This is a genomic window from Falsirhodobacter deserti (assembly GCF_004015795.1).
Taxonomy (GTDB): domain Bacteria; phylum Pseudomonadota; class Alphaproteobacteria; order Rhodobacterales; family Rhodobacteraceae; genus Falsirhodobacter; species Falsirhodobacter deserti.
In genome coordinates, this window is record NZ_ML137218.1 from 165,382 (window position 1) to 221,672 (window position 56,291).

Sequence of the window (56,291 nt, forward strand, 5' to 3'; positions counted from 1 at the left end):
AGGTGGGCAGCGTGAAGGAAACCGGAACCGAGGGATCCTTCAGCTTCAGGTGGCAAGGCTGGCTTTCCTCGTGGTTGGTGAAGCTGAAGGCGACGTTCGTCAGCCGGTCGAAGGACAGCACGCCATCGGGCTTGGGATAATCGATGGGGGTGAAATCAGCGGCCTTGCGCGTGGCGGCGGCATCCGTCTTGCCGTGGCCAAGCGTGCCGAAAAACGACATCCCCAGAACCTCGTTTGTCCACATGTCGAAGCCGCCAAGCATCAGGGAGCCCTTCAGCCCGAAGCGCGACCAAAGCGGCTTGACGTTGCGCACGGCTTTCAGGTCACGCCCGATCGCCCCCTCACGGACGGCGGTTTCATAGGCGGCAAGTTCGTCCCCCGCACGTCCGGCGGCGATGGCTTCGGCGGCGGCCTCGGCAGCGGCGATGCCGGACAGCATGGCGTTGTGGTTGCCCTTGATGCGCGGCAGGTTCACCATCCCGGCCGAGCAGCCAAGAAGCGCCACGCCCGGTGCGACCATCTTGGGCAGCGATTGCCAGCCCCCTTCGGTGATCGCGCGCGCACCATAGGACACGCGTTTGCCGCCCTTCAGCAGGTCCGCCACCATCGGGTGATGCTTGAAGCGCTGGAATTCGGCATAGGGGTAAAGATAGGGGTTCTCATATCCCAGATGGACAACGAAGCCGATCAGGACCTGGTTGTTTTCAGCGTGATAGATGAAGGACCCGCCGCCACCGTTTTCGTCCAGCGGCCAGCCCATCGTGTGGGTGACGGTGCCGATCCGGTGCTTGGCGGGGTCGATTTCCCAGATCTCTTTCATGCCGATGCCGAACTTCTGCGGTTCGTGCCCTGCCGAAAGCCCATAGGTGGCAATCACCTCTTTCGACAGCGAACCGCGCACGCCTTCGGCCAGCATCACGTATTTGCCGTGCAGCTCCATCCCCGGTTCATAGGCGGGGCCGGGGGTGCCGTCGGCGTTCAGGCCGAATTCGCCCGCGATCACGCCCTTCACGCCGCCATCCTCGCCATGCACAAGGGCCGAGCAGGACATGCCGGGGAAAACCTCCACCCCAAGCGCTTCGGCCTGTTCGGCCAGCCAGCGGCAGACATTGCCCATGCTTACGATATAGTTGCCGTGATTGTTCATCAGCCGGGGCATTGGCCAGTTCGGCACGCGCTTCTGGCCTGTTTCCGTCAGGAAGAAGAAGTTGTCCTCTTTCACGCCAACGGTCACCGGCGCACCCTTTTCCCGCCAGTCGGGGATCAGCGCATCAAGGCCGACCGGATCCAGAACCGCGCCCGACAGGATGTGCGCCCCGATTTCGGAGCCTTTTTCCAGCAAAACCACCGAAAGGTCGGGGTTCACCTGCTTCAGCCGGATCGCGGCAGACAGGCCCGCCGGGCCGCCGCCAACGATGACGACGTCGTATTCCATTGATTCGCGGGTGATCGGGTCGGTCATGGAAGGTCCTCCGGCTTGGGGCGCGCCCGGGCTGAGGATCGTTTTTGACGCAGCCCCCCGCCCGCGTCAACGTGACAAAGCAGGATTGGATGCGTGATGTTCCGCGCAACGCGCCGGTCGGCGCTTGCAATTCGCATCCGCCTCTGTGCAGTCTGATCGCCGATGAACGCCAAGGTCACGGCCCGTCCCAAGGCCGTGGCTTTGCTTTTACGGTAAAGGCCCATGGACAAGATCCCGATGACCCGCGCGGGGTTTACCGCGCTCGACAACGAACTGAAGACGCTGAAATCCGTCGAACGCCCGTCCGTGATCCGCGCCATCGCAGAGGCGCGTGAACTTGGCGATCTTTCCGAAAACGCCGAGTACCACTCTGCGCGCGAGAAGCAGAGCTTCATCGAAGGCCGCATCAAGGAGCTTGAGGGCACGCTGTCGCTGGCCGAGGTGATTGACCCGACCAAGCTGTCCGGCCCCATCAAGTTCGGCGCCACCGTCACGCTGGTGGACGAGGATACCGACGAGGAACGGACCTACCAGATCGTGGGCGAGGCGGAGGCCGATATCGAGAATGGCCTTCTGAACATGCGCTCGCCGCTTGCACGGGCGCTGATCGGCAAGGAAGCGGGCGACAGCATCGAGGTGAAAACTCCGGGCGGCGATAGGGGCTACGAGATCCTCGCCGTGCGTTATATCTGAGGGCTGCATGGCAGGACTGGACAGACGCGACGCTGCAGGTGAAGGCCCGAAGGCAGAGGTTGCCGGCGCGGTCGGTGCCGTGCTCTGGGTTGCCGCGATCCTTGGCTGGTGGCTGAGCCAGCCCGAAGGTCAGGGCCCGGGGCTTCTGGTGGCGGTGCTGCTGATCGTGGTGCCGCTGGCGCTGATCGCGGGGCTGGTAAGCACCTTGCGCACACTGCGCGAGGTGCGTGCCGAAACGGCGCGGCTGCACGATGCGCTGGATGCCGCGCGTGCCGCCTCGACGGCCGTGCCTGTGCGTCCTGCACCCCCGTCCGAACCTATGCATCCGGCCCCTGCCGAACACCAGTCCAGCCTGGAGCTGGAGGACGCTTCGGACGACGGTGCGGAACTGACGATTGAAGACTTCCTGCGCGCACTGAACTTTCCGGATTCGGCTGATGACGTCGAGGGGATCGAGGCGCTTCAACGTGTGCTGAACGATCACGAGGCGGCGCGTCTGCTGCGTGCGGCCCAGGATGTACTGACCCTTCTGGCGCAGGACGGGATCATCATGGACGATCTGGTGCCCGAGCCGCCGCGTCCGGACCAGTGGCGCCGTTTCGCCGCCGGCGAACGCGGGGCGGCCACCGCCGGTGTGGGTGCGATCCGCGACCGTGCGGCGCTGACGGCCACCGCCACGCGGATGCGTGAAGATGCGGTGTTCCGCGATGCGGCGCATCACTTCATGCGGACCTTCGACCGCAGCCTGCCCGCTTTCGGTGAATTCGCAACCGATACCGAGCTTGAGATCCTTGCCGAAACACGCAGCGCCCGGGCCTTCATGCTGCTGGCACGTGCAGGCGGGGCCTTCGACTAAACCTCCCGCACCATGGTGACGGTGGCCCGGAACCCGAACAAGGGTGCCGCCGTCCGCAGCGGGTGAAGCTTCACCGCGCGAAAGCCCAACCGTTCATACAAGCGCCGCGCCGCCAGGTTCGTGTCCACCACGTCCAGCCGCACCGCGGCATAGCCGCGATTGCGTGCGTGATCGCAGATCGCCTCAACCAGGGCCGAGCCGATGCCCCGGTCCCGCGCCCCTTCATCCACGCATAGCCCGTCGATCAGGAAACGTTCGTTGTCGGTGTCCTGAACCAGAAGCCCAAGGGCATAGCGGCGCCAGGCCGCCCCTACCGCGCCATAGCTGTCGCGCATCTGCCCCGGCTCGGCGGCGACGAAGGCCCCCCGCGCCGTCTTGAACCCGCAGATGCCCAGAAGCCGCCCGCCTTGCATGGCCACGATCGCATGGTCGCTGCGGATCGCGCCGGCGATGAATTCCAGCGCCCGGCGGTCCGGTCCCAGAACGCGCCCCAGTTTGCCGCCGAAAGCCTGCCAGTAAAGGCGCGCCGCCGCCTTCCGCTGGGTTGCTGGCAGGCCGTATGCGATGGTCACTTCCGCCTGTTCGTCCATGCCTGCGCCTGCGGTTGCAATGCCCTGTTCAAGCGCCTATGCCAGCCAAAGCCTGCGGTAAAGCACGAAGGTTCCCTTATGACGATTCAAAGCCAGTTCCTGCTTGGCCTGAAGGCCGCCGCGCCCTTCATCCTCGTGCTGACGCCCTTTGGCCTGTTGTTCGGCGTCGTCGCGACCGAGGCGGGGCTGACCCTTGCCCAGACGATGGGCTTTTCGATCCTGATGGTTGCGGGTGCGGCACAATTCGTGGCGCTGCAACTTTCGGCCGAGAATGCGCCAACGCTGATCGTTCTGGCAACGGCATTGGCGGTGAACCTGCGGCTGGTGATGTATTCTGCTGCGCTGGCCCCGCTGGTGGGCAAGGCAAGCCTGTGGCAGCGCCTTTTGATCGCTTATTCGCTGACCGATCAAAGCTTCGCGCTGACGGTTGATGCGGCGGAACGCCAGCCGCGCCCGTTGCCGCACCTCGTGGCCTTTTATGCCGGAACGTCCGTTCCGACGGTGGGGCTTTGGTATGTGTTCACGCTGGTCGGCGCAGTGGCGGGCAGTTCGATCCCGCCCGCCTTTGCGCTGGATTTCGCGCTGCCGATCACCTTCCTTGCCATGCTGGCGCCGATGTTACGGACGATGGCGCATGTTGCGGCCTGCCTGACTTCAGTGGTGGGGGCGCTGGCGCTGGCCTTCATGCCCTATGGCACGGGGCTGCTGGTGGCGGCGCTGCTGGCGATGATCGTCGGCGCACGGGTAGAGATGTGGCAAGCGGGAAGGGCGGCGTGATGGACGGGATCTGGGCGATCATCCTCATCCTTGGGGCGGGGACGTTCCTGCTGCGTTTTTCATTTCTGGGTTTCGGCGGCGCACGGCAGTTCCCGGACTGGGCGCTGCGGCTGCTGCGTTACACGCCCGTGGCGGTGCTGCCGGGGCTGGTCGCCCCGATGGTGATCTGGCCCGCCGCGACCGGAGGGGAAACCGACCCCGCCCGCCTTGCCGCCGCCCTTGTGACGGTGGCCGTGGGCTTTTGGACGCGCAACGTTCTGTGGGGCATCCTTGGCGGGGCGGGCGTGCTTTATACCCTTCTCTGGCTGCTGTAGTAGGCGGGGAACGGGGCCCGCGGATCGCCGGGCGGCACCAGCATGACGCCATAATCCTTGGCCGCCGTTTCATCGGTGATCCGTTGTTCCTGCACGCCGGGCAACTGGCGGAACTTGCGCATCAGGTTGGCCGGGTACCACGTCCGTCCGATGCTTTCAAAGCCCGGAACGCCCGCCAGAACCCCGGTGATGCCACGGGCGCAATGGGCTTTGGAAACCGCACCCCATTCCTGCGCGCGGCGGGCGACCATGTCTGCCACCTCGGCGGAAACGGGTACGGTCTGTTCCACCACGTCCCATTCAGCCCGCGCGTGATAGTCGATGTAGAAATCCACCATCTTGTCGCTCATGCCATAGATGACGTCGTTCCGTTCGGGCAGTTGCGGGTGCTGGAACGATCCGGCGGGATCGAACAGGATGCGCTGCGTGCCGTTGATCAGCAGCCCGGAATGGCCGCCATTGCCGTTCGATTTGCGGATGACGGTGAACAGCGTGATCGAGGGCGGTTCGTCGCTGCGATAGGCGGCACGCTGGACGGCATCGTCGGGGGCCCATCTCGGCTCGGCGCAGGCGGCAAGGCCAAGGCAGGCAAGAAGGCAAAGGAAAAGATTACGCATGAAGGCTCCGGCATCTCGGGATGCCAAGGGTGTAGCGCGCGGGGAGGGGGCTGTCATCCTTCTGTCCCCGCAAGTATGAAGGACAGCGACGATTGTGTTGCGAAGGCCATAGGATGGACACCCGACTGTTTTACGCCGATGAGGCCGGCATTGCCGGTGCCGCCGCCATTCTGCGCGCGGGCGGGCTTGTCGCGTTCCCCTCGGAAACGGTCTATGGCCTTGGCGGCGATGCGCGCGACGACCGTGCCGTTGCCCGCATCTACGAGGCGAAGGGAAGGCCCAGCTTCAACCCGCTGATCGTGCATCTGCCCGACGCCGAGGAGGTGGCGCGCTTTGCCGTTCTGCCCGAGGGGTTCGCCAGGGTGGCACCTTTCTGGCCCGGACCGCTGACGCTGGTGCTGCCGCTGCGGCCGGATGCAGGCCTGTCGCCGCTGGTGACGGCGGGGCTGGACAGCGTGGCCGTGCGGGTGCCCGCCCATCCGGTGACACGGGCGCTGCTGCGGGCGTTCGGCGGGCCGATGGCCGGCCCCTCGGCCAACCCTTCGGGGCGGATCAGCCCAACCCGCGCCGCGCATGTGCTGGACGGGCTGTCAGGGCGGATCGAGGCGGTTCTGGATGGCGGCCCCTGCGCCGTAGGGGTGGAATCGACCATCCTTGGCCTGACAGACGGCCCGCGTCTTCTTCGCCCGGGCGGGCTTCCTGCGGAAGCGCTGGAGGCGGTTCTGGGCCGGCTGGAAAGCGGCGGCGATGCGGCCAAACCCACAGCGCCCGGTCAGCTTTCATCCCATTATGCGCCGCGCGGGCGGGTGCGGCTGAACAGCCGCGCGGCTGCAGGGGAGGTCGGTATTGGCTTCGGGGCAGGGGACGAAGCGCTGAACCTTTCGCCTGCGGGGGATATGGTGGAGGCAGCAGCGAACCTGTTCCACATGCTGCGGCAAGCCGATGAGATGGCGGGGGAGGCCGGCACCATCGCCGTGGCCCCGGTGCCGGAAGAAGGCCTTGGCCGCGCGATCAACGACCGGCTGCGGCGCGCGGCGGCCCCGCGGTGACCGGCTTGCTCCACCGCCCCGGGCGGGGCGGCCTCGCGCACCGGGCCGCAGGCGCGGCGGTCAGTTCCTGCGGCGGGGATAGGTGCCCAGCACGGTGATGTGCGTGGTGAAATGGGCCAGTTCCTCCATCGCGCGCTTGACCGCGGGATCTTCGGGATGCCCCTCGATATCGGCATAGAACTCGGTCGCAACGAAGCTGCCGCCGACCATGTAGCTTTCCAGCTTCGTCATGTTGATGCCATTGGTCGCGAACCCGCCCAGCGCCTTGTAAAGCGCGGCCGGAATGTTGCGGACGCGGAAGGTGAAGGTGGTCACCATCCGATCGGCCCGCCGCGTCAGGTCAGCTTCGCGCGCGCAAAGCAGGAAGCGGGTCGTGTTGTTGGACTGATCCTCGATCCCGTCGGCCAGCACATCAAGGCCATAGATCTCGCCCGCGAAGGATGAGGCAAGCGCGGCCAGTGCCGGATCGCCCTTTTCGGCAATGATCTTGGCCGAACCCGCGGTGTCCGCGCCGGTGACTGATGCGATGCCGTGGTCGCGCAGGAAGCCGCGAACCTGGCCCAGCAGGACCGTATGGCTCATCGCATGGGTGACGCGGTCAAGCGTGGTGCCCTTCACGCCCAGAAGCGCGATGCCGATGCGCAGAAACGCCTCGTCGATGATCTTCAGACCGGAATTGGGCAGCAGCGCATGCACGTCAGCCACGCGGCCGTATGTGGTGTTCTCCACCGGCAGGACGGCCAGATCGGCCTCGCCCGATACGCAAGCCTCGATCGCGTCCTCGAAGGTGCGGCAGGGCTGCGCCTCCATCTCGGGCCGCATCTGGCGGCACACCGCGTGGGAATAGGCGCCCAGTTCGCCCTGGAACGAGATGCGTCCGGTCATGTCCCCTCCATCATAGCGTGTTCCTGCCTATACCTTGCGGCAGGATGAGGGAAGCGGCTAGATGGGGGTTCAGGTACAGGGGGTTGCATGGGCGGGCTGACACGGCTGATCGCAGCGGGCGCAGGGGTGCTGCTGGTGCTGGCCTGCCTGAACTGGGCCGCGACGGAAATCTATGCCCCCCGCAGCGTGCCGCTGGCCTATGCCATCGTCGAGGTGGAGGAGCCGGAGGAACCCGCGCCCGCACCTCCGCCTGAAGCCGCGCCGGCCGATGCACCTGCGCCTGTCGTGGTGGATGCAGAGGCGGGGCGCACCGTTTTTGCCCGGTGCAGCGCTTGCCACCGGCTGGATGGCAGCAACGGGGTGGGCCCGCATCTGGACGGGGTGGTGGGCCGGCAAAAGGCCTCACTGCCCGATTTCAACTATTCCAGCGCCTTGCGTGCCATGGCGGATGAGGCGTGGACGCCGGAAAAGCTGGATGCCTTTCTGGCAAACCCCCGTGGCTATGCCCCCGGAACGCGAATGGCCTTTGCCGGTCTGCCGAATGCGCAGGACCGTGCTGACGTGATCGCATTTCTGGCACAGCCGCATTGATCCCGCCCTCTCACGCATTCGCAACTTGAGGGGGTGCGCGCCCGCAGATACGATCCCCGGAAGCGCAAAGAAGGAGACGGGGATGAGATCAGCCGGAGACATGTCGCGGCGGGCACTGCTTGGAGGCTTCGGCATCTCGGCCTTCGCCATGGCCTATCCGAACCTGATCCCTGCACCGGCAGGTGCGCAGGAACCCGCAGGCGATCCGAACACGATCCTGCGCAGCCACGGCATCTCCACCTTCGGCGATCTGAAATACCCGCCCGATTTCCCACATCTGGATTACGTCAATCCCGATGCGCCCAAGGGGGGCGAAATCTCGGTCTGGGCGCAGGGCACGTTCGACAGTTTCAACCCCTATGCACGCGTGGGGCGTGCGCCCGCCTATTCTGTGCTGCCTTATGAAAGCCTTCTGGCCGATGTGGATGACGAGGTCAGCGCCTCCTACGGCCTTGTGGCGCGGGAACTGGAGTATCCCGAGACGCAGGACTGGGTGATCTTCCACATGCGCCCCGAAGCGCGGTTTTCCGATGGCACGCCCGTCACGGCGCATGATGTGGCCTTCAGCCACAACCTGCTTCTGGAACAGGGGCTGCCGTCTTACGCCCAGTCGGTGAAGGTCAGCATTCCGGTGGTGGAGGTGATCGACGATCACACGGTTCGCTTCGTGTTCGGCGAAGGGGTGCCCAAGAAGAACCTGATCAGCCAAGCGGGCGGCACGCCGATCTGGTCAAAGGCCTGGTATGAAAAGACCGGCGCGCGGCTGGATGAAAGCCGGTTCGAAACCTCCCCCGGTTCGGGCCCCTACATGATCGACAGCTGGGACGTGAACCGGCGGATCACGCTGAAGCGCAATCCCGATTACTGGGGGCGCGATCTGCCCATCATGAAGGGCCGTGCTAATTTCGATTCCATCCGTGTCGAATTCTTCGCCGACGGTTCCGCCGCGTTTGAGGCGTTCAAGGCCGGCCAATACACCTTCCGGCAGGAAAACAGTTCCGTCATCTGGGCGACGGGATATGATTTTCCGGCCGTGAACCGCGGCGACGTGGTGCGCGAGGAACTGCCCAACGCCTCGCTGCCCGCTGCGACGGGTTTCGTTTTCAACCTGCGCCGTCCGCAATTGCAGGACCGCCGCGTGCGTCAGGCGCTGGCGCTGATGTACAACTTCACCTGGACGAACGACACGCTGCAATACGGTCTGTTCCAGCAGCGCGAAAGCTTCTGGCAGAACAGCGACCTTCAGGCCAAGGGCATCCCCGAGGGGAGGGAGCTGGAACTGCTGCAGGAGGTGGCCGACCAGATCCCAGCCGCGATCCTGACGGAGGAGGTGACGGTTCCCCATACTTCGGGCGACCGGCAGCTGGACCGCCGCAACCTGCGCACCGCGCTGGCGCTGATGCAGGATGCCGGCTGGATGCCGAACGAAACCGGACAGCTGATGAAGGACGGCCAGACCCTGAAGGTGGAGTTCCTGACGCAGGACCCGCAGATGGACCGTTTCGTGATCCCCTATATCGACAACCTCAAGGCGCTGGGCGTGGATGCCGGTTACCGCCGCGTGGATCCTGCGCAATACACCAGCCGCCAGCGCAGCTTCGACTGGGACATGATCTATGACGGGTATACCAATGGCCCCGAGGAGGGCACGGGTATGGGCCAGCGCTTCGGGTCCGAAGACAAGGACCGCGAGTTCAATCCGGCTGGCTATGGCTCTGCCGCGCTTGACCACCTGATCACCCGCGTGATCGAGGCGCAGACGCATGAGGACATGGCCGCCGCCGTGCGTGCCGCCGACCGCCTGCTGCGATACGAGATGATCATGGTGCCCACGTGGTATCTGGGCAAGTTCTGGGTCGCCTATTGGGCGCAGTTCGGCCGTCCCGATCCGCTGCCGCCCTATGCGCTGGGCCAGCTGGATTTCTGGTGGTCCACGAAGGCGGAGTGATGGGAGCCTATATTCTTCGCCGCCTGTTGCTGATCGTGCCGGTTCTGTTCGGGATCATGGTCATCAACTTTTCCCTTGTGCAGTTCGTGCCCGGCGGCCCGATCGAGCAGATCATCGCCAACATGGAAGGGCAGGGCGACGTGATGCGGGGCATCACCGGCGGGCAGGGCGATGCGGCCCTGCCGTCCGACGTCACCTCGGGGGTAACGGGGACGACCTATGTCGGATCGCGCGGTCTGCCGCCCGAATTCATCGCCCAGCTGGAACGGGAGTTCGGTTTCGACAAGCCGCCGCTGGAGCGGTTCCTGATGATGATGGGCAATTACCTGCGCCTCGATTTCGGGACGAGCTATTTCCGCTCCATCTCGGTTGTGGATCTGGTGCTGGAAAAGATGCCCGTGTCCATTTCGCTGGGCCTTTGGTCCACGCTGATCGCCTATCTGGTGTCGATCCCGCTGGGCATCCGCAAGGCGATGCGGGACGGGACGCGCTTTGATACCTGGACCTCGGCGCTGATCATCGTGGCCTATGCCATTCCGGGCTTTTTGTTCGCGATCCTGCTGCTGGTGGTGTTCGCGGGGGGCAGCTATTTCCAGTGGTTCCCCATCCGCGGGCTGACCTCGGACAACTGGGAAAGCCTTGGGTTCTTCGCCAAGATCGCCGATTACTTCTGGCATATCGCGCTGCCGGTCCTCGCCTCCACCATCGCCAGTTTCGCCACGCTGACGCTGCTGACCAAGAACAGCTTCCTTGATGAAATCAAGAAGCAATACGTGATGACCGCCCGCGCCAAGGGGCTGACCGAAAGCCGCGTGCTTTACGGCCACGTGTTCCGCAATGCCATGCTGATCGTGGTGGCGGGCTTTCCGGCGGTGTTCGTGTCGGTCTTCTTTGGCGGCAGCCTGATCATCGAGACGATCTTCTCTCTCGATGGGCTTGGGCGGCTGGCCTACGAGGCGGCGGTGGGGCGCGATTATCCGGTCGTGTTCGGCACGTTGTTCGTGTTCAGCCTGATCGGGCTGGTCGTGGGGCTGGTGTCCGACCTGATGTATGTCTGGATCGACCCGCGCATCGATTTCGGGAGCCGTGGATGAGCCCGCTGAACAAACGCCGCTGGCGCAACTTTCGCAGCAACGGGCGGGCCTTCTGGTCCTTGTGGATTTTCTTGCTGCTGTTCGGGTTTTCCCTGATCGCGGAATTCGTGGCCAATGACCGGCCGCTTCTTGTCAGCTATCGCGGCGAGTGGATGATGCCGGTCACCACCTTCTATCCCGAAACCGCCTTCAACGGCGACTTCCGGACCGAGGCCGATTACAAGGCCCCCGAGGTGCAGTGCCTGATCGTGACCGGAGGATCGGACCTGTGCTTCGATGATCCCGAAGCCTACATCGCCGAGGCGCAGGACAGCGGCACCGTGGAAGGGGAGGCGATCCAGAAGGGCTGGATGCTTTGGCCGCCCATCCCCTACAGCTATGATACGGTGAACGATCTGGGGCGCGCCGCGCCTTCGCCGCCCGACGCGCAGCACTGGCTGGGCACGGATGACACGGCGCGGGACGTGCTGGCGCGCGTCATCTATGGTTTCCGGCTTTCGGTGGCCTTTGCGCTGATCGTCACCTTCGCCACGTCCGTCATCGGCATCGCGGCAGGGGCGGTCCAGGGCTATTTCGGCGGCTGGGTGGACCTGATCTTCCAGCGGCTGATCGAGTTGTGGTCATCCACCCCGATGCTTTACGTCATCATCATCGTGGGCGCGATCTGGCAGATGGGATTCTGGCTGCTGGTCATCCTGTCGGTGCTGTTCGGCTGGACGGCGCTGGTGGGCGTGGTGCGGGCGGAATTCCTGCGGGCGCGCAACTTCGAATACGTGCGTGCGGCGCGGGCACTGGGGGTTTCGGACGGGCGCATCATGTTCCGCCACGTCCTGCCCAACGCGATGGTTGCCACCGTTACCATGCTGCCCTTCATCATCGCGGGGGCGATCGGCAGCCTTGCGGCGCTTGATTTCCTTGGTTTCGGGCTGCCGTCCTCGGCGCCGTCGCTGGGAGAGCTGACGCTTCAGGCCAAGCAGAACCTTCAGGCCCCGTGGCTGGGCTTCACCGCCTTCTTCACCTTTGCCATCATGCTGTCGCTGCTTGTCTTCATCTTTGAAGGTGTTCGCGACGCCTTCGACCCCAGAAAGACCTTCAAATGACTGTGCTGGAGGTTACCGACCTGAACATCCGCTTCCGCCAGGAAGGTGCCACGCATCACGCGGTGCGCGGCGTGTCCTTCACGGTGGAAAAGGGTGAAACCGTGGCGCTGGTGGGGGAAAGCGGATCGGGCAAATCCGTCACCGCGCTGTCGACCGTGCAGCTTCTGGGCGATGCGGCCGAGGTGTCCGGCTCTGTCCGCTATGCCGGGCGCGAGATGGTGGGCGCGTCCGAACGCGATCTGCGTGCCGTGCGCGGCAACGATATCAGCTTCATTTTCCAAGAGCCGATGACATCGCTCAACCCGCTTCACACGATTGAGCGGCAGTTGACCGAAAGCATCGCGCTGCATCAGGGCCTGCGCGGGCCGCAGGCGCGGGCGAAGGTGCTCGACCTGTTGAACAAGGTGGGCATCCGTGATGCCGAAAGCCGGCTGGGCGCCTTTCCACACCAGCTTTCCGGCGGGCAGCGCCAGCGTGTGATGATCGCGATGGCGCTGGCCAACGGGCCGGACCTGCTGATCGCGGATGAACCTACCACCGCGCTGGATGTCACCATTCAGGCGCAGATCCTTGACCTTCTGGCCGATCTGAAAAAGCGCGAAGGGCTGAGCCTGCTGTTCATCACCCACGATCTGGGCGTGGTGCGCCGTATCGCAGACCGTGTTTGCGTGATGCAGAACGGCGTGATCGTGGAGCAGGGACGCACGGCGGATATCTTCGCGGACCCGCAGCATCCCTATACCCGCAAGCTGCTGGAGGCCGAACCGACGGGCCTTCCCGATCCGGTGCCGGCGGATGCGCCCGAAATCCTGCGGACCGATGATCTGCGGGTCTGGTTCCCGATCCATGGCGGTTTCCTGCGCCGCGTGACGGGCCATGTGAAGGCCGTCAACGCCGCCAGCCTGTCCGTCCGGGCGGGAGAGACCTTGGGCGTGGTGGGCGAAAGCGGGTCGGGCAAGACGACGCTGGCGCTGGCCGTGCTGCGCCTGATCGACAGCGAAGGACCGGTCCTGTTCATGGGCCGCGACGTTCAGGGGCAGCGGACCCGTGCCCTGCGCGGCATCCGCAAGGATATGCAGGTGGTGTTCCAGGACCCCTTCGGCAGCCTGTCCCCCCGCATGACGGTGGAGGAGATAATTGCCGAAGGTTTGGGCGTGCACGGCACCGAGGGCGACCGGCGCGAGATGGTGGCCCGGATCATGACAGAGGTCGGCCTCGACCCTGCCACGATGTCGCGCTATCCGCACGAATTTTCGGGCGGCCAGCGCCAGCGCATCGCCATCGCCCGCGCGATGATCCTTCGTCCGAAGCTTGTGGTGCTGGATGAACCGACATCCGCGCTTGATATGACGGTGCAGGTGCAGATCGTTGACTTGCTGCGAGGATTGCAGCGGAAATATGGCCTCGCCTACCTGTTCATCAGCCACGATCTGCGGGTGGTGCGTGCGCTGTCGCACCGGATCATGGTCATGCGGGCCGGTGACGTGGTGGAGGCGGGGGAGGCGGCGCAGGTTTTCGAGGCGCCGCAGACCGATTACACCCGCGCCCTGCTGAAGGCGGCGCTTGCGTGAAGATCCTGCTGGTTCACCAGAACTTTCCCGGCCAGTTTCTGCACCTTGCGCCTGCATTGGCGGCGCGGGGGCACGAGGTGCAGGCCCTGACCGATGCGAAAAACCCGCGCACCGCGCCGGTACCGGTCACGCGGTATGCCTTCAACCCGGCAACTGTCGATCCCGCGGCGGGGCGGCTGGGCCGCAATTACACGATGCACAGCGACCGCGGGGTCATCGTCGGTCGGACGGCACGCAAGATGCGGGCGCAGGGTTACGTTCCCGATGTCATCTTCGGTCACTCCGGCTGGGGGGAAACCCTGTTCCTGAAAGAGGTCTGGCCCGAGGCGCGTCTGATCGTCTATGCCGAGTTCTATTATCGCGGCATCGGGCAGGATGTGGGCTTCGATCCTGAATTCGGGCCGCTGACCTTTGACAAGGTGATGATCGCGCAGGGGCGGTCCACGCATCTGGGGCAGGCGCTGCTTCACGCTGATGCAGGCGTATCGCCCACGCACTGGCAGGCCGATACGCACCCGCCCGCCCTGCGCCGCATGATCGAGGTGATCCATGACGGCGTCGATACCGCTGCGTTGGCGCCGGACCCGCAGGCCGCGGTAACCTTGCCCGACGGCCGCGTTCTGCGCGCGGGGGACGAGGTGCTGACGCTGGTGAACCGCAACCTGGAACCCTATCGCGGGTATCATACCTTCATGCGCGCCCTGCCCGATATCATGGCCGCGCGCCCCGATGCGCAGGTGGTGATCGTGGGCGGTGACGGCGTCAGCTATGGGCAGGCGCCCACTAGCGGCAAATGGAAAGATGTTTTCCTGGACGAGGTTCGGGACCGGCTGGATCTGTCGCGCCTGCATTTCCTCGGAAATGTTGATTACGGCACGTTCCGCAGCCTGATGCAGGTCACGCGGGTGCATGCCTACCTGACCTATCCCTTCGTGCTGTCATGGTCGATGCTGGAGGCGATGTCGGCAGGGGCGCTCGTTGTGGGATCGAACACCGCGCCGGTGCGCGAGGTGATCCGGCATGGCGAAAACGGCTTGCTGGTCGATTTCTTCGATATTCCCGGCTGGGCAAGGGTGCTGACCGAGGCATTGGCCCAGCCGGATCGCTTCAAGCCCCTTCGGGCCGCTGCGCGGGCGACGGTGGTTGACCGGTACGATCTTCACACCGTCTGCCTTCCGCGCATGATCTCCCTCGTGGAGGGGTGACCGGGTCGTTACGGCCCGATCTCGAAGCATTCCTGCGCACGGGCACGCAACCGGCGGCAGGCAAGGCTGGCCTGATCTTCGGAAAGGCCCATGATGTTGGCGTCATAGCCGTTTGACCGTTGCACGATCTTGCGCAACCCTTCGTTCAGCGTCGCGCTTTCCGACAGGGCGATCTGCGTCATTGCACGATCCGCCGCATAACTGGAGTTGAAGCGTCCGACATTCACGCCCCAATGCCGCCCCCCCGAGGTGGACATGGTGGTGACCACCTCTTGCGGTTGAGGTTGGGCGATGCGTTCCTGCACCACCTCGAACGGGAGGGCTTCGGCCACAGCGTTGTGGATCGCGCCGGAATCGGCAGGACGCGCTTCGGGGACAGGGGCCGCAGCGACGGTTGTGGCCGTGGCTGCCTGAACCGCGCCGGCGATGCTGTCCTCCATCCCGGCCACGGCGCTGGCAAGGGCGGTTGCGCTGACACCCGGCCGCACGCGGGGGCGGCCGGAACTGGACACCACGGTGGGGGCTGCGGTTCCCGCGCTGGCAATCAAGGCGGTGCCGGAATAATCCAGCGGGGCGGGCGGCACGATCGGCGCGTTTCCTGGGGCCTTTTCGAACCCCATATCCAGCAGCTTCGCCATCTTGGCGTTGCGGTCGGCGGTGGAACTTCCGCCCATGACCGTCGCAATGATCCGCGTGTTGCCGCGCAGGGCCGAGGCCGTCAGGTTGAAGCCTGCAGCCGAGGTATAGCCCGTCTTGATCCCGTCCGCCCCTTCATAGGCATCAAGGAAGCGACGGTTGGTGTTGGCCACCGTTGCCATGCCCGCATCCGTCGTCCGGCGCGAGAAAAGGTTGTAATACTGCGGAAAGTCGAAGAACAACCGGCGACCAAGGGTTGTCATGTCATGCGCGGTGGAAAGGTGCCCCGAGCGGGTGAGACCGTTGGCATTCACGAACGAGGAGTTCTGCATGCCGATCGCCTTTGCCGTCCGGTTCATCATGACCGCGAACTGTTCCTCGTTCCCGCCAAGCGCGTCGCCGATGGCCGAAGCCGCATCATTGGCCGATTTCACCGCAGCGGCGCGGATCAGGTAGCGCAGCGCGATCTTCTGCCCCGCCCGCAGGCCAAGGCGTGACGGCGGTTGCGATGCGGCATTCTTGGAAACGGTCACCATCGTGTCCAGCGTGATCTTGCCCTGCTGGATCGACTGGAACGCGATGTAAAGCGTCAGCATCTTTGTCAGGGACGCGGGATGAAGCCGCGTCTCGGCATTTTGCGAATAAAGCGTCTCGCCCGTCCGCATGTCCATCACGAAGGCGGCGTAAGGGGCCGCACGTGCGGTCCCGGCCAGTGCGACGGCCATCAAGACGGCAAGAAACGAGAATCGGACATACTGTCCCAGAAGCGATCGCATCGCCTGTCCCCTTATGTTCCTGCCTCGGAAGGCCCCTTTCATTCGGCGAAGGGGCTTTTGCAGAAGAAGGGTAGCACAGCACCACCCATGCCGGAACCCTTAAGTCATTGGCATCTGCAGGCCCCCCCACATCAACATGCTGTGGCGGGCGGGGGCAGCGACGCTAATCGTGGCGCAGGTGCCCGGCCATCTGTCCGGCAGATAGATTCGCCCCCTTTTCCCGACCGCCGAATGGGTTATATTGCGACTGATCCCCTTTCGTGACCCGTCAAAGGCCCGTTTCATGGCAATCACTCCGCATTTCATGGCAGGATCGCCCGACCAGCCGGGCGACGACACATCCATCCTGACTAAGACGCACACCCGTACGCAACGCCCGCCGTTGTACAAGGTTCTTATCCTGAACGACGATTACACCCCGATGGAATTCGTGGTGCATGTGCTGGAACGGTTCTTCGGGCTGGATCATGCGCAGGCGTTCCAGATCATGCTGACCGTGCACAAGAAGGGTCTGGCGGTGGTGGGGGTGTTCAGCCACGAGGTTGCCGAAACCAAGGTCGCGCAGGTCATGGATTTCGCGCGCCGGCATCAGCACCCGCTGCAATGCACGATGGAAAAGGAAGAATAATGCGCGCCGCAAGGCTGGGACTGGCCCTTGACGCCCTGACGCTGCCCGAAGGGCCGATTGCCATCCTGCGCCCCCGCATGGGCGATGATCTGTCCGACCTGCCGCGGGACCGCACGACAGTGGTCACCGGCTTCCGCCCCGATCACGATCACTTCGAGGCGCAGGGCTGGCGCGTTGCCGTGGACTGCCCCGCCGATGCGGCAACGGTGATCGTGTGCCTGCCGCGTGCCAAGGCCCATGCCCATGCGCTGCTGGAATGCGCGTCCCACGCGGAACTGGCCATCGTGGACGGGCAGAAAACCGACGGGATCGAATCGATCCTGCGCGATCTTCGCAAGCGCGGCGAGGTTTCGGAGCCCATCACGAAGGCCCATGGCAAGCTGGCCACCTTCCGCGCGAAGCTGGACGACTGGGCGGTCCGCCCCACCACCTTTGACGGGTTCGAAACGCTTCCCGGCATCTTCTCGGCCGATGGGGCGGATCGCGGGTCTGTTATGTTGGCGCAGGCGCTGCCGCAGCTGAAGGGTCGGGTGATCGATCTTGGTGCCGGCTGGGGCTATCTGGCCAATGCCGCGCTGGAAAAGGGCGCAAAACAGGTCGATCTGGTGGAGGCGGAGGCCGATGCCCTCACCTGCGCCCGCGTGAACCTGACCGATCCGCGCGCGCGCTTCCATTGGGCCGATGCCACGCGCTTCCGGCCCGACCAGCTTGCCCATCACGTCATCTGCAACCCGCCTTTCCATACCACGCGCGAGGCGGATCCCCGCCTCGGCATGGCCTTTGTGGCGGCAGCGGCGGGGATGCTTGTGCCGGACGGAACGCTTTGGCTGGTGGCCAACCGCCACCTGCCTTACCGCGAGGTGCTGGAGGCGAGCTTCCGCCGCCACGAGGATGTCGCAGGCGACGGGGCGTTCCGCGTCATCCGCGCCGACGGGCCGATCCGTCAGCGCGTTTCAGGAAAGCTGGCCTGACACTGCGCCACGGCGGCGTTGGAGCGGCGGATCAGCTCGTTCCGCTTTTCACGCAGGCTTTTGAGGGTCCGCGCCTCTTCGTCAAGGTTGACGGCGACGGCGCGTTCCCGCGTCTCGATCTCGTCCTCCCAGCACATGCGGGGGGCGCCGCGCACGATCCGGCCGTCGCTGGTGCGCACCGGATACCAGCCGCATTGCCGCCAGGTGGGGCGGGTTACCTGATATTGTTCGATGCCATAGCCGCGGGATAATGTCCGTTCCCCCTGTGCGATCAAACGATCCACGACGCGCAGATCCCGCGTGGCGGAATCGATGCAGCGTTCCTGCGGGGTGGCGCAGGCGGCCAGCGCGGCCATAAGGGGCAGGGCAAACAGGGCTTTCATGATCATCCTCCACTCCGGCGGATATAGCGTGACACCGTGCTGCTTCCAATGGCCTGCACCGCGCGCTAGATGCCAAGTGAAGGAGTGCACGCCATGGAAGAACAGAAGACCCGCGCCTCGGACTGGTTCAACCAGCTTCGCGACACCATCACCGCCGCATTCGAAGCGGCCGAGGATACCTCGGCAGGGGATGCGCCCGCCGGACGGTTCGAAGTGACGCCGACGATCCGCGCCGAAGGCGGCGGCGGCGGCAGGATGAGCGTGATGCGCGGCGGACGCCTGTTCGAAAAGGTGGGCGTCAACGTGTCCACCGTTCATGGCACGCTTTCGGCAGGGGCGGCGAAGTCCATGGCCTCGCGCGGCGTGCCGGGGATCGAGGATGATCCGCGCTTCTGGGCCTCTGGTGTCAGCCTTGTTGCGCATATGCAGAACCCGCATTGCCCCGCCGTGCACATGAACACGCGCATGTTCTGGACGCCGAACGCATGGTGGTTCGGCGGCGGCGCGGACCTGAACCCCTGCATCGAATACGCTCAGGACACGGCACAGTTCCACGACACGCTTCAGGGCGCCTGCGACCGGTATGACAAAAGCTATTACCCGCGTTTCAAGGCTTGGGCGGACGAGTATTTCTTCATTCCCCACCGCAAGCGCGCGCGGGGGGTGGGCGGCATCTTTTATGACGATCTGAACACCGGAAACTGGGAAGCCGATTTCGCCTTCACCCAAGAGGTGGGTCGCGAATTCCTGCTGGCCTTCCTGCCGTTGTGTGACCGGCGGCGCGACACCCCTTTCACGGAAGCGGACCGCGAAACCCAGCTTATCCACCGCGGGCTTTATGCCGAATATAACCTCGTCTATGACCGCGGCACCAAGTTCGGGCTGGAATCGGGTCATGATCCGAATGCCGTCCTGATGAGCCTGCCGCCACTGGCGCGCTGGCCATAGGTCAGCCGGGCGAAAGGCCTGCTTCGGCCATCAGGCGCGCTGCCTCCTCCTCCATCAGCCTTTCGCGGGCGGCACCGGCAACAGGGACGCGGCCGCGCTCCAGCATCAGGGGGGCGGCCAGCGGGGTGACGCGGGGACGGCGCACAAGGTCGATCCGGCCATGCACGCGGGCCAGCATCTCCTCGATCCGGCCGAAATCGACCAGTCCGCGTTCGGCTTCTTCCCGCGTGACCTGAAGCATCAGGTGATCCGGATCATACCGGCGCAGCGTGTCATACAGGATGTCCGAGGAAAACGTCGCCTGCCGCCCCGTCTTGCGCCGGCCCTGATGGCTGCGTTCGATCAGCCCCGCGATCACGGCAGAGTTGCGGAAGGTGCGTTTCATCACCGCATTCTCGGCCAGCCAGCCTTCCAGCCCTTCGCGCAGGTCGGCGGGATCGAACAGGGGGGCAGGATCGGTCACCTCTTCCAGCCCCCAGATCAGGACGGCATAATCGGTCGCGACAAAGCCCAGCGGGGCAAGGCCCGAAACCTCCATCCGCCGCGTCAGCAGCAGCCCCAGCGTTTGCATCGCGTGGCGGCCCGCAAAGCCGTAAACGCACATGTATTCGCGGCCCGCATCGGGAAACGTCTCGATCAGCAGGCGGTGTTCGGTGGGCAGGCGCGATACCTCCTGCTGCAGCGTCAGCCATTCCACCGTGTGGCGGGGCAGGGCGCGGAAGTCGCCGCTTTCGAACATCTGCAGGATGCGATGCGTCAGCAGGACCGATGTGGGAGCCTTCACCCCGCCATACATGGCGATGCGCGGCTCTTTCGCGGGGGAGCGGGAGACTTCGACCGTCAGCTCGTTCAGCCCTTCATAGCGGACGATCTGGCCCGCCAGCAGGAAGGTGTCGTTCTTCGTCAGGCTGGCGGCGAAGCCTTCCTCCACCTCTCCCAGCGGGGCGCCGCCGCGGCCCTTGAAGCGGACCTTCAGCTTTTCCGTGTCGATGATGGTGCCAAGATTCTGGCGGATCACCAGCGCCGAGCGGGGATCGCGCAGCTGCCACAGCCCGTCCCGCTGCGTCAGCCGCCGCCAGCGGTCATAGGCGGCCAGCGCATACCCCCCGGTGGCGCAGAATTCGAGGCAATCGTCAAAATCGCGGCGCGTCAGGCCGGCATAGGGTCCTGCGGTGCGCACCTCGGCGAACAGGGCATCGGCATCGAACGGTCCCGCGCAGGCGGTGGCAAGGATGTGCTGGCACAACACGTCGCGGGGGCCAAGGCCGCGAGGTTCGCCATCCAGATCGCGGGCTTTCACGGCTTGCAGGGCGGCGACGCATTCCACCACCTCGAACCGGTTGGCGGGGATAAGCAGCGCCTTTGACGGCGCGTTGTAGCGGTGGTTCGCCCGCCCGATGCGCTGCACCAGCCGCTTGACGTTCTTCGGCGCGCCCACCTGGATCACCAGATCAACGTCTCCCCAGTCGATCCCCAGATCAAGGCTGCCGGTGCAGACGATGGCCCGCAATTCCCCCGCCGCCATTGCGCCTTCGACCCGCTGGCGCTGTTCGCGCGACAGCGATCCGTGATGGATGCCGATGGGCAGCGCATCTTCGTTTGCCAGCCACAGGTCGTGGAAGAACAGCTCCGCCTGCGCGCGGGTGTTGTGGAAGATGAGGGTGGTGTTATGGCGCTTCACCTCGCGCAGCACATCGGGGATGGCATAGCGTCCGCCTTCGCCCGCCCAAGGGGGGCTGCGATCCGTGTGCATCATGGCGATATCGGGATCGGGGCCGGGATCGGCGTTGATGATCCGGCAGCCCTCCGGCGCAAGGAAGCGGGCAAGCGCGGGCGGATCTTCCACCGTGGCCGAAAGGCCGACACGCCGCATGGCGGGGGCCAGCGTCTGAAGGCGCGACAGGCCAAGCATCAACTGGTCCCCCCGCTTGGATTCGGCCAAAGCGTGGATCTCGTCGACGATCACGCGCTGCAGGCCCGCGAAGATGCGCGGCGCATCTTCATAGCTGAGCAGCAGGGCAAGGCTTTCAGGGGTGGTCAACAGGATCTGCGGCGGATCGGCCCGTTGGCGGCGGCGGGCGTGCTGGCTGGTGTCGCCGGTCCTGTCCTCCACCCGGATATCCAGACGTGCCCCTTCGATGGGCGCGGTCAGGTTGCGCCGGATATCCGCCGCCAGCGCCTTCAGCGGAGAAATGTAAAGCGTGTGCAGACCCTTGTGGCCCGCAGCCTCGGCCAGGGTCGGCAAAAAGCCGGCCAGCGTCTTGCCGCCGCCTGTGGGCGCGATCAGCAGGCTGGCCGGCGCTTCGGCCGCCGCCAGCATTGCGCGCTGGTGGGGGTGCAGCGACCAGCCGCGCAACAGGAACCAGTCAAACAGCGAAGCGGGAAGATCCATGCTGCATAGATAGGCAGGCAGCGGCGGCAGTGAAGGCATTATGAATATTCTCTTGCCTGCCTGCGGCGCGCTCCCTAACGCTTGCGGCATGAAAATGATGTTTCTTGGCGATGTAATGGGGCGGGCGGGACGATCGGCGATTGCCGAGCGGCTGCCGAAACTTCGGGCCGATCTCGGGCTCGATTTTGTTGTGGTCAATGGCGAGAATGCCAGCGGCGGCATGGGGCTGACAGGGGGGCATGCAAAGCTGCTACTCGATGCCGGCACCGATTGCGTGACGCTGGGCGATCATGCCTTCGATCAGAAGGACATGCTGCAATTCATCGAGAACGAGCCGCGCGTCATCCGTCCGCTGAACTTTTCGAAGGTTGCGCCGGGCAAGGGGGCGCGGGTCTTCAACGCCACCAACGGGCGCAAGGTGCTGGTGGCGCAGGTGCTGGGGCAGGTTTTCATGAAGCGCCCCTTCGATGATCCCTTTTCGGCCATCGACACGGCGCTGAAAACGCATGGCGGCGCGGTGCAGGCCAGCATCGTCGATGTGCACTGCGAAGCGACAAGCGAGAAGATGGCCCTTGGTCATTGGTGCGACGGGCGTGCCAGCCTTGTCGTGGGCACGCATACCCATGTTCCCACCGGCGATGCACAGATCCTGCCGGGCGGCACCGCCTATCTGACCGATGCGGGCATGTGCGGTGATTATGACAGCGTGATCGGCATGCAGAAGCTGGAGCCGCTTCGCCGCTTCATCACCGGCATGCCCAAGGAGCGGTTCGAACCGGCTGGCGGACCGGCCACCCTTTCAGGCGTTTACGTTGAAACCGATGACCGCACCGGCCGCGCGACCCGCGTGGTGATGATCCGCACCGGCGGTCGTCTTCAGGAGTCCCTTCCGGATGTTTGAACTTTCCGCGGCCATCATGCCATGGGCTGCGCTGGCGATCCTGTTCGTGATGCTGGTGCTGTTCGTGACAGAAGTCTTTCCGGTGGAGGTTACGGCCATCGGGGGCGCCGCGCTGATGGTGGTGCTGGGCATCCTGCCCATCAGCGATACCAAGGCGATCCTGTCGAACAACGCGCCGTGGACCATCGCGCTTATGTTCATCGTGGTGGGGGCGCTGGTTCGCACGGGAACGCTCGATACCATCACGCAGATCGCGAACCAGTGGGTCACCACGCACCCGGCACACACGGTGGCGGTGCTGGGCGTGGGCATCGTCGCGCTTTCGGCGGTCGTGAACAACACGCCCGTGGTGGTGGTTTTCCTTCCGGTCTTCATCCAGCTGGCGCAGACGATGAAGATCGCGCCGTCGAAGCTGCTGATCCCGCTCTCCTATATGTCGATCATGGGCGGAACGATGACGCTGGTCGGCACCTCCACCAACCTTGTGGTGGACGGGGTGGCCCGCCAGGCGGGGCTGGAACCTTTCGGCATCTTCGAGATCACGCCCGTTGGTCTTCCGATCGCGATGGTGGGGCTGCTTTATCTTGCCATCTTCGGGCGCTTCCTTCTTCCCTCGCGCGATTCCATGAGCGTGATGCTTGGCAACCGGTCCAAGATGAAATTCTTCACCGAGGTTGCCATCGCCCATGACAGCGCCCTTGTCGGCACCCACGTGCTGGAGGCGGATCTGTTCAAGCGCAAGGATGTGCGTGTGATCGACGTGCTGCGGGGCGACGCCTCGCTTCGCCGCGATCTGGGGGCGGTGGTGCTGGTTCCTGGCGATCGCGTGGTGTTGCGCACCCCGATGCAGGAGTTGCTGAGCTTTCAGGACCACAAGGACCTGACATCCATCGACAAGCTTTCCTCGGTGCAGACCAGCACGGTGGAGGTTCTGATCACCCCCGGCTGCCGCCTGATCGGCCGCCGCCTTGGCGAGATGCGCCTTCGCCGCCGGTATGGCGTTTATGTTCTGGCCGCGCATCGCCGCAACCAGAACATCGGCCGGCAGCTGGAGGATCTGGTGGTGGCAGTGGGCGACACCCTGCTGCTGGAAGGCCGGATGGAGGATATCCAGCGCCTTGCCTCGGACATGGACATGGTGGATGTGAACCACCCGGTCGAACGGCCCTTCCGCCGCAAGCGCGCCCCCATTGTGATCGCGGTGCTTGCGGGCATCATCGTGCTGTCCTCGTTCAACGTGGCCCCGATCGAGGTGCTGGCCTTCATCGGCGTGGCCATCGTGCTGATCACCCGGTGCATCGACGCCGACGAGGCTTTCGCCTCGATCGACGGGCGGCTTCTGGGGATGCTGTTCGGCATGATCGCCGTTGGCGCGGGGATGGAACATTCCGGCGCGGTGCAGATGATCGTGGACTGGTGTCAGCCCGCCCTTGTGGGAATGCCCGGCTGGGCGCTGATCTTCTGCATCTATGCGCTGACCTCGCTGCTGACGGAACTGCTGTCGAACAACGCCGTGGCGGTTGTCGTGACGCCGGTGGCCATTGCGCTGGCGCAGGGGCTGGGGGTGGATCCGCGGCCCATCCTGATCGCGGTGATGCTTGGCGCCTCGTTCGGTTTTGCCACGCCCATCGGATACCAGTGCAACCTGCTGGTTTACGGACCCGGCGGTTATACCTTCGGGGACTTTTTGCGGATCGGCGTGCCGCTGAACATCATCATGGGGGTGGTCGCGGCCATCGTGATCCCCTTGATATACGCGATGTGACCGGCATATAGGTCAGCGGATTACAAGAACGGAGACGGGACATGGCAGGCCATTCCAAATGGGCGAACATCCAGCACCGGAAGGGCAAGCAGGACAAGTTGCGCTCCAAGATGTTCTCGAAGCTGGCGAAGGAGATCACCGTCGCCGCCAAGATGGGCGATCCCGATCCTGAAAAGAACCCGCGCCTGCGCCTGGCTGTAAAGGCGGCCAAGTCGGTGTCGATGCCCAAGGACGTGATCGACCGCGCGATCAAGAAGTCGCAGGGCGGCGACGCCGAGGATTACACCGAACTGCGCTATGAAGGTTACGGCCCGAACGGGATTGCCATCATCGTGGAAACGATGACCGACAACGTGAACCGCACGGCATCGAACGTGCGCAGCTATTTCACGAAGAACGGCGGCAACATGGGCACGACCGGTTCGGTCAGCTTCATGTTCGACCGGATGGGTGAAATCACCTATCCCGCCAGCGCCGGCGACGCCGATACCGTCATGATGGCCGCGCTGGAAGCAGGCGCCGAGGATGTGGAATCGGACGAGGACGGGCACTGGATCTATTGCCCGATGGACGATCTGGCCGCCGTGTCCGACGCGCTGGAGGCGTCCCTGGGGGAGGCGACCGAGGCCAAGCTGATCTGGAAGCCCCAGACCCGCACCGAGGTCGATCTGGAAACCGCCCAGAAGCTGATGAAGCTGATCGACACGCTGGAAGAAGATGATGACGTGCAGAACGTCACCGCCAACTTCGACATCCCCGAGGACGTGGCCGCCCAACTGGCCTGATCCCCTCAAGGCTGCGCAGGATGCCTGTGCAGCCTTTTTCTTACGGCCATCTGCCACGGCACGGCCAGCACCCGAAAAGCCACGTGATGTCCGCTGCCCTTCTTTCAGGTTTCCTCACCTCCCTCAGTCTGATCCTTGCCATCGGATCGCAGAACGCGTTCGTGCTGCGGCAGGGCCTGCGGCGGGAACATGTGGGCACGGTGGTGGCCATCTGTGCGCTGTCGGATGCGGTGCTGATCGCGACGGGGGTGGCCGGTTTCGGAGCGGCGGCGCAGGCGCTTCCGTGGCTGGGGCAGGCGATGCGCTGGGCAGGGGCGGTCTTTCTGCTGGTTTACGGCGCACTGCGGTTCCGCGCCGCGTGGCAGGGCGGCGAGGCGCTGATCCCCGAAAGCGGCGCCCCTGTTCCGCGCCGCCGCGCGATCATGACCTGCCTGCTGCTGACATGGGCAAACCCGCATGTCTATCTGGACACGCTGATGCTGATCGGATCCGTCGCGGCGCAGCATGCCCCGCATGAGGGGGCCTTCGGGGCAGGTGCCGTTGCAGCCTCGCTGGTGTTCTTTGCGGCCCTTGGCTATGGTGCACGGGTGCTGGCGCCGGTCTTCCGGCAGCCCCGCGCTTGGGTGGTGCTGGAGGTGGTCGTGGGTATTATCATGTGGGCGATCGCGGCTTCGCTCGTGATCGACCGATGAAGCAGGACCGTCCGCTTCACGGTATCCTCTGGATGCTGGCCTCGGGCTTCAGCTTTGTGGCCGTCAACGGTGTCGTCCGGGCGCTGGGGACCGAGATTCCCGCCGCGCAGGGGGCATTCCTGCGCTTTGCCTTCGGGGTGTTGTTCCTTCTGCCGGTGATGCCGCAGCTGTTGCGCGCCAGGCTTCCCGCCAGCGCGTGGCGGCTGTTCAGCCTGCGCGGGCTGTTCCACACGGCGGCCGTGGTTTGCTGGTTCTTCGCCATGGCCCGCATTCCCGTGGCCGAGGTGACGGCGATCAACTACCTCAACCCCGTTCTGGTGACGGTGGGCGGCGCGCTGCTGTTCCGTGAAGGGATGTCATGGCCGCGCGTTTTTGCCATCGCAGCGGCGCTGGTCGGCACATTGATCGTGCTGCGGCCGGGCGTGCGGGTGATCGAACCGGGGCATGTTTCGCAGCTTTGCGCGGCGTTCTTTTTTGCGGGAAGCTACCTTACGGCCAAGCGCCTGTCGCAGATTGCGCCCGCGGGCGTCGTGGTGGCGATGATGTCCGTCATGGTGACGATCTTTCTGCTGCCACTGGCGCTTTGGGTCTGGGTGCCGGTCACGGTGCCGCAGCTTGTTCTGCTGGCGCTGGCGGCGATCTTCGCCACCATGGCGCATTACTTCATGACCCGCGCCTTCGACTGCGCCCCTGTTACCGTGACGCAGCCGGTCGTGTTCCTGCAACTGATCTGGGCCACTCTTCTGGGCTGGCTTGCCTTTGGCGAGGCTGTGGATCCCTTCGTGCTGCTGGGCGGCGCGATCATCATCGGGGCCATCGCCTATCTGACATGGCGCGATGCATTGCGCCGGCGTCGCGCAACGCCGGCGGCTGCGGTCTAGGCGCGGATGAAGGCGCAGGCGCTTTGCCAGTTCAGCGGCACTTTTCCGCTGACAGCTTCGCTGCAGGCCACCGGGTCCAGCGCCGTGTCGATGCGCTTGATCCAGTTCCCTTCGGGCAGCACGAAATCGCCGTCATCGCCTGCATTCAGGATGATCAGCACCTCGGTCTTGTCGGTGGCCAGCGTCATCGCGACAAGTTCGGAAGAAGTGTCGGCCCAATCTTCTTCCGTCATCAGTCTGCCTTCGGCGTGGTGCCACATCACCTTCGGCCCATCCAGATCATCGGTCGGATCTGTGGCCCAGCGGATGCGCGCCAGTTCGACTTCTTTGCGGAATGCGACCAGATCGGCCACCGCCTGTGTCAGGTTATCGCGCGCCTTGTCCCAGTGAAGCCAAGCGATCTCGTTGTCTTGGCAATAGGCGTTGTTGTTGCCATTCTGCGACTGGCCGATCTCGTCCCCCGCCAAGAGCATGGGCACGCCCTGGCTGAGGAACAGCGAGCCGAGCATCGCCTTCACCCGCCGTTCGCGTGAGGCGTTGACGCCTTCGTCATCCGTTGCCCCTTCGACACCCATATTGTCCGAAAGGTTATGGGAATGGCCGTCGCGGTTATCCTCGCCATTGGCTTCGTTGTGCTTGTCGTTGAAGGACACGGTGTCCCACAGCGTGAACCCGTCATGCGCGGCAAGGAAGTTGATGGAGCTGGTGGCAGGCCGGTGGGAGTGGTTGAACTGGACAGGCGATCCCGTCAGCCGTTCCCCGACCGAAGGAACCATGCCTTCGTCGCGCCGCCAGAAGGCCCGCAGATCGTCGCGCGCCTTGTCATTCCATTCGCGGAAGGGCCACGGGAAGCCGCCAACCTGATAGCCCCCTTCGCCAACATCCCACGGCTCCGCGATCAGCTTCACCTTTGACAGGATCGGGTCCTGCCGGATGGCGGCGAAGAAGGCGCCTTCGCGTTCGAACCCCTGCGGTTCCCGGCCAAGAGTGGAGGCGAGATCGAAGCGGAACCCGTCCACATGCATCACCTGAACCCAGTAACGCAGCGAGTCCAGCACCATGCGCAGCACCATCGGATGGGCCACGTTCAGCGTGTTGCCGGTGCCGGTCGTGTCAAAGGCGTGGCGCGGGTTTTCCGGGCTGAGCAGGTAGTAGGAGGCGTTGTCGATGCCCTTGAAGGACAGCGTCGGCCCCCGCTCGTTCCCTTCGGCGGTGTGGTTGTAGACAACATCGAGGATCACCTCGATCCCGGCCTTGTGGAGCTTGCGGATCGCAGCCTTCATCTCTCGCGGGTTGCCGGTTTTCAGATAGCCGCGATGCGGGGCAAAGAACGCGATGGAGTTGTAACCCCAGTAGTTGTTCAGCCCTTTTTCCTGAAGATGCTGGTCATGCAGGAAGCCGTGGATCGGCAAAAGCTCGATCGCGGTGGCGCCGATGCGGTGAAGATGTTCGATCACGGCATCGGAGGCGAGGCCGGCAAAGGTGCCACGATCGGCTTCGGGAACACCGGGATGCAGCTGGGTCAGGCCCTTCACATGCGCCTCGACAATCAAGGTGTCGGACCAGCGGTAATGCAGCGCACGTTCGGCTTCCCAGTCGAAATCGGGATCGGTGACAACGGCCTTGGGCATGAAGGGCGCGCTGTCGCGTTCATCGAAGGTCAGATCGTCGCCGGGCAGGGCATAGCCGAACAGCGATTCATCCCACTTCGTGTGGCCCACAATCTCGCGTGCGTAAGGATCAAGCAGCAGCTTGTTGGGATTGAAACGGTGACCGTTCTCCGGCTCGTAAGGGCCGTGAACGCGATAGCCATAGGGCTGGCCGGGGCGGATGCCGGGCAGATAGCCATGCCAGATCCCCCCTTCCATGATCGGCATGTCCAGCCGCTGGATCTCCGTCTCGCCGGTCTTGTCGAACAGGCAGAGTTCGACCCGGGTGGCGTTGTCGGAAAAGATGGCGAAGTTGGTGCCGTCGGCATCCACCTCCGCGCCCAGAACGTCCGAGCGGGAGGCCTCACGGTCAAAGGCGAATGTCATCAGATGTGGCCCATCGTAAGTTCGGCAGACTGGCGGGGCCGCGCGCGTGCAGCGTCCCGGCGGTCCAGCATGGCTTGCGTCAGAAGAGTGGTGCCGCCCGGGGTGACGCGGAACCAGCGGGCATCTTCGGCCTGATCTTCGCCAACGGTCAGGTCCGAGGGGACGGTGCAGCCGGGGGCGACGATAGCGCGGGTCAGGCGCGCACCGGGTTCGATCCGTGCGCCCGGCATGACGACGGTTTCATCCAGCAGCGTCCAGCGGCGGCCGCCCGACATTGGCGGGGTCAGCGACAGGCCGCCGGCATGCAGTGCATATCCGGTAAAGCCGTCATGCCCGGGATCCAGATCCCGTCGTCCCGCGATGTGTTCGGGCAGGCGACAGCGGGCCTGACCGTCGCGCAGGTCGATCCATGTCTGGCGGAAGGAATCCAGCGTGCCGACATCGCGCCAGTAAGGCGCGCGGCCTTCGGCATCGACAGGGCGGGTATGTGCAAAGGCATGCCCGTCGGCCACGGCCCGGGGCAGGATGTCGTTGCCAAAATCATGACCGGAGCGGGGATCGGCCATATCCGCGATCAGAACGGGGCGCAGCCAGCGCCAGTTGAACACATAGATGCCCATGCTGGCCAAGGCACGCGACGGATCACCCGGCATGTGCGGCGGATTGGCGGGTTTCTCAACGAACATGCGGATCCGGCTGTCCGCATCGGTGCCCATCACACCGAAAGCTGATGCCTCGCGCAGCGGAACGGCATCCACCGCCACCGTCGCATCGGCACCCGTGGCGCGGTGATCCCTGATCATCGCGGCCAGATCCATGTCATAGACATGGTCGCCTGCCAGAACGACAACCTCTTCCGCGCCCGATGCGTCAATCTCGGCCAGGTTGGCGGCAAGAACGGCGGCAGTTCCCGTATAGCCTGCCTCGGTTCCCGTCACTGTCGGGCCGTGGCGCAGCGAGATCCGGTCGAACGTCTTCTGCCAGCGGTGGCGCATGTGCATGTTCAGCGTTTCGGGGCAGTATTGCGTGCCTACGATCAGGTTGCGGATCCCCGAGCGGGCGGCACCGGCCAGCGTGAAATCCACGATGCGGCGATTGTCGCCGAAGGCGAGCGCCGGCTTGCACTCGTTCCGTGTCAGCTCGTAGAGCCGCGATCCCTGTCCCCCGGCAAGAAGAACGCCCAGCGTCCGGCTTGTATCTAATGTGGTTGAGATCGTCATGCTCGTGCTCCCCGCGCAGCTGGACCTTCGTTGAACTACTTAAAGCAGCTTCAGGTTCCACCTATGCGGGATAAAATGTTCACTTCTGCAACTTTTCATATATCTGCCTGTTCCGGCGGCGGCGTCACTCCTTTCCCTGCCATGAAATCGCGATTGCGCCGCCCTGATCTGGCCAGACCGTGCCGCGGGGCAGGTCGCATCCGTCCAGCGCGATGGTCACTTCCAGTCGCCCCTCGTCTCCCTCGCGCAGCAGGCGCAGCCGGTGGGGGGCGGGTTCGTCCGCATGTGCCGAGGCTGTCTCGAAAAACCCTGGATGATCGCGGCGCAGCGCCATCAGCGCCCGCGTCAGCCGCGCCTTCGGCCCGTCCAGCAGCGCAACCCGCGCGAAATCCACCGGCAGGCGGTTGTCGGGGTCGGTCAGGTGATGCGCCATCCCCTCGGTTCCCTGATAGATGTAGGGGATGCCCGGCATCGAAAGCTTCAACGCCAGTTGCGCAAGGCTGAGGCAGTCCGCGCGGCGGATCAACGCGCAGGCAGCCTCGGGCAGGCGGGTGTTCCAGCGGTTCAGAAGCGCGGCGGCGAAGGCAAGTGGCGGCGCCTCGGCATTGGTGCGGGGATGGGTCCAGTTGGTGATCTGCTTTGCCTCGCGCATTGCTTTTTCAAGGTGCTGGTGCAGTCGGTCGCCCAGATCGCCGCGATCCTTTTCCCACATCGCCAGAAGCGTCTGCACGATATACCAGCGCAGGTTGGGATCTACGGCCTCCGCCTCGGGAAGGCGGTTCGCATCGGCCCAAAGCGACTGGAACTGGCGCGGCAGATGGCTGATCGCCACGATGCGCATCCGCGCATCCTCTGACCGCTTCGTGTCATGGGTGGAGGTGAGGTTGACATGCCCCGGCGCGATGCCCTGCAGGAAGCGGTCGAAGCCGGCGACGTCCAGCACCGCCTCGTCCGGAAGGCCGCCCACCTCGTTCGCGGCAAGATAGCGGTTCCAGCGGAAGGCGGCCGTGTCCTCGTGCGATTTGGCCAGAAGCGCGCCCGTCACCTGCTGGAAGCGACTGCGGAAGGTGCGTTCGGCAGGTGTTTTCGCGTCCGTCACCACCCGCGCCAGCAGCCGCGCCACGCGGTCGGTCCGCAGATCGCGGGCGGCGGCCTGCACGGTTTCTTCCATGATCCGGCGATCTTCAGCGCTGGTGGCCGTGTCGCTGAAATAAGTGCGATAGCGGGGGAAGTGGCGCAACAGGGCAAGGACCGCCTCGCGCAGCCATGCATCGCCCGCTTCGGCCTGCGGGCCAAGCGCGGTGCGGCCAAGTTCAACAAGCTGGCCAAGTTCGGCAGCAAGGTCGCCCTGCGCGACTTCGTCCTTGGCGGCTTGCAGTGCGGACTCAAAGTCGCCGGTGATGCCGGTCGCCTCGCGCCATGCCGCATCGATGGCGGCGAAACCCTTGGCGTCCGTCAGCACCCGGGCCAGCGCGCGGCCCGACTCGTACCCCGTGGTGCCCATCGTGCGCCATGACTTTGGCAGGCATTCGGGTCCGGACAGGATCTTTTCGACCCAGACCGGGGTATCCGGCAGTTCCTTTGCCAGTCTGTCCAGATATTGCGCGGGATCGGCAAGCCCGTCGATGTGATCGACCCGCAGGCCCTGCACGTCGCCATTCCGGACAAGCTCGAAGATCAGGGCATGGGTGTCCTGGAACACCTGCTCGTCCTCTACCCGCATGCCGATCAGGCCGGTCACGTTGAAGAAGCGCCGATGCGTGATGCTGTCGCGCTCCATCTCCCAGAAGGTCAGGCGGTAATGCTGTTCGTCATGCACGCGGGCGATGGTTTCCGCATCATCAAGGCCGGTATCGGGCAGGGTGCCGGGGCGCAGGGGGAAGGCAAGCGCATCATCGACGATCTGTCCGCCATCATCGGCCGTCAGCTTCATATGGGGCAGGCGCTCGCTGAACGGAGCGGTCAGGAAGGGAACCGGCAGCCGCCCCTTGGACCAGTCGATGTCGAAGCAGCGGGCATACCGGCTGTCCTTGCCGTTGCGCAGCACATCCACAAGCCACGGGTTCTGCAGATTGAAGGCCGTGTGGTTCGGCACGATGTCCAGCACGATCGCGATCCCCGCTTCGCGTGCGGCGCGGGCAAGATCGGAAAACCCCTCGCGCCCGCCAAGGCTTTCATCGATCCGCGTGGGATCCGTGATGTCATATCCATGGGTGGAGCCTTCCGTCGCCTGAAAGATCGGCGACAGGTATAGGTGGCTGATCCCGAGCCGCTTCAGATGCGGCAGAATCTCGATTCCCGTTTGGAAGGTGCGACCGTCACGCAAAAGCAGGTGATAAAGGGCTGTGGGAAGACGCATGGGATTCCTCGTATGCGGGGACGGGACTGCAACACGGCTGGAACCCGCCGGTTCCACCCATGAGCTGCGGAACCTTTGTGCAAGCGGTCCCGTTACTGGCCCGATAGCTGCGCAATACCGTGCGGCGACAGTAAGGAGAGACGTGATGAACAAGTTCGCACTTTCTACCGCCATTCTCGCCCTGACTTCGGGCATGGCCCTGGCTCAGACCACGGCGCCGGCTGCTCCGGAAGGAAACAGCACCACGACGCCACCGGTAGCAACCGAGGGCACCAGCACGACCACCGAGCCGATGGCACCCGAAGGGGACGAGTCCACCACCGCCACCGGGCAGGAGCAGGCACCGCTGACGGGCAACAGCGCCTCGCCAACTGAATCCGAGGTTGATACCGGCGATGAAGGTGGCGAACCGGCCACCGAATCGATGAGCGAGCCGGACGCCGCTGCGCCGGACACGACCACGACGACGAATTCCGCAGACGCCCAGACAAGCTCCACGATCACGCCGCCCGAAGGGTACGAGCCGGTGATGATGGAACAGCTGAACGCCGAGATGCTGGCCGATGCTTCGATCTATGATGCCGAAGACAGCGCTGTCGGCACCGTCAGTGAAGTGACCCCCGAACAGGGCATGCCGGAACAGGTGGTGCTGGATGTCGGCGGCTTCCTGGGCATTGGCGCCAAGCCGGTCGCCCTGAACGTGTCGGAGCTGACCTTCTTCCAACAAACCGACGGCGAGGAAGTACGTGGCTACACCTCGATGACGGAAGACCAGCTGAAAGATCTGCCTGAATACGAAGGCTGATCCAGAAGGACCTAACGGGACGGCGGCGAAGGAAACTTCGCCGCCGCTTTTTTATACTCGTTAACCGTCACACTATTCGCACCCACGGCCTTTGTTACGACACAATTACACAACCGCAAAATGAAATCGTTCTCACGGCCGCCTTAAAAGTTAATTAATCGTTAACGCGTATCGCTTTTGTCGCTCTTGAAGGCGAATTTTTGCGAACATATATCGAACATATGAGCCGCCGCACCCTGACCGATAAACTGGCCATCCTTTCGGATGCCGCGAAATATGACGCCTCCTGCGCATCCTCGGGAGGGGAGCGGAGAGATTCGTCCGACGGCAAGGGCGTGGGCAGTTCAGGCGGTTCAGGCATCTGTCATGCCTATGCACCCGACGGGCGCTGCATCAGCCTGCTGAAGATCCTGATGACGAACTTTTGCATCTATGACTGTGCCTATTGCGTGAACCGCGTCTCCTCGAAGGTGGAACGGGCCCGCTTCTCGGTGGAGGAGGTTGTGCGTCTGACAATGGAATTCTATCGCCGCAACTATATCGAAGGGCTGTTCCTGTCTTCGGGCATCATCCGCAGTCCGGATGACACCATGGCGGACATGGTGCGGATCGCAAAGACACTGCGCGAGGTGGAGAATTTCCGCGGCTATATTCACCTCAAGACCATTCCCGACGCCTCTCCCGAACTGATCGACGAGGCGGGGAAATATGCCGACCGCCTTTCGATCAATGTGGAGCTGCCGACAGAACGCGCCTTGTCGGATCTTGCGCCCGAAAAATCCGCCACCGGCATCCGCCGCGCAATGGGTGCCGTCCGCCTGAAGCGCGAGGAGTCGCGAGAGGTGACGCATACCGGCAAGACGCGCGCCCGCTTTGCGCCTGCCGGCCAGTCCACCCAGATGATCGTGGGCGCGGACGGTGCCGATGACCGGGCTATTCTTGGCCAGTCGGCGAACCTTTACGCCAACTACAAACTCAGCCGCGTTTACTATTCCGCCTTTTCGCCCATCCCGGATGCGTCACGCATGCTGCCGCTGGTGAAGCCGCCGCTGATGCGGGAACACCGGCTGTATCAGGCCGACTGGCTGCTGCGCTTCTATGGCTTCGAGGTGGACGAGGTTGCGGGCAAGGGAATGCTGGATCTGGATCTGGATCCCAAGACGGCATGGGCCATCGCCCACCGCGAAGCGTTTCCGGTCGACATCAATCGCGCCCCGCGCGAGGCGCTGCTGCGCGTTCCCGGCTTCGGGGTGAAAACGGTGGATCGCATCATTGATGCGCGAAAACGCGGAGCTGTGCGGTATGAACATCTGGTTGCGATGGGGGCGGTGCTGAAAAAGGCCAAGCCGTTCATCACGCTTCCCGGATGGGCGGCACGGGGGCTGGAGGCTGCGGACCTGCGCGCCCGGTTCGCCCCGCCGCCGGAACAGTTGAGCTTGTTCTGATGCAGATCGTGCTGCCTGTCATCGGGACGGTGGCAGCGTGGCGCGATCATGTGCGCCGTCTTGCCGCCGAAGGTGTGGCGCCCGAAGCTGTCCGCTGGACGGTGGGCGAGGGGGCGCGCGATCTTCTGGCGGCGGACCTGCCGCGGAACGAAGGGCGGAAGCTGTCCATCACGCGCGAGGCGCTGGCAGAGATCGAAACCGCCCTTTGCCATTCCGATCCCGAACGCTTCAACCGCGCGCATGCGCTGGTTCTGCGGCTGAATGACGGGCTGGGATGGGGTGACCGCACCGACCCCGCCATGCGCAAGGTGCTGGAGCAGGCGAAGGCTGTCCGCCGCGACATCCACAAGATGCACGCCTTTGTCCGCTTCCGCGAGGTGCCGACGGATGGCCCCCGCCGGGCCTTCACGGCGTGGTTCGAACCTGATCACCGCATTGTCGAAGCGGGAACGCCCTTCTTCGCCACGCGTTTCGGCGACATGGACTGGGTGATCGCAACGCCCGAGGTTACGGCGCGCTTCGACGGTACGCTTCGTTTCGAGGAAACCATCGACACGGCCCGCCCCCCCGCCGATGCGACCGAGGATCTTTGGCGCACCTATTACGCCAGTATCTTCAACCCGGCCCGCGTGATGGTGAAGGCGATGCAATCGGAAATGCCGAAGAAATACTGGAAGAACCTGCCCGAGGCCGACCTGATCCCCGATCTGGTGCGCAATGCCGATGCGCGGGTGCGCGAGATGCAGGCTCGCGAGGCCGAGGAGGCCCCCGCCCGCCGCCTTGCCGCCGCCCGGGCAATGGCGGTGCCGGACAAACCCGCGCCAGAGGCAGGATCCCTTGATGCTCTGCGGGCCGACGCCGCCGGCTGCACCCGCTGCCCGCTTTATGCGCCAGCCACGCAGACGGTGTTCGGCGAAGGGCCGCGCGATGCAAAGATCGTGATCGTGGGTGAACAGCCGGGTGACGAGGAAGATCTGGCCGGCCGCCCCTTTGTCGGCCCTGCCGGGCAGGTGTTTGACGAAGAGGCCGAGGCGGCAGGGCTGGACCGCCGGCAGGTCTACGTGACGAACGCGGTGAAGCACTTCAAATTCTCGCCGCGTGGCAAGCGCCGCCTGCACCAGCGCCCCGACATGGCAGAGGTCAGGGCCTGCAACGTCTGGCTTCAATCCGAACTTGGGCTGATCCGTCCGAAGCTGATCGTGGCGATGGGGGCAACCGCGCTGCAATCCCTGACCGGCAAGGGGCAGGACATCCTGAAGCGGCGCGGCGGGTTCGAAGAGGCTGGCGACGGAACGCCGCTTCTGGTGACGGTTCACCCTTCTTACCTGCTGCGCCTGCCAGATCCGGAACTTGCGAAGGTGGAGCGGGCGAAGTTCCGCACCGATCTGGCAAAGGCCGCCGAATACCTCTGACGAAAAAGGCGCCCGAAGTGGGCGCCTTTCCCCTTATTTCGTATCTTCCACCGATTTGGCCAGCGTCCCCTCGATCGCGGGGGCGGCGCTGGACATGGAGATGGCCTTCGACGCCTCGGTGGAGATGTGCAGCGTGCGCTGCGGGAACGGAATCTCGATCCCGCGTTCGTCGAAGACCTGCTTGACCAGCTCGTTGAAGCGGCGTCCGACGGGCCAATGCTTGCCCGGCAGGGTCATGACACGGCACCGGATGACCACTGCATTGTCGCCGAAGGCGATCACGCCCTGCATTTCCAGCGGCTGCGTCACATAGGTGGACAGTTCCGGATCCTTCATCAGGCGGTCATAGGCTTCGTTCAGGGCAGCCTTGGCGACATCGACATCCGTGTCATAGGCCACACCGATTTCGGCAAGATGGGCGCCGAAGTCGCGGGTCATGTTCTGCACCGTATCCACCGAGGAGAACGGCACGATATAAACCGACCCATCCAGCGCCCGCAGCCGGACGGTGCGGATGTTCACCCGTTCCACCCCACCGGATACGCCGCCCGCAGCCACCACGTCACCCACGTTGATCGCGTTCTCAAGCTGGATGAAGACGCCGGTGATAACATCCTGAACCAGCTTCTGCGCCCCGAAACCGATGGCCAGACCGATCACCCCGGCACCGGCCAGCAGCGGCGCGATGTTGATCCCGATCTGCGACAGGGTGATCATCGTGGCCACGATGACCAGCGCGATGGTGAAGCCGTTGCGGAACAGCGACAGCAGCGTCTTGGTGCGGTTGGTCGCTGCCTGCCCGGCGATGCCGTTGGCCAGCTTGTATTCGATCCAGCCATCCACGACAGCCCAGATCACCGTGGCGAACAGCGCGATCAGCACGGCCGAAAGCACGCGCCAGATGACGGCCTGCATCGTCGGATCATAAAGCATGTTCGTTTCCACCCAGCCCCAGCCGGACAGGGCCACGGAAATCGCGAACAGGATCAGGAAGGCGGCGGCGATCCAGGCCAGAACCATGACCACGGCATTGGTGCGCCGGCCAAGCGCAGGCGAAACCGTTACAAGCAGTTCCGGCAGCTTGACGTTCACGTTGGTGGCCGATCGGAGAAGGCGCATCCCGATCAACAGGATGAACACCGCGATGACCATATAGATCGTGCCGCGCAGCACGACGCTTTCGATCAGGGCAGGCCGCGTGACGGCAATGAACCACGAATAGGCGATATAGATCAGCGTAAGCACCGGCCACGCCCGCTGCCATGCGTGTTGCACGCCGGACGCGACCGCCGATCCCGCATCCCGTTCATTGCCGGTGAGGCGGTCACCCCTTGCCAGGTGCAGCGCCTTCGACATCCGCCGGATCGCGATGATGGCCGCGATGGCCGCGATGGTGGCGATCAGTGTCCGCATCGGGCGCACGGCGGCAAAGCCCAGCCAGATGCGCGTCAAGGGCACGATGAACAGCAGGCCCTGGATCACGATCCCCGAAACCATCGTCAGGTTGCGATAGATGACGGCCTGCGCACCGGGGGCCAGAACGCTCAGCGTCGGCTCGGTATCCGCTTCGGGGCTGTTGATGGCGCGCAGAACGACCCGCACCATGCCGAACATCAGGAAGGCGTTCAGGTAAAGCGTCTGAGATGCGCTGGGGCTGCCGGTGCGGGAAAACACGAAGCTGGCCAGCGCATAGCCCACGGCCCATGACAGGGCGATCCCGCAGGCCCGCAGCAGGGTCACGATCAGCGTCGCGCGCATCCGCAGCCAAAAGCCTGCGGTGGGCGGCGGGGAATGCCGCCCGGCGATGGCGTTCGCGATCCGGATCATCACCAGACCGATCACGATGGTGGTGAAGATCGTCATGACCAGCTGGATCGCTTCGGCCTGATGGGTTCCCCCGCTCCACAATTGCGAAACCAGCGACACGCTCTGCATCAGCTGCTGCCACACACGGGCCAGTTCGCTGATCACTTCGCGGCCTGCCGAGGCGGTGCTTTCGGCAACCTGCTGGGCAAGCGCCGGCGGCGGTGCGGCCTCTGCCGCGGGTTCGGCGGCAGTTTCGTCGGCCTGCAGGCGTTCGATCAGCGCCGTCCGCGCCTGTTCGTCCTGAAGCACATTCAGCAAAGCCTGGACCGCCTCGGTGGACGAGACGGTCGCGGCAGGGTCGGCGGGTGTCTCCTGCGCCCAACTGCCGATAGGCAGCAGGGCGATCAGAAGGGCGAAGAGGGTGCGAAGGATCATGTCGCGCCTTTCTGCTGCTTCGTGGTTGCGGCAGCGCCGCGTTGGGCTTGGTGATGGACGGTTCGGATGCGCGGTTCAACCCCCGCCGGCAGGCGCCGCATGGATGATCCGCAGCATGAAGCCGATCTTCCGGGCAACAGGGGGCGCAATGGCAAAGGGATAGAAATCCGCCTGCCCGATGGAGCGGGTCATCTCGTTCATTGCCGTGGACAGGGGGATCCACGCGCGCATCAGGATGGCGGGATCGGTCACGGCATGGGCGTCTATCTCTGCGCAGGGCAGGGCAAGGCCGTTATGGCGCGCGGTATCCAGCCCGTCGATGATATGCAGCATATGGGCCCATGTCTCGGCCCAGTCCTCCCATGGGTGCGAGGTGGCATAGGAGGATACGAAGCTGTTTTCCCACCCCGCGGGCGGCCCTTGTGCGTAATGGCGCGCCAGTGCGAGCTGATAATCCTGCGAGGCATCGCCGAAAAGATCGGCAAATTCCCCCATCCGTCCCGCTTCGGCCACAAGAATCTGCCAGTAATAATGCCCCACCTCGTGCCGCAGATGGCCCAGCAGCGTCCGGTACGGCTCCCCCATGGCGACGCGGCGGGCTTCGCGTTCGTCATCATCGGCCTCGGCGATGTTCAGCGTGATGATGCCATTGTCATGCCCCGTCATCACCGTCTGCCCGTTGCCATCGGCAAGGAAGCGAAACCGCAAGCGGGTTCCCCGCGCCGAAACGAAGGGCAGCCCCAGGGCAATCAGGGAATAGCACAGGCGTCGCTTGGCCAGTTCCAGTTGGGTCCAGCGGCGCAGGTTGCCGGGCACATCCAGATCGGGGATCACCTCGGTCATGGCACAGCTGTCGCAGAAGCGGCCAGCACCCGCGGCCCAGTTGCAGGCGATCAGGCCGCGATTGGCGCAGGGGGCCTGCCCTTCCAACGGAGCCATCGCGCCTGCCTGCGGCAGATAGGCAAGCGCCGTGCCGCAATTCAGGCACATCGTGTTGCGAAAGTGCACCCTGTGCGCACAAACAGGGCAGGAAAAGCGTTTCATCGGCCGGTCCATGTCGGGTCGAAGGCGAACGGCGGCAGATGGGCCACGGTTCCGCCCCACGCGCGATCACGCCGCCGCGAGAGGGGCGCGCTTTGCCGCATAATCTCTTGCCGTCTGACGCGAATGTGGCTTTGTCGCACCAGCGGGGTCGATCTAGAACGGGCGTCATGGATATCGTGCTTATCGTGGGCATCACTGCCCTTTTGTTCATCGTGATTGCCGTGTCGGAGCCGTTGGCCGAACGCTTGCGGCTGCCCTATTCGGTTGTGCTGGCGGTGGTTGGCGCCTCGCTTGGCACGATCGCGCTGGTGCTTCAGCAGGGGGACGCCAGTTACGGCCCCGACCTGCGCGAGGCGCTGGCCCTTCCGATCAAGTCATCGGTCTTTCTTGTCGTGTTCCTGCCCACCCTGCTGTTCGAGGTGTCGCTGGGCCTGAACGTCCGGCGCATGGTGGACGACTGGGTGCCGATCCTTGTGATGGCGGTGCTGGCGGTGGTGGCCGCAACGCTGGTGATCGGCTTTGCGCTGCATCCGTTCAGTTCGATGCCGCTGGTGGGCTGCCTTCTGCTTGGGGCGATCGTTTCGACCACCGATCCTTCGGCGGTTGTCGGCATCTTTCGCAACGTCGCGGCCCCGCAGCGCCTGATGCGGATCGTGGAAGGCGAAAGCCTGCTGAACGATGCCGCCGCCATTGCGCTGTTCGGCTTCTTCCTGACCTATGTCATGGCTGGCGTTCCGAACCCGACGCTGATCTCGGGTCTCGGGTCCTTTCCGTGGTTGCTGGGCGGCGGGCTGGCGGTGGGCCTTATCCTTGCCCGCATCGCGGTGGAAGGGATGCGCCTGATGCCGAACCATCCGCTGGCGCAGATATCCGTCAGCATGGCGCTGCCCTACCTGACCTATATCGCGGCAGAGGAGCTGAATGTCTCGGGCGTGGTCGCGGTTGTTGGCGCGGGGCTGCTGATGAACGTGGCCGGCCCCTCGCGCCTGTCGCCCGCCACATGGGCGCAACTGCGTGAATTGTGGAGCTTGCTGGCCCATCTTGCCGGAGCATTGATCTTCGTGCTGGCGGCGCTGCTCATCCCGCGGCTGATGGGCGATGCGCGCCCGCATGACCTGCTGCTGATCCTTGTGGTGGCAGGGGCGGCGTTTCTTTCGCGCGCGCTGATCCTTTGGGGCGTGCTGCCGACGCTGCGGCACCTGAAGCTGTCGCCCCGGATCGAACCGGCCTATCGCGCCGCGATCCTTTGGGGCGGGTTGCGCGGGGCTGTGACGCTGGCGCTGGCGCTGGCCGTGACGGAAAACGCGCTGGTGCCGGCCAACGTGAAGCGTGAAATCGGCATCCTTGCCACCGGCTATGTTCTGTTCACGCTGTTCCTGCAGGGCACCACCCTGCGCCGGGTGATCCATCGCCTTGGCCTTGCGCGCCTGTCGCCGCTGGACATGGCGCTGTCCAACCAGGTGATCGCCGTCGCCCTTCAGAACGTGCGCGAGGAGGTGGCCGAATCCGTTCGCGAACACGAACTTTCTCGCGAAAGCGTTCGGGCAGAGGCGAAGCGCTTCGGCCAGCGCCTTGAAGACGCCGTGCATCGCGCCGAGCAGACCGAGGAGATTCCCGACAAGGAACGCATCACCCTTGGCCTTGTGGCCCTTGCCGTGCGCGAACGGGAGGAGATCCTGCATGGCTTCCGCGAACAGCTGATCACCACGCGCCTGGTGGAACGGATGCTGTCGGATGCCGAATACCTGATCGAAAGGACGCGACAGCAGGGGCGCGACGGATATCGCGCCGCATCGCGGCGAAGCCTGATCGCGGGGCCGGTGGCGCGCGCGGCAGTGCTGCTGCACAACCGGTTGCGCATCTCGCGGCCGCTGGCCAACCTCGTGGCCGACCGCTTTGATATCCTGCTGAACCAGCGCACCATCCTGCGGCACCTGCACGAATATATCGACCAGAAGGTGCGCCGCCTTTACGGCCGCCGCGTGTCGGACCTGCTGCACGAATTGCTGAAACGGCGGGAAGAGGAGGTGGAGCGGGCGCTTGAAAGCCTCCATCTGCAATACCCTTCCTTCACCGAGGAGATGGAGCGCCGCTATATCCGCCGCGCCGCGCTGCGGATGGAAGAACGGCAATACAAGGCGTTGCTGGATGACGGGCTGATCGGGCCGGAACTGCACAAGACGCTGCGGGATGCGATCCGGCGCGAACAGGCGAAGATCCACGCGCGCCCGCATCTGGATCTCGCCGTGCACAAGGCCGAACTGATCCGCCAGTTCCCGCTGTTTTCAGGCATGGACGAAGATCAGCGCAAGGCGCTGTCAAAGGCGATGATCACCTTCTACGCCCAACCGGGCGAGGTTCTGGTGCGGCGGGGCGATCAGGCGCGGCAGGTTTATTTCATCGCTTCGGGCGCGGTGGAATCCGAAGTGGCGGGCGAACGCCGCCGTATGGGCCGTGGCGACATGTTCGGCCAGCTTTCCATCCTGATGCGGCGGACGCGGAACGCGCAGGTCAGATCCATCGCCTATTCCACGCTGCTGGCACTGGATGAGGCGCGGTTCCGGGACCTGCTTGCCCGCAACCGTGAACTGCGCGAGGCGGTGGTGGAAAGCGCCCGCCAGCGCGGCGTGCCACTGGATGATGCGCTGCTTCCGCCGCTGGCGGCATGAAAAAAGGCGCCGGATGTCCGGCGCCTTTCGTTCAGGTGCGGATGCCGGCGAAGCGGGCCTGCCAGTCCACCCGTTCCTCGTCGGTGATCTTGCGGAACAGCACGTCCGGAACCGTGAAGGCGTGGCCTGCGGGCAGAACCTGCAGTGCCGCGCCCACATCCTCGGGCCACGTCCAGTCGTCGCAGCCCATTGCATTCATCATCGCCTGCGCCGCATCCGGAATGAACGGGCGCGATACGACGGCATAAAGCCGGATCAGGTTCAGGGCCAGCCGCACCATCGCCTCGGCCGCCTGCGGGTCGGTCTTGATGACCGTCCACGGTGCGGCCGATTGCAGGTATTCGTTGCCCGCCACCCAAAGGGCGCGCAGTTCGGTGGCGGCCTTGCGCACCTCCATCGCCTGCATGTTGCCTTCATAGGCGCGCAGGCGGGTGGTCAGTTCCGCGATCAGTTCGTCTTCGCGCGGGCCGGTGGTGCCGTTCGATGGCACGACCTCTCCGAACTTGGAGCGGCAGAATTTCGTGACACGGCTGACAAGGTTGCCCAGCACGTCGGCCAGATCCTTGTTCACCGAGCCCTGGAAGTTTTCCCACGTGAATTCGGCATCCGAGGATTCGGGCGCATGGCTCAGCAGCCACCATCGCCAGTAATCCGGCGGCAGGATCGACAGCGCCTGATCCATGAAGATCCCGCGCCCCTGCGAGGTGGAGAACTGGCCGCCGTCATAGTTCAGGTAGTTGAAGGACTTGATGTAATCGACCATCTTCCACGGCTCGTCCGCGCCGATCTGCGTGGCGGGGAAGGAAAGCGTGTGGAAGGGCACGTTGTCCTTGCCCATGAACTGCAGATAGGTGACGTCATCCGCGCCCTTGTCGGTGCGCCACCAGCGTTCCCAGTCCGCGTCCGTCTTGCCGTTCGCCTCGGCCCATTCGGCGGCGCAGGCGATATATTCGATGGGCGCGTCGAACCAGACATAGAAGACCTTGCCTTCCATGCCCGGCCAGTCCTGATCGCCCTTCTTCACCGGCACGCCCCAGTAAAGATCGCGCGTGATGCCGCGATCCTGAAGCCCTTCGCCGTCGTTCAGCCATTTCTTCGCGATGGAGGTGGTCAGGATCGGCCAGTCGGTCTTGCTGTCGATCCATGCCTGAAGTTCGCCCCGCAGCGCGGACTGGCGCAGGAACAGGTGCTTGGTTTCCCGCACCTCAAGATCGGTGGAGCCGGAGATGGCCGAACGCGGTTCGATCAGGTCGGTCGGGTCCAGCTGCTTGGTGCAGTTTTCACACTGGTCGCCCCGCGCCTTGTCATATCCGCAGTTGGGGCAGGTACCCTCGATATAGCGGTCGGGAAGGAAGCGGTTGTCGGCGATGGAAAAGACCTGCCGTTCCGACACCTCCTGGATATAGCCGTTATCGGCCAGCCTGCCCGCGAAGTGCTGCGTCAGCGCCCGGTTCTGCTTGCTGGAGGAGCGGCCGAAGTGGTCGAAGGACAGCCGGAAGCCGGCGGCGATGCCGGCCTGCACCTCGTGCATCTCGGCACAGAACTGCTCCACCGGCTGGCCGGCCTTGGCGGCGGCAAGTTCGGCCGGGGTGCCGTGTTCGTCGGTGGCGCAAAGGAACAGCACCTCGTGGCCCCGACCGCGCAGGTAGCGCGCGATCAGGTCGGCCGGAAGCTGGCTGCCCACAAGGTTGCCCAGGTGCTTGATCCCGTTGATATAGGGAAGTGCCGAGGTGATCAGATACCGTGCCATGCCCGCCGCCTTTCGTCCGGTTTGGCAAGGGGTGTATCGCGGGTGGGGCGAAGCCTCAAGCGGGGCTTGTCAATGCCGCCACAGCCTCTAGGCTCGTGTCGCAACGAAAGGGCCGGATATGAAGCAGATCGCACTTGGAAAAACCGGATCGACCGTGTCCGAGCTTTGCCTTGGCACGATGACCTGGGGCACGCAGAACACGCAGGCCGAGGCGCATGACCAGATCGCCATGGCGCTGGATCACGGCATCAATTTCCTTGACACTGCCGAGATGTATCCTGTGAACCCGGTTTCCGCCGAAACGATGGGCCATACCGAAACCATCATCGGCAACTGGCTGGCGCACGCACCGCGCGACAAGGTGATCATCGCCACCAAGATCACGGGCGAGGGCAGCGCGGCCACCGGCGGCGCGCCCATCAGCGCGGCGCGGATGCGGCAGGCGGTGGAAGATTCGCTGAAGCGCCTGCAGACCGACCACATCGACCTTTACCAGATGCACTGGCCCAACCGCGGATCGTACCACTTCCGCAAGATCTGGGGCTATACGCCGCCGCGCGACAAGGCCGCGATCGAGGCTGACATGCTGGCCATCCTTCAGGAAGCCAAACGCCTTCAGGATGAAGGCAAGGTGCGCCATTTCGGCCTGTCGAACGATACGGTCTGGGGGGCTGCGGCGTGGCTGCGTCTGGCCGACCAGCACGGCCTGCCGCGCATGATGACGGTGCAGAACGAATATTCGCTGCTGTGCCGCCAGTTCGACAGCGACTGGGCCGAATTCGCCGCGCTGGAGGATATGCCGCTGCTGGGGTATTCGCCGCTGGCGACGGGCCTTCTGACGGGCAAATATGCAGGCGACGTGGTTCCCGCGGGATCGCGCCGCGAACGCAACCCTGAACTGGGCGGACGCATCACGCCCTTCGTGTTCGAGGCTGTCTCGGCCTATCTGGGGGTGGCGAAGGATCACGGGCTTGATCCGGCGCAGATGGCGCTGGCGTTCTATCGCTCGCGCCCCTATCCGTGCGTGCCGATCATCGGGGCGACGAACCTGAAGCAACTGAAAACCTGCCTCGGTTCCGTCAACGTGACGCTTTCGCAGGACGTTCTGGACGATATCGCGCAGGTGCACCGCCAGTTCCCGGCGCCGTTCTGATGCGCTGGCTGGTGCTGCTTCTTGCAGTTGCCGCCTGCGCCCGCAGCGCCCCAGCGCCAGTGGAGGTGTTTCGCGACGGGCAGGTGCCGATCTATTCCAATGCGGGGTTCGATCCGGCCACGCTGGCAGGCACATGGACGCAGGTTGCCACGTTCGGTGCGGCCTGTGCGCCCGGCGCGCTGACCTTTGCAAGCGGCCGCGTGGACGGATCGCTTTGCCTGAACGGGCAGGCCCGCCGCATAAGCGGGCCATTCGGCATCACCGGCCCGTCGCGCATCCTGCCCATGGGCGAGGGGGAGCCGTGGTGGATCCTGTGGATCGACTACGACCGGCGCAGCATGGCGATCGGCACGCCCTCGGGCACGCTGGGGTTCGTGCTGGACCGGACGGGCGCGATCCCGCCCGACAGGATGAAGGCCGCCGCCGATATCTTCGACTGGAACGGCTATGACACGGGCCGGTTGCGCCCGCTGTAAATAACCGCGACGGAAAGGCGCGCCACCGGCGTTTCATCTTTCGGAAGGCGGTTGATTGGCCGCCTTCGAAAAGGAGTGAAACGATGACGAAGTTCCTGACTGGTGCGACCCTTGTCGCCATTTCGCTGGCCGGCCTTTCGACCGCCTTTGCCCAATCCGCAACCGAGGCCGAACGCCGGACCCCGCCGATGATGCAGCCGTTCGACGAGCTGGACGCAGATGGCGACGGATCCATCACGCGCGAGGAGATGCAGGCCCGCCGGGTGCAGCAGGTCGAGGCGCTGGACGAGAATGGCGACGGCAAGATCTCGGCCGGGGAACTGGCGCGCGCCGACATTGCCCGCGCCACCGAACGCGCCGAGCGCCGCGCGCAGGCGATGATCGAGCGTCTGGACGCAGATGGCGACGGCCTTCTTTCCGCGGCCGAACTCGCGACGCCGCCTGCTGGGCCGGACCTGCGCCGCCTTGATACCGACGGCGACGGTGCGATCAGCCGGACCGAGGCCGATGCGGCGCGCAAGTTCATGCGCGAACGCCACCAGGCCACCCCTGATCATCGTCAGGCACACTGATGCCGGGGCGGCGCCAGGCTTGCCCCTGCCTTGCGCCGCCGATAGCGAAAGACGATGACCATGCCGCTCGACACCCTTCCGGATGTGACGGACGAAGCGTTGCTGATCCTTTACGCCAACGGGGATCGGGCAGCGGCCCGCGCACTGACCCTGCGCCTGACGCCGCGCGTTCTGGGCTTTGCGGCCCGGATGCTGTCCGACAGGGCCGAGGCCGAGGACGTCACGCAGGAAGCGATGCTGCGTTTGTGGCGCATTGCTGCCGAATGGCGGCAGGGGGAAGCGAAGGTGACGACATGGCTTTACCGCGTCACCTCGAACCTGTGCACCGACCGGCTGCGGCGGCGGCGCGGCATCGCACTGGATGATGCGCCCGATGTTGCCGATGCCGCCCCGGGGGTGGAAGCTAGCCTGATCGAAGGCCAGCGGATGCGCGCGCTGGACGATGCGCTCGCCCTGTTGCCCGAACGCCAGCGGCAGGCGGTGGTGCTGCGCCATATCGAAGGGCTGCCCAATCCCGAAATTGCCCGCATCATGGAAATCGGGGTGGAGGCGGTGGAAAGCCTGACGGCGCGGGGAAAACGCGCCCTTGCGGCGTTGCTGGCCGGGCAGCGCGATGTTCTGAGTTATGAGGATGGCTGAGATGCAGGACGATCTGGACGATCTTTTCGCCACCGCGCGGCAGCGCCCGCCCGAACCTTCTGCCGGCCTTCTGGCCCGTGTTCTTCACGACGCCGAAGGGGTGCAGGATGCGCAGGCCCGGCCCCTGCGGTCCCCGTATCGTCGCAGGCACCGTCTGTTGGCGCTGGTTCTGGGCAGTGCGGGTGCGGCCGCAGGCATGGCGACGGCAGCCGTGGCCGGCGTGTGGATCGGTTTTGCACAGCCCGAAGCTGTCAGTTCCGTCACGGCCGCATGGCTTGCGGATGAACGCGTCGATCTGATCCCCAATTACGATTACCTGACGGAATGACGAAGATGCCCGTATTCTCCCCCCGTTCGCTGCGGATCCTGCTGGCATTGTCGGTGGCGCTGAACCTTGTCGTCATCGGGATCGTTGCGGGCGCCGCCCTGCGCGAGCCGCCCCGCCCGCGCCCCGACAGCGGGCCCGCCTTCGGTATCTATGACCGTGCGCTGACCAAAGAGGATCGCGAGGCGCTGCGCGAGGCTTTCCGCCGCGAAGCGCCCGATTTCCACAGGAACTGGCAGAAGATGCAAGGCGATCTGGCCCAGCTGATCGCTGCGCTTGAGGCGAACCCCTATGATCCCGTCCGCGCGCGCGAGGTTTTCGAACGGCAGCGGGAACGGGGGATCGAGATGATGATACTGGGCCAGCGTCTCATGGCGGATCATCTGGCCGAGATGACGCCGGATGAACGGCGCGCCTTTGCCGGCCGCCTGCAACAGCGGCTGGATGACCGCGAGGATCGCCGACGCTAGGCGCTGCGGGCGACCCAGCCTGCCGGCGCCGCGGCGATGGTCACGCGGTTACGCCCCGCGCCCTTGGATTGCAGCAGCGCCTGATCGGCGCGTTCAAGGGTATCGGCCATCGATTCCGTTTCCATCCGCCGCCGCGTGGCAAGGCCGACCGAAATCGTGACGGTCAGCGTTTCCCCTGAAGGCAGCACGATGGGCGCACCGGCGATCTGCCGGCACAGGTTTTCGGCCAATGGCACCGCGCCGGCAAGAAGGGTGTCGGGCAGGGCGATCAGGAACTCCTCCCCGCCCATGCGTGCCGCAAGGGCACCGGCTGGCAGGGGGGCGGTTAGGCGGCGCGCGATTTCGGCCAGCACGGTGTCGCCGGCGGCATGGCCCCAGCGGTCGTTCACCGACTTGAAACGATCCAGATCGATCAGCAGGACGGCCATGTCGGAATTGACCATCGTTTCCAGCCGGGGCATGGCGAAGCGACGGTTGTGAAGACCCGTCAGGTGATCGACCATCGCCATCCGCAGCCCTTGCGCGACCGACGCACGGCGCCGATCCTGCCGCCGTTTCATCCGCAGCAGGTGCGACAGGCGCAGCGCCAGTTCCGGCGTGCCGGTGGTTGGCCCCACAACCTCGTCCGCGCCCAGATCCCAAGCCATCGCAGCCGCGTCTGCATCCTGCCGCGATTGCAACACGCAGATCGGGACGTTGCGCGTTTCGGCCTGTGCACGCAGGTCCGACATCAGGCCCAACCCGGCGCCCGGGCCGTCCAGCCCCGCATCGATCACGAAAAGATCGGGCACGGAGCGTGCATGCAAAGCCTCGGCCCGCGTCAGGCGCACCAGTCGGTCGGACAGATGCACTGTCAGATCACGACGCATCTGGACGGAGTCGTCGGTCTGATCCACGACAAAGGCAACGGTTGCCGGCATCTCGAAAGATCCGCCATCCTCGGCCATTCCCTCTGCCTCAATATCGCCATTCTGCTGGTGAAGGCGCAAAAGCGCACGCAGCCGTGCCAGCAGCAGTGCCTCGGCCACGGGCTGCACAAGAACATCGGCTGCCCCTGCCTGCAACAGCGGCAGCCGGGCCTCGTCCCCGGCGGCCATGACGACAACGGGGGTATCGCGCAGGCGCATGTCACGCTGCAAACGGCGCAGCGCCGCTTGCGGCGCGGCGCTGTCGATCAGGATCAGGTCGGGGCATTCACGGCGCGCGGCAAGGATCGCCGCCTCGGCATCGAGGGCGAAGGTGCAGACATAGCAACCCGAAACAAGACGCGCAGCCATCACGGTGCGGCTGGCATCTTCGGAGTTGATGACAAGGATCCGTCTGGTCATGGTCTCCCCCTTCCGCCGGCCTGAGGATGACATTCTGATCTATTGGTTAAAGAAACCTTTCTCTGCATCCCCCATCTTGCAATCGGTCTGTGGATAGGCACGATACCGCCTATGAAAGAACAGCTTCCAAGCCGCGATGCGGCCGAAACCACGGCGCTGCGCGCACTTGCCTGGCTGGGATCGCAGCCCGATCTTCTGCCCGGCTTCATGGCTGCCACAGGGGCGGATCCGTCCAGCTTGCGGCAGGCGGCGGGCCAGCCGGCCTTTCTTGGCGCCGTGCTGGATTTCATCCTGTCCGAGGATGCCCATGTCACCGCCTTCTGCGATGCAGCCGGTCTGCCTTATACCGAGCCGATGCGTGCGCGGGCCGTTCTGCCGGGGGGCGATCTGCCCCACTGGACCTGACATGATCCGCGGCGTGATCTTCGACAAGGACGGAACCCTGTTCGATTTCCACGCCAGTTGGGGTGCCTGGGCCGCCGGCTTTCTTGCCAGCCTTGGCGGCGATACCGCTGCGCTTGCCCGCGCCATCGCATTCAATCCCGACACCGGGCGCTTCGCCCCCCAAAGCCCGGCCATTGCCGGAACACCGGCGCAGATTGCCGATGCGCTGCTGCCGCATCTGCCCCACATGACAAGGCCCGATCTGCTGGCGGTGATGAACCGCTCTGCCGCCGCCGCGCAGATGATCGCCGCGGTGCCGCTGGCCGATCTTCTGGACGGGCTGCGGGCACATGGGCTGTGCCTTGGCCTTGTGACGAACGATGCCGAAGCGCCGGCCCGCGCGCATCTGGGGCGGCACGCGATCATCGATCGCTTCGACTTCATCGCGGGCTTTGACAGCGGCTTCGGCGCCAAGCCGCAGGCGGGCCAGCTTCTTGCCTTTTGCGCCGCCACCGGCCTTGATCCGGAAGCGGTGGTCATGGTGGGCGACAGCACCCACGATCTGCATGCGGGGCGCATTGCAGGAATGGCAACCATTGGCGTTCTGACCGGCCCGGCGCTGCGCGAGGAGTTGCAGCCACTGGCCGATGCCGTGCTGGATCACATCGGCCAACTGCCTGCCTGGCTTGCCGAAAAGACATGAAGATTCTGTTCGCCTTGCCGATATTGTCACGCTAGCATCAACCTCGGGACGAACGGGAGGAGGAAGCCCGCAGTCCCGCCGAAGGAGGATTGCCGATGCTGGATCAAGCCCGCGGGGTTCGTGCCCCCGCTGCCGATATTGTGGCCCATGCGCATGTAAAGGCCGAAGATTACGACCGCATGTATGCCGAATCAATTTCGGACCCCGAAGGGTTCTGGGGGCGGGAGGGGCAAAGCCTCGACTGGATCACCCCCTTCACGCGCGTGAAGAACACGGACCTGACGCATGGCCAGGTTTCCATCCGCTGGTTCGAGGATGGGGTGCTGAACGCGTCGGTCAATTGCATCGACCGTCACCTTGAAAAACGGGCCGACCAGACGGCAATCATCTGGGAACCGGATGATCCGGACAGTCCCGCACAACACATCACATACGCCCAGCTGGCCGAAAAGGTGAATCGCTTCGCCAACGTCCTGCTGAGCCAGGGCGTCATGCGGGGCGACCGCGTGGTGATCTATCTGCCGATGATCCCCGAAGCGGCTTATGCCATGCTGGCCTGTGCGCGCATCGGGGCGATCCACTCGGTGGTGTTCGCCGGCTTTTCGCCCGATTCGCTCGCCAACCGCATCAACGACTGCCAGGCCAAGCTGGTCATCACCGCCGATACCGCCCCGCGCGGCGGCAAGCGCACCGCGCTGAAATCCAACACCGATGCCGCACTGCTTCGGTGTTCGGAAAAGGTGCGTTGCCTTGTTGTGAAGCATACGGGCGATCAGATCACGTGGATCGACGGCCGTGATGTCGATGTGAAGGCGCTGATGGAAACCGTCGCGCCGGAATGTCCGCCTCGCCCGATGGGGGCCGAGGATCCTTTGTTCATCCTCTATACCTCCGGTTCCACTGGCCGCCCGAAGGGCGTCGTGCACAGCACCGGCGGGTATCTTCTGTATTCGGCGATGACGCACCGGTTCGTCTTCGATTACCACGATGGCGACGTGTACTGGTGCACGGCGGATGTCGGCTGGGTCACGGGCCACAGCTATATCGTTTACGGCCCCCTTGCGAACGGCGCGACGACCGTGATGTTCGAAGGCACGCCCAACTTTCCCGATGCCGGACGGTTCTGGGACATTGTTCAGAAGCACAAGGTCAACCAGTTCTATACTGCGCCCACGGCCATCCGCGCCCTGATGGCGCAGGGTGAAGAATGGCCGGCGAAATACGATCTGTCCTCGCTGCGCGTCCTCGGCTCGGTAGGAGAACCGATCAACCCCGAGGCGTGGAACTGGTTCGACCAGCATGTCGGCAAGGGTAAATGCCCGATCGTCGACACGTTCTGGCAGACGGAAACCGGGGGGCACATGATCACGCCGCTGCCGGGCGCGATCCCAACAAAGCCGGGATCGGCAACCAAGCCCTTCTTCGGCGTGAAGCCGGTGGTGCTGGACCCCACCTCGGGCGAGGAGCTTTCGGGCGCGGCAGAGGGTGTTCTTGCCATCGCCGACAGTTGGCCCGGCCAGATGCGCACCCTGTGGGAAGATCACGAACGATTCGAGGAGGCATATTTCAGCCAGTACAAGGGCACCTACTTCACGGGTGACGGCTGCCGCCGGGATGCCGACGGCTACTACTGGATCACGGGCCGCGTGGATGACGTGCTGAACGTGTCCGGTCACCGAATGGGCACTGCCGAGGTGGAATCGGCCCTTGTCGCCCATCCCGACGTGGCCGAGGCGGCGGTGGTTGGCGTACCCCATGACATCAAGGGGCAGGGCATCTATGCCTATGTCACGCTGATGAACGGGGTCGCACCGTCGGATGCGCTTCGTGCCGATTTGGTGAAATGGGTCCGTTCGGAGATCGGGCCGATCGCCACGCCCGATTTCCTGCAATGGGCGCCCGGTCTGCCCAAAACCCGTTCGGGCAAGATCATGCGCCGCATCCTGCGCAAGATCGCCGAGGATGACTTCGGAAGCCTTGGCGACACGTCCACCCTTGCCGATCCCGCAGTGGTCGATGACCTGATCGAAAACCGCCAGAACCGGAGCGGGACATGAACGCGCCATCCTGCACACAAACCGCTGTCCTGATCCTGCTTGGCCCCCCCGGCGCCGGCAAGGGTACGCAGTCGCGCGCGCTGGAACGGGCCTTCGGCCTGATCCAGCTTTCCACCGGCGATATGCTGCGTGCGGCGGTCAAGGCCGGCACGCCGGCAGGCAAAGCCGCAAAGGCGGTGATGGAGGCGGGCGGCCTCGTTTCGGACGAAATCGTGCTTGGGGTTCTGGCCGAACGCATGTCCCAACCCGATACGGGGCGCGGCGTTATCCTTGACGGGTTTCCGCGCACCCTTGCGCAGGCCGAGGCGCTGGACGATCTGCTGGCCCTGCGCGGCCAGTGCGTCGGTGCCGTGGTCAGCATGGAGGTGGATGACGAAACGATGGTGGCACGCGTTGCCGGCCGCTTCACCTGCGCCACCTGCGGCGAGGGGTATCATGAAACGCTGAAGCCGGCGAAGATGGCCGGCACCTGCGATATCTGCGGCGGGACCGACTTCACCCGCCGCGCGGATGACAATGCCGAAACGGCACGGGCCCGGCTGGCAACCTATCGCCAGCAGACCGCCCCGCTGATCGGGCATTACGAACAAACGGGCGTCCTGATGCGTCTGGACGCCATGCAGGATATCGCGGCAGTCAGCCGCGATCTGGTGCGGATGGTGGAACCTGTCATCCGCAAGGGCCGCTCCGGCGGTATGTGACGGGCGGGTTCCGGGGCTTGGGAGGGCCCCGCCGTCCGTGAAGGGAATGCTGCGCGCATCATGCGCGCAGCACGGAGGAGAGGGAGGGCGCAGCGGGACCCCGCTTCAAGCGTGGCCGGCTGTCCCGTTTCAGGGGAGGTTACAACATGGCGGATGTCATGAATGGGGCGCAGGCGCGGTCGCGTCCCATGACACGTGAGGAGAAGAAGGTCATCCTGGCCTCTTCGGCCGGCACGATCTTCGAATGGTATGACTTCTATCTTTACGGATCGCTTGCCGCGATCATCGGGGCGCAGTTCTTCACCGCGTTCCCCGAAGCCACACGCAACGTGTTCGCGTTGCTGGCCTTTGCGGCGGGCTTTCTGGTGCGGCCTTTCGGGGCGCTGGTCTTCGGATCGCTGGGCGATCTGGTGGGGCGGAAATACACGTTCCTGATGACCATCCTGATCATGGGCGCATCGACCTTCATCGTCGGCCTTCTGCCAGGATATGCCGCCTGGGGCATCGCGGCACCGGTCATCCTGATCGTGCTTCGGATGCTGCAAGGGTTGGCGCTGGGCGGCGAATATGGCGGCGCGGCAGTCTATGTGGCCGAACATGCGCCCGCCAATCGCCGCGGCTATTACACCGCGTTCATCCAGACGACGGCGACGCTTGGGCTGCTGCTGTCGCTGATCGTGATCCTGATCGTACAAAGCTATGTCAACGCCAACTATCCGATGGTGCCGGTGCTGGACCTGTCGGGCAACCCGGTGCTGGCGGCGGATGGCACCCCGGCGATGATCAGTGCATTCAATGCCTGGGGCTGGCGGATCCCGTTCCTTGGTTCCATCATCCTGCTGGGCATTTCGCTGTATATCCGCCTGCAGATGGAAGAAAGCCCGGCCTTCAAGAAGATGAAGGAAGAGGGGCGGACGTCCAAGGCCCCGATGCGCGAAGCGTTCGGCAACTGGAAGAACGGCCGCATCGCCCTGATCGCCCTGTTCGGCCTGACGGCAGGGCAGGCGGTGGTCTGGTATTCGGGCCAGTTCTATGCGCTGTTCTTCGTGCAGAACGTTGTGAAGATCGACAGCTTCAGCGCCAACGTCTTCATCGCATGGGCGCTGATCCTTGGCACCGGCGGGTTCCTGTTCTTTGGCGGACTGTCTGATCGCATCGGTCGCAAGCCGATCATCCTTGCGGGCTGCCTGCTGGCGGCGCTGACCTATTTCCCCGTGTTCAAGGGCATCACCCATATTGCCAACCCTGCGCTTCATGCCGCGCAGATGGTGCCGGTGACGGTGACGCATGCGCCCGACGGCTGTTCGTTCCAGTTCAACCCGACGGGCACGGCGAAGTTCACCTCATCCTGCGATATCGCCAAGGCGGCGCTGGCGCGGGCTTCGGTGAATTACCAAAGCGCGGAAGGCGCGGCAGGCACGCCTGCGACCATCTCGGTGGGGGATACGCAGATCGCGGCCTATGACGCGGGCGCCCTTTCGGGCGAGGCGCTGGCAGCCGAAAAAGCCCGCTTCGAGGCAGAACTGAACGGCGCGCTGGCCGAGGCAGGCTATCCCCTCGGCGGGCAGAACGAAACGGTGGCGAAGGCCGACCATTTCTTCGACATCTTCACCGGGCAGAAACTGACGCTGGTCCTGATCCTGACATGGCTGATCATTCTGGTGACGATGGTTTACGGGCCCATCGCGGCTGCGCTGGTGGAACTGTTCCCCACGCGCATCCGGTATTCCGGTCTGTCGCTGCCATATCACATCGGCAACGGCTGGTTCGGGGGGCTGTTGCCCGCCACGGCCTTCGCCATTTCGGCGCAAACGGGCAACATCTATGCGGGGTTGTGGTACGCGATCACCATCGCGGTGATGACCATCGTGATCGGCATGATCTTCGTGCCCAACAACACCCACAAGAAGGACATCTTCGCGGATGACCACAAATAAGGGATGGGGGCGGCAAGCCGCCCCTCACTCCACCTTGATGGCGGTATAGTGCACCAGATCGAAGCTGATGTTCACCGCCACGGCGGAGGGCGCCGTCACGTGCGGGCGGACCACCTCGGCCAGCTTCTTTCCCAGTTCCGCGGCATAGGCATCGTCGCGATGCGGTTTCGGCAGCATCGACAGGCGCAGCAGCACATGGCTGTGATGGTGGTCCGCCACCGGATGGGCGCGGCCCTTGCACTGGCCCGCGGCACCGTCGAAGGTGGCAATGGTGCGTTCGATCTCGGGCAGCACGCCCTCCAGCTTGTGGTCGGTCGTGAAATACAGGTCAGCCTGCGGCATGGTCTCTCCTCCGTTCAGAGGATCAACCTTGGAACGGATCGAGGGGATAGCCAACCCCTGTCAAATACAGCCCCTGCGGCGGGCAAACAGGCCCGCAGGCTGCGCGGTCGCGCGCCTCAAGCGCGGCCTTCACCCGGTGGGGGTGCCATGCGCCCGCACCCACGCGTTCAAGCGTGCCCACGATGGACCGCACCTGGTTGTGCAGGAAGCTGCGGGCGCGCAGGCGGAAGCGGTATTCGATGCCGGCCTCCAGCGGGATCTCCTCCAGCGTGATCTCGTCTATGGTTTTGACGGGCGATTTCGCCTGGCACATCGTGGAGCGGAAGGTCGTGAAGTCGTGATGCCCCACCAGATGGGCCGCGCCTTCGCACATGGCCTGCGCATCCAGCCGGTGCGCCACCTGCCATGCCAGCCCCCGGTCATGGGTCAGCGGCGCGCGGCGGGCAATCAGGCGGAACAGGTATCGCCGCTCCACCGCCGAAAAGCGCGCATGGAAATCATCCGGCACCGCTGCGCAGGCGGTGATCGCAACGGGCAGGGGCTTGAGGTGAAAGTTCAGCGCCTCTGACAAGCGGAACGGGTCCCATGGCTTTGAAAGGTCGCAATGGGCCACCTGTCCGGTGCCATGCACGCCGGTATCGGTGCGTCCTGCTGCGGCGATGGTATGGGGGCCGGGTTCCAGCCTTGCCAGCGCATCCTCGACCGCGCCCTGAACCGAAGGCTGGCCTTGCGCCTGCCGCTGCCAGCCATTGAACGGGCCACCGTCATAATCGATCTTAAGCGCATATCTGGGCATGTGCGTCCGGTATCACGGCGCGCGCGCCCTACACAAGCGTGGCGCACGGGCCTACATGGAAACGATAACCGGAGGATGCCGTGGCCCTATCGACCCTGACCGACACCGTGACCCGCAGCGCCCTTGGAACCGTTGCCAGCGTTGGGGGGCTGTTCGGCGATCCGGTGATCAGGCTGGGCGTGACAGGCCTTTCGCGTGCGGGCAAGACGGTGTTCATCACGGGGCTGGTTGCCAACCTGCTGGATCGGGGACGGATGCCCCAGCTCAAGGCGCAGTCCGACGGGCGGATCGAAAGCGTCTGGCTGCAACCCCAGCCCGACATCACCCTGCCGCGGTTCGAGTTCGAGAACCATCTTGCCGCGCTGACGGGCGATGATCCTCGCTGGCCCGAATCCACCCGCAGCGTGTCAGAGTTGCGGCTGTCATTCCGCGTGCGGCCCCTTGGGATGTTCAGCGGGCTGCAAGGAATGCAGACGGTTCATCTGGACATCATCGATTACCCCGGCGAATGGCTGCTGGACCTGGCGCTGCTGGATCGAAGCTATGAGGAATGGTCGGACGCCACATTTGCCCGCATTTCCCGCCGGCCGCAGGCGCAGGATTTTCTGTCCACCGCACGGGCCGAGGACGGGTCGCTTCCGCTGGACGAAGGGCGCGCGCAGGCCCTTGCGGCCAGCTTCACCAATTACCTGAACATGGCACGCAAGGACGGCTTTTCCGACTGCACGCCGGGGCGATTCCTGCTGCCGGGGGATCTGGCAGGCTCCCCCGTGTTGACCTTTGCGCCGCTGCCGAAGCCATCCCAAGCGGGGCGCGGCAGCCTTTGGCATGAAATGGCGCGGCGGTTTGAAGGGTACAAGGACAAGGTCGTCCGCCCGTTCTTTCGCAACCATTTCAGCCGGATCGATCGTCAGGTG

General features: G+C 64.7%; 51 protein-coding genes (2 of these 51 only partly in view). 35 read left to right on the top strand and 16 right to left on the bottom strand.

What is annotated here, in order from left to right:
- Positions 1 to 1,462, bottom strand: the 5' portion of a protein-coding gene (locus JX25_RS00850; RefSeq protein ID WP_128253244.1) for an electron transfer flavoprotein-ubiquinone oxidoreductase. It extends 191 nt beyond the left edge of the window; the window shows 1,462 of its 1,653 coding nt (coding positions 1–1,462); it begins with the start codon at positions 1,460 to 1,462; its stop codon lies off the left edge, out of view.
- A gap of 222 nt (positions 1,463 to 1,684) precedes the next feature.
- Here JX25_RS00850 and greA point away from each other — a divergent pair, with 222 nt between their 5' ends.
- Positions 1,685 to 2,155: a transcription elongation factor GreA gene (gene greA, locus JX25_RS00855; protein WP_164876021.1), complete on the top strand. Its 471-nt coding sequence runs from the start codon at positions 1,685 to 1,687 to the stop codon at positions 2,153 to 2,155.
- 7 nt (positions 2,156 to 2,162) lie between these two features.
- Positions 2,163 to 3,011 carry a hypothetical protein gene (locus tag JX25_RS00860; RefSeq protein ID WP_128253245.1) on the top strand — a complete coding sequence of 283 codons (849 nt, stop codon included), beginning with the start codon at positions 2,163 to 2,165 and terminating at the stop codon, positions 3,009 to 3,011.
- Here JX25_RS00860 and JX25_RS00865 read toward each other — a convergent pair.
- Positions 3,008 to 3,601, bottom strand: a complete 594-nt coding sequence (locus JX25_RS00865; RefSeq protein WP_128253246.1) for a GNAT family N-acetyltransferase — start codon at positions 3,599 to 3,601, stop codon at positions 3,008 to 3,010. The genes JX25_RS00860 and JX25_RS00865 overlap by 4 nt on opposite strands.
- 78 nt (positions 3,602 to 3,679) lie before the next feature.
- On the opposite strand from JX25_RS00865, the gene JX25_RS00870 reads away from it, so the two are divergent.
- Together JX25_RS00870 and JX25_RS00875 are read left to right on the top strand one after the other, a co-directional pair.
- Positions 3,680 to 4,378 (top strand): AzlC family ABC transporter permease, encoded by a 699-nt coding sequence (locus JX25_RS00870; RefSeq protein ID WP_128253247.1) that lies wholly within the window; start codon positions 3,680 to 3,682, stop codon positions 4,376 to 4,378.
- Positions 4,378 to 4,692, top strand: coding sequence for an AzlD domain-containing protein (locus JX25_RS00875; RefSeq protein WP_128253248.1), 315 nt, complete (start codon positions 4,378 to 4,380; stop codon positions 4,690 to 4,692). The genes JX25_RS00870 and JX25_RS00875 overlap by 1 nt, the downstream gene beginning before the upstream one ends.
- Here the strand turns inward: JX25_RS00875 and JX25_RS00880 are convergent.
- Positions 4,668 to 5,309 (bottom strand): hypothetical protein, encoded by a 642-nt coding sequence (locus JX25_RS00880; RefSeq protein ID WP_128253249.1) that lies wholly within the window; start codon positions 5,307 to 5,309, stop codon positions 4,668 to 4,670. The two genes, JX25_RS00875 and JX25_RS00880, sit on opposite strands and share 25 nt — an antisense overlap.
- A gap of 113 nt (positions 5,310 to 5,422) precedes the next feature.
- Here JX25_RS00880 and JX25_RS00885 point away from each other — a divergent pair, with 113 nt between their 5' ends.
- The gene (locus JX25_RS00885; RefSeq protein WP_128253250.1) at positions 5,423 to 6,358 is read left to right on the top strand and encodes an L-threonylcarbamoyladenylate synthase; all 936 of its coding nucleotides are present in this window, start codon (positions 5,423 to 5,425) and stop codon (positions 6,356 to 6,358) included.
- A 60-nt stretch (positions 6,359 to 6,418) separates the two neighbouring features.
- On the opposite strand, the gene JX25_RS00890 is transcribed toward JX25_RS00885, so the two are convergent.
- Complete coding sequence (locus JX25_RS00890) at positions 6,419 to 7,243, bottom strand: prephenate dehydratase (protein ID WP_128253251.1); 825 nt, start codon at positions 7,241 to 7,243, stop codon at positions 6,419 to 6,421.
- Positions 7,244 to 7,330: 87 nt separating this feature from the next.
- On the opposite strand from JX25_RS00890, the gene JX25_RS00895 reads away from it, so the two are divergent.
- From JX25_RS00895 to JX25_RS00920, 6 genes are all read left to right on the top strand, one after another.
- Positions 7,331 to 7,834 carry a c-type cytochrome gene (locus JX25_RS00895; RefSeq protein WP_128253252.1) on the top strand — a complete coding sequence of 168 codons (504 nt, stop codon included), beginning with the start codon at positions 7,331 to 7,333 and terminating at the stop codon, positions 7,832 to 7,834.
- A gap of 82 nt (positions 7,835 to 7,916) precedes the next feature.
- A complete protein-coding gene (locus JX25_RS00900) occupies positions 7,917 to 9,782 on the top strand; it encodes an extracellular solute-binding protein (protein WP_128253253.1) in 1,866 nt (621 codons plus the stop codon).
- Positions 9,782 to 10,876: a microcin C ABC transporter permease YejB gene (locus JX25_RS00905; protein WP_128253254.1), complete on the top strand. Its 1,095-nt coding sequence runs from the start codon at positions 9,782 to 9,784 to the stop codon at positions 10,874 to 10,876. Before JX25_RS00900 ends, JX25_RS00905 begins: the two co-directional genes overlap by 1 nt.
- Complete coding sequence (locus JX25_RS00910) at positions 10,873 to 11,976, top strand: ABC transporter permease (RefSeq protein WP_128253255.1); 1,104 nt, start codon at positions 10,873 to 10,875, stop codon at positions 11,974 to 11,976. The genes JX25_RS00905 and JX25_RS00910 overlap by 4 nt, the downstream gene beginning before the upstream one ends.
- A complete protein-coding gene (locus tag JX25_RS00915; RefSeq protein ID WP_128253256.1) occupies positions 11,973 to 13,547 on the top strand; it encodes an ABC transporter ATP-binding protein in 1,575 nt (524 codons plus the stop codon). The genes JX25_RS00910 and JX25_RS00915 overlap by 4 nt, the downstream gene beginning before the upstream one ends.
- A complete protein-coding gene (locus JX25_RS00920) occupies positions 13,544 to 14,752 on the top strand; it encodes a glycosyltransferase (protein WP_128253257.1) in 1,209 nt (402 codons plus the stop codon). The genes JX25_RS00915 and JX25_RS00920 overlap by 4 nt, the downstream gene beginning before the upstream one ends.
- An 8-nt stretch (positions 14,753 to 14,760) precedes the next feature.
- Here the strand turns inward: JX25_RS00920 and JX25_RS00925 are convergent, their stop codons facing one another.
- Positions 14,761 to 16,164 carry a D-alanyl-D-alanine carboxypeptidase family protein gene (locus JX25_RS00925; RefSeq protein WP_128253258.1) on the bottom strand — a complete coding sequence of 468 codons (1,404 nt, stop codon included), beginning with the start codon at positions 16,162 to 16,164 and terminating at the stop codon, positions 14,761 to 14,763.
- 283 nt (positions 16,165 to 16,447) lie between these two features.
- Here JX25_RS00925 and clpS point away from each other — a divergent pair, with 283 nt between their 5' ends.
- Positions 16,448 to 16,792, top strand: coding sequence for an ATP-dependent Clp protease adapter ClpS (gene clpS, locus JX25_RS00930; RefSeq protein WP_128253259.1), 345 nt, complete (start codon positions 16,448 to 16,450; stop codon positions 16,790 to 16,792).
- On the top strand, positions 16,792 to 17,763 hold the full coding sequence (locus JX25_RS00935) for a class I SAM-dependent methyltransferase (protein WP_128253260.1): 972 nt from the start codon (positions 16,792 to 16,794) through the stop codon (positions 17,761 to 17,763). The genes clpS and JX25_RS00935 overlap by 1 nt, the downstream gene beginning before the upstream one ends.
- Here JX25_RS00935 and JX25_RS00940 read toward each other — a convergent pair.
- Positions 17,736 to 18,146 (bottom strand): hypothetical protein, encoded by a 411-nt coding sequence (locus tag JX25_RS00940; protein ID WP_241557825.1) that lies wholly within the window; start codon positions 18,144 to 18,146, stop codon positions 17,736 to 17,738. The genes JX25_RS00935 and JX25_RS00940 overlap by 28 nt on opposite strands.
- Positions 18,147 to 18,239: 93 nt before the next feature.
- Here JX25_RS00940 and hemF point away from each other — a divergent pair, with 93 nt between their 5' ends.
- Entirely contained in the window at positions 18,240 to 19,094 is an 855-nt protein-coding gene (gene hemF, locus JX25_RS00945) for an oxygen-dependent coproporphyrinogen oxidase (protein WP_164876022.1), read from the top strand.
- Position 19,095: 1 nt separating this feature from the next.
- On the opposite strand, the gene JX25_RS00950 is transcribed toward hemF, so the two are convergent.
- Positions 19,096 to 21,486 (bottom strand): ligase-associated DNA damage response DEXH box helicase, encoded by a 2,391-nt coding sequence (locus tag JX25_RS00950; RefSeq protein ID WP_128253263.1) that lies wholly within the window; start codon positions 21,484 to 21,486, stop codon positions 19,096 to 19,098.
- An 88-nt stretch (positions 21,487 to 21,574) separates the two neighbouring features.
- Between JX25_RS00950 and JX25_RS00955 the strand changes: the two genes are divergently transcribed.
- The 5 genes from JX25_RS00955 to JX25_RS00975 all read left to right on the top strand — a co-directional run bounded on the left by JX25_RS00955 (position 21,575) and on the right by JX25_RS00975 (position 26,510).
- The gene (locus tag JX25_RS00955; RefSeq protein ID WP_128253264.1) at positions 21,575 to 22,387 is read left to right on the top strand and encodes a TIGR00282 family metallophosphoesterase; all 813 of its coding nucleotides are present in this window, start codon (positions 21,575 to 21,577) and stop codon (positions 22,385 to 22,387) included.
- A complete protein-coding gene (locus tag JX25_RS00960; protein WP_128253265.1) occupies positions 22,380 to 24,152 on the top strand; it encodes an SLC13 family permease in 1,773 nt (590 codons plus the stop codon). The genes JX25_RS00955 and JX25_RS00960 overlap by 8 nt, the downstream gene beginning before the upstream one ends.
- Before the next feature lie 41 nt (positions 24,153 to 24,193).
- Positions 24,194 to 24,937: a YebC/PmpR family DNA-binding transcriptional regulator gene (locus tag JX25_RS00965; protein WP_128253266.1), complete on the top strand. Its 744-nt coding sequence runs from the start codon at positions 24,194 to 24,196 to the stop codon at positions 24,935 to 24,937.
- A gap of 86 nt (positions 24,938 to 25,023) precedes the next feature.
- On the top strand, positions 25,024 to 25,629 hold the full coding sequence (locus JX25_RS00970) for a LysE/ArgO family amino acid transporter (RefSeq protein WP_128253267.1): 606 nt from the start codon (positions 25,024 to 25,026) through the stop codon (positions 25,627 to 25,629).
- Between the two features lie 32 nt (positions 25,630 to 25,661).
- Positions 25,662 to 26,510 (top strand): DMT family transporter, encoded by an 849-nt coding sequence (locus JX25_RS00975; protein WP_128255133.1) that lies wholly within the window; start codon positions 25,662 to 25,664, stop codon positions 26,508 to 26,510.
- Here the strand turns inward: JX25_RS00975 and glgX are convergent.
- The 3 genes from glgX to treY all read right to left on the bottom strand — a co-directional run bounded on the left by glgX (position 26,507) and on the right by treY (position 32,125).
- Positions 26,507 to 28,546 carry a glycogen debranching protein GlgX gene (glgX, locus tag JX25_RS00980; RefSeq protein WP_128253268.1) on the bottom strand — a complete coding sequence of 680 codons (2,040 nt, stop codon included), beginning with the start codon at positions 28,544 to 28,546 and terminating at the stop codon, positions 26,507 to 26,509. The genes JX25_RS00975 and glgX overlap by 4 nt on opposite strands.
- Positions 28,546 to 29,766, bottom strand: coding sequence for a sugar phosphate nucleotidyltransferase (locus JX25_RS00985; protein WP_128253269.1), 1,221 nt, complete (start codon positions 29,764 to 29,766; stop codon positions 28,546 to 28,548). The genes glgX and JX25_RS00985 overlap by 1 nt, the downstream gene beginning before the upstream one ends.
- A gap of 124 nt (positions 29,767 to 29,890) precedes the next feature.
- Positions 29,891 to 32,125 (bottom strand): malto-oligosyltrehalose synthase, encoded by a 2,235-nt coding sequence (gene treY / locus JX25_RS00990; RefSeq protein ID WP_164876023.1) that lies wholly within the window; start codon positions 32,123 to 32,125, stop codon positions 29,891 to 29,893.
- A gap of 145 nt (positions 32,126 to 32,270) precedes the next feature.
- Between treY and JX25_RS00995 the strand changes: the two genes are divergently transcribed.
- From JX25_RS00995 to JX25_RS01005, 3 genes are all read left to right on the top strand, one after another.
- A complete protein-coding gene (locus JX25_RS00995) occupies positions 32,271 to 32,930 on the top strand; it encodes a PRC-barrel domain-containing protein (RefSeq protein ID WP_164876024.1) in 660 nt (219 codons plus the stop codon).
- Positions 32,931 to 33,151: 221 nt separating this feature from the next.
- On the top strand, positions 33,152 to 34,375 hold the full coding sequence (locus tag JX25_RS01000; protein ID WP_128253272.1) for a putative DNA modification/repair radical SAM protein: 1,224 nt from the start codon (positions 33,152 to 33,154) through the stop codon (positions 34,373 to 34,375).
- Positions 34,375 to 35,787: a UdgX family uracil-DNA binding protein gene (locus JX25_RS01005; protein ID WP_421779890.1), complete on the top strand. Its 1,413-nt coding sequence runs from the start codon at positions 34,375 to 34,377 to the stop codon at positions 35,785 to 35,787. Before JX25_RS01000 ends, JX25_RS01005 begins: the two co-directional genes overlap by 1 nt.
- 33 nt (positions 35,788 to 35,820) lie before the next feature.
- On the opposite strand, the gene JX25_RS01010 is transcribed toward JX25_RS01005, so the two are convergent.
- Positions 35,821 to 38,028 (bottom strand): mechanosensitive ion channel domain-containing protein, encoded by a 2,208-nt coding sequence (locus JX25_RS01010; protein WP_128253273.1) that lies wholly within the window; start codon positions 38,026 to 38,028, stop codon positions 35,821 to 35,823.
- A 75-nt stretch (positions 38,029 to 38,103) separates the two neighbouring features.
- The gene (locus JX25_RS01015; RefSeq protein WP_206611502.1) at positions 38,104 to 39,072 is read right to left on the bottom strand and encodes a zinc-binding metallopeptidase family protein; all 969 of its coding nucleotides are present in this window, start codon (positions 39,070 to 39,072) and stop codon (positions 38,104 to 38,106) included.
- 167 nt (positions 39,073 to 39,239) lie between these two features.
- Between JX25_RS01015 and JX25_RS01020 the strand changes: the two genes are divergently transcribed.
- Positions 39,240 to 41,741, top strand: a complete 2,502-nt coding sequence (locus tag JX25_RS01020) for a cation:proton antiporter (RefSeq protein ID WP_128253275.1) — start codon at positions 39,240 to 39,242, stop codon at positions 41,739 to 41,741.
- A 31-nt stretch (positions 41,742 to 41,772) separates the two neighbouring features.
- On the opposite strand, the gene metG is transcribed toward JX25_RS01020, so the two are convergent.
- On the bottom strand, positions 41,773 to 43,491 hold the full coding sequence (metG, locus tag JX25_RS01025; protein ID WP_128253276.1) for a methionine--tRNA ligase: 1,719 nt from the start codon (positions 43,489 to 43,491) through the stop codon (positions 41,773 to 41,775).
- Positions 43,492 to 43,609: 118 nt separating this feature from the next.
- On the opposite strand from metG, the gene JX25_RS01030 reads away from it, so the two are divergent.
- The 6 genes from JX25_RS01030 (at position 43,610) to JX25_RS01055 (ending at position 47,126) form a co-directional block, all read left to right on the top strand.
- A complete protein-coding gene (locus JX25_RS01030) occupies positions 43,610 to 44,644 on the top strand; it encodes an aldo/keto reductase (protein ID WP_128253277.1) in 1,035 nt (344 codons plus the stop codon).
- Entirely contained in the window at positions 44,644 to 45,120 is a 477-nt protein-coding gene (locus tag JX25_RS01035; protein WP_128253278.1) for a lipocalin family protein, read from the top strand. Before JX25_RS01030 ends, JX25_RS01035 begins: the two co-directional genes overlap by 1 nt.
- An 83-nt stretch (positions 45,121 to 45,203) precedes the next feature.
- The gene (locus JX25_RS01040; RefSeq protein WP_241557827.1) at positions 45,204 to 45,692 is read left to right on the top strand and encodes an EF-hand domain-containing protein; all 489 of its coding nucleotides are present in this window, start codon (positions 45,204 to 45,206) and stop codon (positions 45,690 to 45,692) included.
- Between the two features lie 54 nt (positions 45,693 to 45,746).
- Entirely contained in the window at positions 45,747 to 46,331 is a 585-nt protein-coding gene (locus JX25_RS01045; RefSeq protein ID WP_164876025.1) for an RNA polymerase sigma factor, read from the top strand.
- Between the two features lies 1 nt (position 46,332).
- Positions 46,333 to 46,659, top strand: a complete 327-nt coding sequence (locus tag JX25_RS01050) for a dihydroorotate dehydrogenase (RefSeq protein WP_241557828.1) — start codon at positions 46,333 to 46,335, stop codon at positions 46,657 to 46,659.
- 5 nt (positions 46,660 to 46,664) lie between these two features.
- Entirely contained in the window at positions 46,665 to 47,126 is a 462-nt protein-coding gene (locus JX25_RS01055) for a periplasmic heavy metal sensor (protein ID WP_164876026.1), read from the top strand.
- On the opposite strand, the gene JX25_RS01060 is transcribed toward JX25_RS01055, so the two are convergent.
- Positions 47,123 to 48,454: a diguanylate cyclase gene (locus JX25_RS01060; RefSeq protein ID WP_164876027.1), complete on the bottom strand. Its 1,332-nt coding sequence runs from the start codon at positions 48,452 to 48,454 to the stop codon at positions 47,123 to 47,125. The two genes, JX25_RS01055 and JX25_RS01060, sit on opposite strands and share 4 nt — an antisense overlap.
- Positions 48,455 to 48,565: 111 nt before the next feature.
- Here JX25_RS01060 and JX25_RS01065 point away from each other — a divergent pair, with 111 nt between their 5' ends.
- The 5 genes from JX25_RS01065 (at position 48,566) to JX25_RS01085 (ending at position 54,236) form a co-directional block, all read left to right on the top strand.
- Positions 48,566 to 48,859 carry a DUF3572 domain-containing protein gene (locus JX25_RS01065; RefSeq protein ID WP_128253283.1) on the top strand — a complete coding sequence of 98 codons (294 nt, stop codon included), beginning with the start codon at positions 48,566 to 48,568 and terminating at the stop codon, positions 48,857 to 48,859.
- A gap of 1 nt (position 48,860) precedes the next feature.
- Positions 48,861 to 49,541: an HAD family hydrolase gene (locus JX25_RS01070; protein WP_128253284.1), complete on the top strand. Its 681-nt coding sequence runs from the start codon at positions 48,861 to 48,863 to the stop codon at positions 49,539 to 49,541.
- A 95-nt stretch (positions 49,542 to 49,636) separates the two neighbouring features.
- Entirely contained in the window at positions 49,637 to 51,598 is a 1,962-nt protein-coding gene (acs, locus tag JX25_RS01075) for an acetate--CoA ligase (RefSeq protein WP_128253285.1), read from the top strand.
- Entirely contained in the window at positions 51,595 to 52,299 is a 705-nt protein-coding gene (locus JX25_RS01080) for an adenylate kinase (RefSeq protein ID WP_128253286.1), read from the top strand. Before acs ends, JX25_RS01080 begins: the two co-directional genes overlap by 4 nt.
- 146 nt (positions 52,300 to 52,445) lie before the next feature.
- Positions 52,446 to 54,236: an MFS transporter gene (locus JX25_RS01085; RefSeq protein WP_206611503.1), complete on the top strand. Its 1,791-nt coding sequence runs from the start codon at positions 52,446 to 52,448 to the stop codon at positions 54,234 to 54,236.
- Positions 54,237 to 54,260: 24 nt separating this feature from the next.
- Here JX25_RS01085 and JX25_RS01090 read toward each other — a convergent pair whose 3' ends face one another.
- Together JX25_RS01090 and truA are read right to left on the bottom strand one after the other, a co-directional pair.
- The gene (locus tag JX25_RS01090) at positions 54,261 to 54,578 is read right to left on the bottom strand and encodes a hypothetical protein (protein WP_128253287.1); all 318 of its coding nucleotides are present in this window, start codon (positions 54,576 to 54,578) and stop codon (positions 54,261 to 54,263) included.
- 22 nt (positions 54,579 to 54,600) lie between these two features.
- Positions 54,601 to 55,374, bottom strand: a complete 774-nt coding sequence (truA, locus tag JX25_RS01095) for a tRNA pseudouridine(38-40) synthase TruA (protein WP_128253288.1) — start codon at positions 55,372 to 55,374, stop codon at positions 54,601 to 54,603.
- 80 nt (positions 55,375 to 55,454) lie between these two features.
- On the opposite strand from truA, the gene JX25_RS01100 reads away from it, so the two are divergent.
- Positions 55,455 to 56,291: the 5' portion of a YcjX family GTP-binding protein gene (locus tag JX25_RS01100; protein WP_128253289.1), read on the top strand. The gene runs 576 nt beyond the window's last position; 837 of the gene's 1,413 nt are visible here — the first part of the coding sequence; its start codon is at positions 55,455 to 55,457; its stop codon lies off the right edge, out of view.

Bases quoted from the DNA above. Each gene is read 5' to 3' on its own strand.
- greA (WP_164876021.1), top strand. From the start codon at position 1,685: ATGGACAAGATCCCGATGACCCGCGCGGGGTTTACCGCGCTCGACAAC.
- JX25_RS00860 (WP_128253245.1), top strand. From the start codon at position 2,163: ATGGCAGGACTGGACAGACGCGACGCTGCAGGTGAAGGCCCGAAGGCA.
- JX25_RS00865 (WP_128253246.1), bottom strand. From the start codon at position 3,601: ATGGACGAACAGGCGGAAGTGACCATCGCATACGGCCTGCCAGCAACC.
- JX25_RS00870 (WP_128253247.1), top strand. From the start codon at position 3,680: ATGACGATTCAAAGCCAGTTCCTGCTTGGCCTGAAGGCCGCCGCGCCC.
- JX25_RS00875 (WP_128253248.1), top strand. From the start codon at position 4,378: ATGGACGGGATCTGGGCGATCATCCTCATCCTTGGGGCGGGGACGTTC.
- JX25_RS00880 (WP_128253249.1), bottom strand. From the start codon at position 5,309: ATGCGTAATCTTTTCCTTTGCCTTCTTGCCTGCCTTGGCCTTGCCGCC.
- JX25_RS00885 (WP_128253250.1), top strand. From the start codon at position 5,423: ATGGACACCCGACTGTTTTACGCCGATGAGGCCGGCATTGCCGGTGCC.
- JX25_RS00890 (WP_128253251.1), bottom strand. From the start codon at position 7,243: ATGACCGGACGCATCTCGTTCCAGGGCGAACTGGGCGCCTATTCCCAC.
- JX25_RS00895 (WP_128253252.1), top strand. From the start codon at position 7,331: ATGGGCGGGCTGACACGGCTGATCGCAGCGGGCGCAGGGGTGCTGCTG.
- JX25_RS00900 (WP_128253253.1), top strand. From the start codon at position 7,917: ATGAGATCAGCCGGAGACATGTCGCGGCGGGCACTGCTTGGAGGCTTC.
- JX25_RS00905 (WP_128253254.1), top strand. From the start codon at position 9,782: ATGGGAGCCTATATTCTTCGCCGCCTGTTGCTGATCGTGCCGGTTCTG.
- JX25_RS00910 (WP_128253255.1), top strand. From the start codon at position 10,873: ATGAGCCCGCTGAACAAACGCCGCTGGCGCAACTTTCGCAGCAACGGG.
- JX25_RS00915 (WP_128253256.1), top strand. From the start codon at position 11,973: ATGACTGTGCTGGAGGTTACCGACCTGAACATCCGCTTCCGCCAGGAA.
- JX25_RS00925 (WP_128253258.1), bottom strand. From the start codon at position 16,164: ATGCGATCGCTTCTGGGACAGTATGTCCGATTCTCGTTTCTTGCCGTC.
- clpS (WP_128253259.1), top strand. From the start codon at position 16,448: ATGGCAATCACTCCGCATTTCATGGCAGGATCGCCCGACCAGCCGGGC.
- JX25_RS00935 (WP_128253260.1), top strand. From the start codon at position 16,792: ATGCGCGCCGCAAGGCTGGGACTGGCCCTTGACGCCCTGACGCTGCCC.
- JX25_RS00940 (WP_241557825.1), bottom strand. From the start codon at position 18,146: ATGAAAGCCCTGTTTGCCCTGCCCCTTATGGCCGCGCTGGCCGCCTGC.
- hemF (WP_164876022.1), top strand. From the start codon at position 18,240: ATGGAAGAACAGAAGACCCGCGCCTCGGACTGGTTCAACCAGCTTCGC.
- JX25_RS00950 (WP_128253263.1), bottom strand. From the start codon at position 21,486: ATGGATCTTCCCGCTTCGCTGTTTGACTGGTTCCTGTTGCGCGGCTGG.
- JX25_RS00955 (WP_128253264.1), top strand. From the start codon at position 21,575: ATGAAAATGATGTTTCTTGGCGATGTAATGGGGCGGGCGGGACGATCG.
- JX25_RS00960 (WP_128253265.1), top strand. From the start codon at position 22,380: ATGTTTGAACTTTCCGCGGCCATCATGCCATGGGCTGCGCTGGCGATC.
- JX25_RS00965 (WP_128253266.1), top strand. From the start codon at position 24,194: ATGGCAGGCCATTCCAAATGGGCGAACATCCAGCACCGGAAGGGCAAG.
- JX25_RS00970 (WP_128253267.1), top strand. From the start codon at position 25,024: ATGTCCGCTGCCCTTCTTTCAGGTTTCCTCACCTCCCTCAGTCTGATC.
- JX25_RS00975 (WP_128255133.1), top strand. From the start codon at position 25,662: ATGCTGGCCTCGGGCTTCAGCTTTGTGGCCGTCAACGGTGTCGTCCGG.
- glgX (WP_128253268.1), bottom strand. From the start codon at position 28,546: ATGACATTCGCCTTTGACCGTGAGGCCTCCCGCTCGGACGTTCTGGGC.
- JX25_RS00985 (WP_128253269.1), bottom strand. From the start codon at position 29,766: ATGACGATCTCAACCACATTAGATACAAGCCGGACGCTGGGCGTTCTT.
- treY (WP_164876023.1), bottom strand. From the start codon at position 32,125: ATGCGTCTTCCCACAGCCCTTTATCACCTGCTTTTGCGTGACGGTCGC.
- JX25_RS00995 (WP_164876024.1), top strand. From the start codon at position 32,271: ATGAACAAGTTCGCACTTTCTACCGCCATTCTCGCCCTGACTTCGGGC.
- JX25_RS01000 (WP_128253272.1), top strand. From the start codon at position 33,152: ATGAGCCGCCGCACCCTGACCGATAAACTGGCCATCCTTTCGGATGCC.
- JX25_RS01005 (WP_421779890.1), top strand. From the start codon at position 34,375: ATGCAGATCGTGCTGCCTGTCATCGGGACGGTGGCAGCGTGGCGCGAT.
- JX25_RS01010 (WP_128253273.1), bottom strand. From the start codon at position 38,028: ATGATCCTTCGCACCCTCTTCGCCCTTCTGATCGCCCTGCTGCCTATC.
- JX25_RS01015 (WP_206611502.1), bottom strand. From the start codon at position 39,072: ATGAAACGCTTTTCCTGCCCTGTTTGTGCGCACAGGGTGCACTTTCGC.
- JX25_RS01020 (WP_128253275.1), top strand. From the start codon at position 39,240: ATGGATATCGTGCTTATCGTGGGCATCACTGCCCTTTTGTTCATCGTG.
- metG (WP_128253276.1), bottom strand. From the start codon at position 43,491: ATGGCACGGTATCTGATCACCTCGGCACTTCCCTATATCAACGGGATC.
- JX25_RS01030 (WP_128253277.1), top strand. From the start codon at position 43,610: ATGAAGCAGATCGCACTTGGAAAAACCGGATCGACCGTGTCCGAGCTT.
- JX25_RS01035 (WP_128253278.1), top strand. From the start codon at position 44,644: ATGCGCTGGCTGGTGCTGCTTCTTGCAGTTGCCGCCTGCGCCCGCAGC.
- JX25_RS01040 (WP_241557827.1), top strand. From the start codon at position 45,204: ATGACGAAGTTCCTGACTGGTGCGACCCTTGTCGCCATTTCGCTGGCC.
- JX25_RS01045 (WP_164876025.1), top strand. From the start codon at position 45,747: ATGACCATGCCGCTCGACACCCTTCCGGATGTGACGGACGAAGCGTTG.
- JX25_RS01050 (WP_241557828.1), top strand. From the start codon at position 46,333: ATGCAGGACGATCTGGACGATCTTTTCGCCACCGCGCGGCAGCGCCCG.
- JX25_RS01055 (WP_164876026.1), top strand. From the start codon at position 46,665: ATGCCCGTATTCTCCCCCCGTTCGCTGCGGATCCTGCTGGCATTGTCG.
- JX25_RS01060 (WP_164876027.1), bottom strand. From the start codon at position 48,454: ATGACCAGACGGATCCTTGTCATCAACTCCGAAGATGCCAGCCGCACC.
- JX25_RS01065 (WP_128253283.1), top strand. From the start codon at position 48,566: ATGAAAGAACAGCTTCCAAGCCGCGATGCGGCCGAAACCACGGCGCTG.
- JX25_RS01070 (WP_128253284.1), top strand. From the start codon at position 48,861: ATGATCCGCGGCGTGATCTTCGACAAGGACGGAACCCTGTTCGATTTC.
- acs (WP_128253285.1), top strand. From the start codon at position 49,637: ATGCTGGATCAAGCCCGCGGGGTTCGTGCCCCCGCTGCCGATATTGTG.
- JX25_RS01080 (WP_128253286.1), top strand. From the start codon at position 51,595: ATGAACGCGCCATCCTGCACACAAACCGCTGTCCTGATCCTGCTTGGC.
- JX25_RS01085 (WP_206611503.1), top strand. From the start codon at position 52,446: ATGGCGGATGTCATGAATGGGGCGCAGGCGCGGTCGCGTCCCATGACA.
- JX25_RS01090 (WP_128253287.1), bottom strand. From the start codon at position 54,578: ATGCCGCAGGCTGACCTGTATTTCACGACCGACCACAAGCTGGAGGGC.
- truA (WP_128253288.1), bottom strand. From the start codon at position 55,374: ATGCCCAGATATGCGCTTAAGATCGATTATGACGGTGGCCCGTTCAAT.